Origin of the sequence: Cytobacillus solani (assembly GCF_006704205.1) — a bacterium.
GTDB classification, from domain to species: Bacteria; Bacillota; Bacilli; order Bacillales; family Cytobacillaceae; genus Cytobacillus; species Cytobacillus solani.
In genome coordinates, this window is record NZ_CP041305.1 from 1,211,101 (window position 1) to 1,268,771 (window position 57,671).

General features: G+C 38.1%; 54 protein-coding genes, 2 pseudogenes and 1 riboswitch (2 of these 57 only partly in view). Of the genes and pseudogenes, 11 read left to right on the forward strand and 45 right to left on the reverse strand.

Annotation, left to right across the window (positions count from 1 at the left end; all coding sequences use genetic code 11):
• Positions 1-1,816: the 5' portion of a molybdopterin oxidoreductase family protein gene (locus FI644_RS06145; protein ID WP_172797612.1), read on the reverse strand. The gene continues 374 nt to the left of window position 1, outside the view; the window shows 1,816 of its 2,190 coding nt (coding positions 1-1,816); the start codon lies at positions 1,814-1,816; its stop codon lies beyond the left edge, outside the window.
• Positions 1,803-2,885, reverse strand: coding sequence for a hypothetical protein (locus tag FI644_RS06150; protein ID WP_142108167.1), 1,083 nt, complete (start codon positions 2,883-2,885; stop codon positions 1,803-1,805). Before FI644_RS06150 ends, FI644_RS06145 begins: the two co-directional genes overlap by 14 nt.
• 336 nt (positions 2,886-3,221) lie before the next feature.
• Between FI644_RS06150 and pdxR the strand changes: the two genes are divergently transcribed.
• The 3 genes from pdxR to FI644_RS06165 all read left to right on the forward strand — a co-directional run bounded on the left by pdxR (position 3,222) and on the right by FI644_RS06165 (position 7,203).
• A complete protein-coding gene (pdxR, locus tag FI644_RS06155) occupies positions 3,222-4,649 on the forward strand; it encodes a MocR-like pyridoxine biosynthesis transcription factor PdxR (RefSeq protein WP_053479222.1) in 1,428 nt (475 codons plus the stop codon).
• Between the two features lie 269 nt (positions 4,650-4,918).
• Positions 4,919-6,304, forward strand: a complete 1,386-nt coding sequence (locus tag FI644_RS06160) for an alkaline phosphatase (RefSeq protein ID WP_142108168.1) — start codon at positions 4,919-4,921, stop codon at positions 6,302-6,304.
• 263 nt (positions 6,305-6,567) lie between these two features.
• On the forward strand, positions 6,568-7,203 hold the full coding sequence (locus FI644_RS06165; protein ID WP_056682355.1) for a hypothetical protein: 636 nt from the start codon (positions 6,568-6,570) through the stop codon (positions 7,201-7,203).
• A gap of 61 nt (positions 7,204-7,264) precedes the next feature.
• On the opposite strand, the gene nagB is transcribed toward FI644_RS06165, so the two are convergent.
• The 18 genes and pseudogenes from nagB to FI644_RS06245 all read right to left on the reverse strand — a co-directional run bounded on the left by nagB (position 7,265) and on the right by FI644_RS06245 (position 24,617).
• Positions 7,265-7,993: a glucosamine-6-phosphate deaminase gene (gene nagB / locus FI644_RS06170; protein WP_053479225.1), complete on the reverse strand. Its 729-nt coding sequence runs from the start codon at positions 7,991-7,993 to the stop codon at positions 7,265-7,267.
• A complete protein-coding gene (gene nagA, locus FI644_RS06175; RefSeq protein ID WP_053479226.1) occupies positions 7,980-9,194 on the reverse strand; it encodes an N-acetylglucosamine-6-phosphate deacetylase in 1,215 nt (404 codons plus the stop codon). The genes nagB and nagA overlap by 14 nt, the downstream gene beginning before the upstream one ends.
• Before the next feature lie 66 nt (positions 9,195-9,260).
• On the reverse strand, positions 9,261-9,893 hold the full coding sequence (locus FI644_RS06180; RefSeq protein ID WP_053479227.1) for a copper homeostasis protein CutC: 633 nt from the start codon (positions 9,891-9,893) through the stop codon (positions 9,261-9,263).
• Positions 9,894-10,058: 165 nt separating this feature from the next.
• Positions 10,059-11,768 carry a phosphoenolpyruvate--protein phosphotransferase gene (ptsP, locus tag FI644_RS06185; RefSeq protein WP_142108169.1) on the reverse strand — a complete coding sequence of 570 codons (1,710 nt, stop codon included), beginning with the start codon at positions 11,766-11,768 and terminating at the stop codon, positions 10,059-10,061.
• Positions 11,762-12,031, reverse strand: a complete 270-nt coding sequence (locus FI644_RS06190; RefSeq protein ID WP_053479229.1) for a phosphocarrier protein HPr — start codon at positions 12,029-12,031, stop codon at positions 11,762-11,764. The genes ptsP and FI644_RS06190 overlap by 7 nt, the downstream gene beginning before the upstream one ends.
• Before the next feature lie 130 nt (positions 12,032-12,161).
• The gene (gene nagE, locus FI644_RS06195; RefSeq protein ID WP_053479230.1) at positions 12,162-13,613 is read right to left on the reverse strand and encodes an N-acetylglucosamine-specific PTS transporter subunit IIBC; all 1,452 of its coding nucleotides are present in this window, start codon (positions 13,611-13,613) and stop codon (positions 12,162-12,164) included.
• Positions 13,614-13,677: 64 nt separating this feature from the next.
• Entirely contained in the window at positions 13,678-14,496 is an 819-nt protein-coding gene (locus FI644_RS06200; protein WP_053479231.1) for a PRD domain-containing protein, read from the reverse strand.
• 38 nt (positions 14,497-14,534) lie between these two features.
• Positions 14,535-15,017 (reverse strand): PTS sugar transporter subunit IIA, encoded by a 483-nt coding sequence (locus FI644_RS06205; protein WP_053479324.1) that lies wholly within the window; start codon positions 15,015-15,017, stop codon positions 14,535-14,537.
• Positions 15,018-15,329: 312 nt separating this feature from the next.
• Complete coding sequence (locus FI644_RS26265) at positions 15,330-15,503, reverse strand: hypothetical protein (protein WP_172797611.1); 174 nt, start codon at positions 15,501-15,503, stop codon at positions 15,330-15,332.
• 209 nt (positions 15,504-15,712) lie between these two features.
• Positions 15,713-16,594, reverse strand: coding sequence for a GNAT family N-acetyltransferase (locus FI644_RS06210; RefSeq protein ID WP_053479232.1), 882 nt, complete (start codon positions 16,592-16,594; stop codon positions 15,713-15,715).
• 28 nt (positions 16,595-16,622) lie between these two features.
• Positions 16,623-17,885: a GNAT family N-acetyltransferase gene (locus FI644_RS06215; protein ID WP_056682348.1), complete on the reverse strand. Its 1,263-nt coding sequence runs from the start codon at positions 17,883-17,885 to the stop codon at positions 16,623-16,625.
• A 109-nt stretch (positions 17,886-17,994) separates the two neighbouring features.
• Positions 17,995-18,609, reverse strand: coding sequence for a TetR/AcrR family transcriptional regulator (locus FI644_RS06220; protein WP_056682342.1), 615 nt, complete (start codon positions 18,607-18,609; stop codon positions 17,995-17,997).
• Between the two features lie 303 nt (positions 18,610-18,912).
• Complete coding sequence (locus tag FI644_RS06225; RefSeq protein WP_053479325.1) at positions 18,913-19,473, reverse strand: GNAT family N-acetyltransferase; 561 nt, start codon at positions 19,471-19,473, stop codon at positions 18,913-18,915.
• Between the two features lie 33 nt (positions 19,474-19,506).
• On the reverse strand, positions 19,507-19,983 hold the full coding sequence (locus FI644_RS27325) for an AraC family transcriptional regulator (protein ID WP_053479326.1): 477 nt from the start codon (positions 19,981-19,983) through the stop codon (positions 19,507-19,509).
• 129 nt (positions 19,984-20,112) lie between these two features.
• Positions 20,113-20,424 (reverse strand): annotated as a pseudogene (locus tag FI644_RS27330) (helix-turn-helix transcriptional regulator); the annotation flags it as partial.
• Between the two features lie 198 nt (positions 20,425-20,622).
• The gene (gene ymaG, locus FI644_RS06235) at positions 20,623-20,850 is read right to left on the reverse strand and encodes an inner spore coat protein YmaG (protein ID WP_053479235.1); all 228 of its coding nucleotides are present in this window, start codon (positions 20,848-20,850) and stop codon (positions 20,623-20,625) included.
• A 194-nt stretch (positions 20,851-21,044) separates the two neighbouring features.
• Positions 21,045-22,106: a hypothetical protein gene (locus FI644_RS06240; protein WP_053479236.1), complete on the reverse strand. Its 1,062-nt coding sequence runs from the start codon at positions 22,104-22,106 to the stop codon at positions 21,045-21,047.
• A 129-nt stretch (positions 22,107-22,235) separates the two neighbouring features.
• The gene (locus tag FI644_RS06245) at positions 22,236-24,617 is read right to left on the reverse strand and encodes a polyprenyl synthetase family protein (RefSeq protein WP_181758182.1); all 2,382 of its coding nucleotides are present in this window, start codon (positions 24,615-24,617) and stop codon (positions 22,236-22,238) included.
• 199 nt (positions 24,618-24,816) lie between these two features.
• Between FI644_RS06245 and FI644_RS06250 the strand changes: the two genes are divergently transcribed.
• A complete protein-coding gene (locus tag FI644_RS06250; RefSeq protein WP_053479238.1) occupies positions 24,817-25,596 on the forward strand; it encodes an alpha/beta fold hydrolase in 780 nt (259 codons plus the stop codon).
• A gap of 67 nt (positions 25,597-25,663) precedes the next feature.
• On the opposite strand, the gene FI644_RS06255 is transcribed toward FI644_RS06250, so the two are convergent.
• A complete protein-coding gene (locus FI644_RS06255) occupies positions 25,664-26,536 on the reverse strand; it encodes an alpha/beta fold hydrolase (RefSeq protein ID WP_053479239.1) in 873 nt (290 codons plus the stop codon).
• A 152-nt stretch (positions 26,537-26,688) separates the two neighbouring features.
• On the opposite strand from FI644_RS06255, the gene FI644_RS06260 reads away from it, so the two are divergent.
• Positions 26,689-27,405, forward strand: a complete 717-nt coding sequence (locus FI644_RS06260; protein ID WP_053479240.1) for a MerR family DNA-binding transcriptional regulator — start codon at positions 26,689-26,691, stop codon at positions 27,403-27,405.
• A gap of 189 nt (positions 27,406-27,594) precedes the next feature.
• Here the strand turns inward: FI644_RS06260 and FI644_RS06265 are convergent, their stop codons facing one another.
• The 4 genes from FI644_RS06265 to FI644_RS06280 all read right to left on the reverse strand — a co-directional run bounded on the left by FI644_RS06265 (position 27,595) and on the right by FI644_RS06280 (position 30,450).
• Entirely contained in the window at positions 27,595-28,302 is a 708-nt protein-coding gene (locus tag FI644_RS06265) for a M48 family metallopeptidase (protein ID WP_053479241.1), read from the reverse strand.
• Between the two features lie 28 nt (positions 28,303-28,330).
• Positions 28,331-28,831: a YehS family protein gene (locus FI644_RS06270; RefSeq protein WP_053479242.1), complete on the reverse strand. Its 501-nt coding sequence runs from the start codon at positions 28,829-28,831 to the stop codon at positions 28,331-28,333.
• Positions 28,832-29,087: 256 nt separating this feature from the next.
• Positions 29,088-30,101, reverse strand: a complete 1,014-nt coding sequence (locus FI644_RS06275) for an HAAS signaling domain-containing protein (RefSeq protein WP_053479243.1) — start codon at positions 30,099-30,101, stop codon at positions 29,088-29,090.
• Between the two features lies 1 nt (position 30,102).
• Entirely contained in the window at positions 30,103-30,450 is a 348-nt protein-coding gene (locus FI644_RS06280) for a PadR family transcriptional regulator (RefSeq protein ID WP_053479244.1), read from the reverse strand.
• A 726-nt stretch (positions 30,451-31,176) separates the two neighbouring features.
• On the opposite strand from FI644_RS06280, the gene FI644_RS27115 reads away from it, so the two are divergent.
• Both FI644_RS27115 and FI644_RS06285 read left to right on the forward strand, forming a co-directional pair.
• Complete coding sequence (locus tag FI644_RS27115; RefSeq protein WP_252240183.1) at positions 31,177-31,233, forward strand: hypothetical protein; 57 nt, start codon at positions 31,177-31,179, stop codon at positions 31,231-31,233.
• 17 nt (positions 31,234-31,250) lie between these two features.
• Positions 31,251-31,544, forward strand: a complete 294-nt coding sequence (locus FI644_RS06285) for a GGDEF domain-containing protein (RefSeq protein ID WP_252239658.1) — start codon at positions 31,251-31,253, stop codon at positions 31,542-31,544.
• A gap of 63 nt (positions 31,545-31,607) precedes the next feature.
• On the opposite strand, the gene FI644_RS06290 is transcribed toward FI644_RS06285, so the two are convergent.
• The 6 genes from FI644_RS06290 to FI644_RS06315 all read right to left on the reverse strand — a co-directional run bounded on the left by FI644_RS06290 (position 31,608) and on the right by FI644_RS06315 (position 37,368).
• Entirely contained in the window at positions 31,608-32,993 is a 1,386-nt protein-coding gene (locus tag FI644_RS06290) for a cobyrinic acid a,c-diamide synthase CobB (RefSeq protein ID WP_053479246.1), read from the reverse strand.
• Positions 32,972-33,802 carry a cobalamin-binding protein gene (locus FI644_RS06295; protein WP_053479247.1) on the reverse strand — a complete coding sequence of 277 codons (831 nt, stop codon included), beginning with the start codon at positions 33,800-33,802 and terminating at the stop codon, positions 32,972-32,974. Before FI644_RS06295 ends, FI644_RS06290 begins: the two co-directional genes overlap by 22 nt.
• 51 nt (positions 33,803-33,853) lie before the next feature.
• The gene (locus tag FI644_RS06300) at positions 33,854-34,402 is read right to left on the reverse strand and encodes a cob(I)yrinic acid a,c-diamide adenosyltransferase (protein WP_053479248.1); all 549 of its coding nucleotides are present in this window, start codon (positions 34,400-34,402) and stop codon (positions 33,854-33,856) included.
• Between the two features lie 84 nt (positions 34,403-34,486).
• Positions 34,487-35,323, reverse strand: coding sequence for a heme ABC transporter ATP-binding protein (locus FI644_RS06305; RefSeq protein ID WP_082446481.1), 837 nt, complete (start codon positions 35,321-35,323; stop codon positions 34,487-34,489).
• Between the two features lie 3 nt (positions 35,324-35,326).
• On the reverse strand, positions 35,327-36,367 hold the full coding sequence (locus FI644_RS06310; RefSeq protein ID WP_053479249.1) for a FecCD family ABC transporter permease: 1,041 nt from the start codon (positions 36,365-36,367) through the stop codon (positions 35,327-35,329).
• Positions 36,364-37,368, reverse strand: a complete 1,005-nt coding sequence (locus tag FI644_RS06315; protein ID WP_053479250.1) for an ABC transporter substrate-binding protein — start codon at positions 37,366-37,368, stop codon at positions 36,364-36,366. Before FI644_RS06315 ends, FI644_RS06310 begins: the two co-directional genes overlap by 4 nt.
• A 168-nt stretch (positions 37,369-37,536) precedes the next feature.
• A riboswitch (cobalamin riboswitch) is annotated at positions 37,537-37,725 on the reverse strand.
• Between the two features lie 505 nt (positions 37,726-38,230).
• On the opposite strand from FI644_RS06315, the pseudogene FI644_RS26765 reads away from it, so the two are divergent.
• Positions 38,231-38,359, forward strand: a pseudogene (locus tag FI644_RS26765) (excalibur calcium-binding domain-containing protein); the annotation flags it as partial.
• Positions 38,360-38,445: 86 nt separating this feature from the next.
• On the opposite strand, the gene FI644_RS06325 reads toward FI644_RS26765, so the two are convergent.
• From FI644_RS06325 to FI644_RS06335, 3 genes are all read right to left on the reverse strand, one after another.
• Entirely contained in the window at positions 38,446-39,819 is a 1,374-nt protein-coding gene (locus tag FI644_RS06325) for an MATE family efflux transporter (RefSeq protein WP_142108171.1), read from the reverse strand.
• 470 nt (positions 39,820-40,289) lie between these two features.
• Positions 40,290-40,811, reverse strand: coding sequence for an ECF transporter S component (locus FI644_RS06330; RefSeq protein ID WP_053479254.1), 522 nt, complete (start codon positions 40,809-40,811; stop codon positions 40,290-40,292).
• 243 nt (positions 40,812-41,054) lie between these two features.
• A complete protein-coding gene (locus FI644_RS06335) occupies positions 41,055-45,002 on the reverse strand; it encodes a S8 family serine peptidase (protein ID WP_142108172.1) in 3,948 nt (1,315 codons plus the stop codon).
• Between the two features lie 735 nt (positions 45,003-45,737).
• Between FI644_RS06335 and FI644_RS06340 the strand changes: the two genes are divergently transcribed.
• Positions 45,738-46,331 carry a hypothetical protein gene (locus FI644_RS06340; RefSeq protein WP_053479256.1) on the forward strand — a complete coding sequence of 198 codons (594 nt, stop codon included), beginning with the start codon at positions 45,738-45,740 and terminating at the stop codon, positions 46,329-46,331.
• Positions 46,332-46,537: 206 nt separating this feature from the next.
• On the opposite strand, the gene rlmD is transcribed toward FI644_RS06340, so the two are convergent.
• The 7 genes from rlmD to FI644_RS06375 form a co-directional block, all read right to left on the reverse strand.
• Positions 46,538-47,917 (reverse strand): 23S rRNA (uracil(1939)-C(5))-methyltransferase RlmD, encoded by a 1,380-nt coding sequence (rlmD, locus tag FI644_RS06345; RefSeq protein ID WP_142108173.1) that lies wholly within the window; start codon positions 47,915-47,917, stop codon positions 46,538-46,540.
• 256 nt (positions 47,918-48,173) lie between these two features.
• A complete protein-coding gene (locus FI644_RS06350) occupies positions 48,174-49,118 on the reverse strand; it encodes a diacylglycerol kinase (protein WP_053479258.1) in 945 nt (314 codons plus the stop codon).
• 190 nt (positions 49,119-49,308) lie between these two features.
• Complete coding sequence (locus tag FI644_RS06355; RefSeq protein WP_053479259.1) at positions 49,309-50,241, reverse strand: hypothetical protein; 933 nt, start codon at positions 50,239-50,241, stop codon at positions 49,309-49,311.
• A gap of 54 nt (positions 50,242-50,295) precedes the next feature.
• Positions 50,296-51,375 carry a hypothetical protein gene (locus tag FI644_RS06360; RefSeq protein ID WP_142108174.1) on the reverse strand — a complete coding sequence of 360 codons (1,080 nt, stop codon included), beginning with the start codon at positions 51,373-51,375 and terminating at the stop codon, positions 50,296-50,298.
• A 2-nt stretch (positions 51,376-51,377) separates the two neighbouring features.
• Positions 51,378-51,848 carry an anti-sigma factor gene (locus FI644_RS06365; protein WP_053479261.1) on the reverse strand — a complete coding sequence of 157 codons (471 nt, stop codon included), beginning with the start codon at positions 51,846-51,848 and terminating at the stop codon, positions 51,378-51,380.
• Positions 51,845-52,420, reverse strand: a complete 576-nt coding sequence (locus FI644_RS06370; protein WP_053479262.1) for an RNA polymerase sigma factor — start codon at positions 52,418-52,420, stop codon at positions 51,845-51,847. Before FI644_RS06370 ends, FI644_RS06365 begins: the two co-directional genes overlap by 4 nt.
• 163 nt (positions 52,421-52,583) lie before the next feature.
• Positions 52,584-52,775, reverse strand: a complete 192-nt coding sequence (locus tag FI644_RS06375; RefSeq protein ID WP_053479263.1) for a hypothetical protein — start codon at positions 52,773-52,775, stop codon at positions 52,584-52,586.
• Positions 52,776-53,077: 302 nt separating this feature from the next.
• On the opposite strand from FI644_RS06375, the gene plsY reads away from it, so the two are divergent.
• Complete coding sequence (plsY, locus tag FI644_RS06380; protein WP_053479264.1) at positions 53,078-53,698, forward strand: glycerol-3-phosphate 1-O-acyltransferase PlsY; 621 nt, start codon at positions 53,078-53,080, stop codon at positions 53,696-53,698.
• Between the two features lie 40 nt (positions 53,699-53,738).
• Here the strand turns inward: plsY and FI644_RS06385 are convergent, their stop codons facing one another.
• From FI644_RS06385 to FI644_RS06390, 3 genes are all read right to left on the reverse strand, one after another.
• Positions 53,739-54,494, reverse strand: coding sequence for a metallophosphoesterase family protein (locus tag FI644_RS06385; RefSeq protein ID WP_142108175.1), 756 nt, complete (start codon positions 54,492-54,494; stop codon positions 53,739-53,741).
• 140 nt (positions 54,495-54,634) lie between these two features.
• Positions 54,635-54,871, reverse strand: a complete 237-nt coding sequence (locus tag FI644_RS26270; protein WP_181758183.1) for a hypothetical protein — start codon at positions 54,869-54,871, stop codon at positions 54,635-54,637.
• An 82-nt stretch (positions 54,872-54,953) separates the two neighbouring features.
• Complete coding sequence (locus tag FI644_RS06390; protein WP_075209075.1) at positions 54,954-55,484, reverse strand: ribonuclease FAU-1 family protein; 531 nt, start codon at positions 55,482-55,484, stop codon at positions 54,954-54,956.
• Positions 55,485-55,658: 174 nt separating this feature from the next.
• On the opposite strand from FI644_RS06390, the gene FI644_RS06395 reads away from it, so the two are divergent.
• On the forward strand, positions 55,659-56,591 hold the full coding sequence (locus FI644_RS06395; protein WP_142108176.1) for a manganese-dependent inorganic pyrophosphatase: 933 nt from the start codon (positions 55,659-55,661) through the stop codon (positions 56,589-56,591).
• A 40-nt stretch (positions 56,592-56,631) separates the two neighbouring features.
• Here the strand turns inward: FI644_RS06395 and FI644_RS06400 are convergent, their stop codons facing one another.
• A protein-coding gene (locus FI644_RS06400) for an NAD(P)H-dependent flavin oxidoreductase (protein WP_142108177.1) crosses the window boundary here: on the reverse strand, positions 56,632-57,671 show its 3' portion. It continues 13 nt past the right edge of the window; 1,040 of the gene's 1,053 nt are visible here — the last part of the coding sequence; the start codon falls outside the window, past its right edge; it ends in the stop codon at positions 56,632-56,634.

The window sequence follows — 57,671 nt, forward strand, 5'->3', positions numbered from 1 at the left end:
CATCAGGTTCTTCCGCTGCTGGAACATAAGGGAGAGCTAGTATTTTTGCTTTTCCATCAGGGAAATAGAACTTTTTATCAAGGAACATATGAGGTGTTCCCGGGTCTTCCTCTTTCGTACATGGCCAAAATACACCATCTTGTTTTTTGATTTTTTCCCAAGTAACCCCGTAGTAATCTGCTTTTCCACCTTTTGAGGCTAACCTCAATTCATTAAAGACATCCTCTGAAGTTTTTAAATGAGAAAAGTATTTTCCACGGCCAAGACGTTCCGCTAATTCCACTTGTATAAGCCAATCTGGCTTTGACTCGCCTAAAGGCATTTGAGCTCGATTGATCTTAATAACACGACCTTCAACGTTGGTAGTCGTCCCCTCATCTTCCGACCATGTTGTGGTTGGAAGAACTACATCTCCATACTCTGCAGATTCTGATAAGAAAAAATCAGAAACAACCATAAAGTCGAGCTGTTTTAATACTTTACGAACATAGTTAGAGTCCGGGGCTGAAACAACTGGATTAGAACAAAGAAGATACATAGAACGAATGACCTTTTTCTCCATTAATCCAAATAATTCAAAGGCAGATACTCCTTCTCCTGGCATTTCCTCTGGCTCAATTCCCCACACCTTTGCTACTTCCTTTACATGCTCTGGATCTGTAATCTTCCGGTATCCAGGCAAGGCGTCGGCTTTTTGACCATGTTCTCTTCCACCTTGACCGTTTCCTTGGCCAGTTATCGTTCCAACACCTGCTTTTGGACGACCTATATTACCAGTTACAAGTGCTAAATTAATATAAGCTGAAACATTATCAACGCCTTTCACCTGTTGTTCTATTCCTCTTGCAAACAAGAGTATCGCATTTGGTGCTTTCCCATATAATTCAGCCGCCTTAATAATTTTCTCCGGGGCAACACCTGTAATTTGACTTGTATATTCGGGTGTAAATTGTTTTACCAATTCTTTTGTTTCTTCAAAACCGTTTGTATGTTTTTTTACAAAATCGTCATCTGTGTGACCATTTTTGATTAATATATGCAATATTCCATTCGCAAGAGCCAAATCTGTTCCAGGTCTTAAATCAAGATGGACATCTGCTCTTCTGGCTACTGGCGTTTCCCTTGGATCGACAACAATCAAATATCCGCCTCTTTCTTGAACAGCCCAAACACGAAACATCATCGTTGGATGGCAATCTGCTGTATTACTTCCTGCGAGAAACAAACAATCCGTTTCTGGTATATCTGTCCAAGGTACGGTCGATCCTCTATCAATCCCTAAGGAACGATTGATACCGCTTGCCGCACTTGCCATACAAAATCGTCCATTGTAATCGAGATATTTCGTTTGCAGTGCAACACGAGCAAATTTCCCATTTAGATAACATTTTTCATTTGTCATGGAAACTCCTCCATATACCGAAAGAGAATCTTTCCCATAATCAGCTTGCAGTTGTTTAAACTTTTTCACTATTAAATCATAAGCTTCTTCCCAGCTTGCTTCCCTGAAACCTTTTTTTGTTCCTTTTAAAGATGCATCGTCACGTATTAACGGTTTTAAAAGACGATCTGGATGATTTGTCTGTTGATAAGCTGTAACCCCCTTCGGACACATCTTTCCAAGGGTTACTGGCCAATCGTATCGAGGTTCAACTCCAATAATTTTATTTGTTTTTGTATTTACCCTTAGATTCATTCCGCATTGCATCGCGCAATAACTGCAGTGAGTTGGGACTAGTGTTTCGTCAGGATGATTTATATTTTCAATCTCTTTAAAAAAATTATCTCTGGGATTTTTATAATTATCCATGTGCATTTTGATTTGCCTCCTTGACTTTTAATTGGTGAGTTGCAAATCCTGAAAATCTGGAAATTCGATATTTCCTGCGGCATGGCATGCACAACTCAGCAAGATTAAAGCCGTCTTTCATATTAAAATCGATATCATTGACACCAAGTACTTGAATCACATCGTTTGATTGTTCTACTGATACAAAATGATTGCTGCACACTTTACATTCTTTCATTGCTTCTTTTCCATAATGTTCACGGTAGTTTCTTGCAAATACACTCATCGGACGGAATGGAATATGGGCAAGCTTACCAAATGGTAAATAAATTAGTGTTACGATAACGGAAAACTGGTGGATCAGTGACATTTGTGGCTGCAGCCAGCCATCTAGAAAGACATTTTGAACAGTTAATAAAAGTCCTGTTATCGAAATAAATAATAATAGGAAAAGCGGAAGAAAGTCGTAAATGAATTTTTGCTCAGCTCTAGCCTGCATATTTTTCAACCGTCGGTGTAGTGCCATACAAACACCAGCTGTAACCATAATGGCTGCCACATTTAATGCATTGTAGGACAACCAAGCAATCATCCCATCTGCTTTTACCTTCATTAAATCTAAGCCCATAAGTACGATTGTATATGAGCCATTGTCATTCATTGTAAAGTACATCCAGCCAAATACGAGCGGGAATGTGACAAGACAAGCCAGGATACAACCCCAGCCGATTAAAATATGCTGCAGCCAGCGTTCAACACCCCGTTTTTTAATAAAATCAAAAATAGCTAAATTTTGAACTGCTATTTTCGGTGTTGTTTTTGTAAATAATAGTTTTATACCTTTTTTAATTAAGATTTTTGTTGGCGGTCTCTCCCCCCATGAAATGAAGCGATAGAAAAACCCTCCAATAAACACGAGCGTTCCTACCATATATCCGTAAAGATTTAAATCGATATGGATAAATAGCCTCGTGCCAATAAAAGTTAATACTGTTAAAACAACCACAGTAAAAAACATTGATTTGGCATAATGAGAAGCAAACGCTTTCGTATTGGATTCTCCGATTTTTTTCTTTAATCCATTATGTTCTTCCATAATTAGTCCCTCCTCATTTATGAAATTAGAATTCTATTCAGTAAGTCCTAAACTGTCACTTGCAATTAAAGTTTACACATCCTTAATATTGTAAAAATGTGCTGTTCTTCACATCTAAAAATGGGTTCATAGAATGTTGAAAAAGTTATTACGGAACAAATAATTTTAATAATTGGACCTTTTCAGTTGTAGTCATGTGGACTAGTTACTCGTAATACGGTTCCAACATAATTATCTTGACAATGATAGTTCATATGGATTAAATGATTGTATGTTGTTTATATTAAGATCAGACTGTAAATAACTTTTTGAAGATGGGAAACAATGGTGATAATAATGGAATGGAAACTAGATAAACAAAGTGATATCCCACTCTATCAACAGATCGCTAATTTTATTCAAAAGAGAATTGCTTATGGTGAATATCCTCCTGGAACACTTCTTCCATCTGAAAGGACTTTAGCTAAAGAATTGGGAGTAAACAGGGGGACAGTTGTTACTGCGTATGACGTTCTATATTCACATGGAACGATCGAGCGAATTAAGGGGAGTGGAACAAAGGTACATAAAGACGTGTGGGGATTAACCCGCTCTCGAATTCCTAATTGGGATCTGTATGTTGAGCGGGGATCGTTTCTACCGAATCTCCCAATATATCAACATATTCGTGGAGAAATTCATGGAAAAGATTTAATAAACTTTGCAAGTGGTGAATTGGCACATGACTTGATGCCCTATGATATTTTTAAAGAAATACTAGCAAAAAAGGAGTTTCATCAATCTCTCGGATATGAACATCCCCAAGGCAATCTCGGTCTTCGCGATAGGATTGTTAAACACTTAGAAGATTATAAAAATATAAAATGCTCCAGTCAGTCTGTTTTGATAACCTCTGGTGCACAACAAGCGCTGCATCTTGTTATTCAATGCTTGTTAAATCACGGGGATGCAATCGCGTACGAAGATCCTTCTTATGCACACTCTTTACCCTTATTTCGTTCGGCAGGTATAAAAACGTTTAAACTCCCTGTTGGGCCGAATGGTATAAATCCAGAAGATATTCTTTATTTATATCAAAGGCATAAAATTAGAATGGTTTTTCTTAATCCTATATTTCAAAATCCAACAGGCAGCATATTATCTTTGAACAATAGAAAACGTGTACTAGAAATAGCAAGAGAATTAGGAGTTCCGATTGTTGAAGATGACCCCTATAGCTTAATTTCATTTTCAAATGATATCGATACATCCACACTTAAATCTCTGGATGATAGAGGTCACGTCTTATACATTAGCTCCTTTTCAAAAATAGCAGCTTCTGGATTACGTATAGGTTGGATTGTTGGACCCGATAATGTTATTCAACGATTGGCCGATGCTAAACAACAAATTGATTTTGGTCATAGTATTTTCCCTCAATGGATGGCTGCTGAATTTTTGGATTCGGATTTATTTAGCACAAATATAAAATATTTAGTACATAAGCTAATTGAAAAAAGGGACATATTAATTTCCAATTTGGAGGAAGAATTGTCTGATCATTTATCATTTCATGTACCAGAGGGCGGAATTCATTTATGGTGTCGTTTACGAGATGAAATCAATGAATATCAATTGCTTGAAAGGGCATTACGTAATGGTGTAGCCTTTGTTCCTGGCTCTTTATTAGGTTCTAAAAGTGGTTACATACGGCTAACTTATGGACGCGTAGAGTCTAAATTAATCCAAGAAGGAATAGTAAGGTTAAAAAAATCAATGTTTTAAGATTATAAATTTTTTTATATTAATAAACTAATTTAAAAGGGATTCATGTTTTGTCCTTCATTACCTCGATGAAGGACCGTTCCTTTTTATCTGAGCAAGTTTTGGAATTCATGAGCTTGGAAAATTTGTAATAAGATTAAAATGTCCAAATCACTTTCTTTATTCCCCTCTCCCACCACGAATCTTTACAATACTAAAACCTTCCCTTCACTTCTCCTTAATAATCCCAATATATACTAATCTCGTAATCAAAATTGGGAGGGGAAAAGATGTCTATTAAAAAACTCACTAGAAAACTAGTACCTTTTGCAGTTGTATCTTCAGTTGCACTTGCTGGCTTTAATTTTTCCGGATCATTTTCAACAGTTGAGGCAAAGGAAAATAACCAGAGCAATGGGAAAGCAAAAAATGTTATTTTTCTAATTGGAGATGGAATGGGCGTATCCTATACTTCTGCTTACCGCTCCTTGATAAATGACCCTAAAACAAAATTTGCTGAGGAGACGGCTTTTGACCCTTATTTAGTCGGTCAGCAAATGACTTATCCGGAAGATCCGGCTCAAAACATTACAGATTCCGCTTCGGCTGCAACCGCTATGGCAGCTGGTATTAAAACATATAATAACGGGATTGCTGTGGATAATGATGGAACAGAAGTAAAAACAGTTTTAGAGGCAGCAAAAGAAAAAGGAAAAGCAACAGGACTTGTTGCAACTTCAGAAATCACCCATGCTACACCTGCTTCATTCGGTTCACATGATGTCAGCCGTAAAAATATGAATGCGATTGCTGATGATTATTATGACGAGCTTATTAATGGAAAACATAAAATTGATGTTCTTTTGGGCGGAGGGACAGACCTTTTTGTGCGAAAAGATCGTAATCTTGTAAAAGAATTTCAAAAAGATGGCTTTCGCTATGTAACGAGTCGCGATGAATTATTGAAATCAAAAGACGAGCAGGTTATTGGTTTATTCGCTCCTGCAGGCATGCCAAAAATGATAGACCGTGATAAAGATGTACCTTCATTAGAGGTAATGACAAAATCAGCGATCGACCGATTAAATAAAGATAAAGATGGTTTCTTCCTTATGATTGAAGGCAGCCAAATTGATTGGGCTGGCCATGACAACGATATCGTTGGTGCCATGAGTGAGATGGAGGACTTCGAAAAAGCATTCCAGGCTGCGATTGATTTTGCCAAAAAGGACAAAAATACACTAGTTGTTGCAACGGCGGATCACTCTACCGGCGGATTTTCAATTGGGGCGGATGGAATCTATAACTGGTTCCCTGAGCCAATTAAAGCAGCAAAACGTACACCTGACTTTATGGCAGACCTGATTGCCAAGGGTGCGAACGTTGAAGAGACTCTAAAAAAGTATATTGATTTAGAATTAAAGGCAGAAGAAATTCAATCTGTTAAAGATGCTGCTAAAAAGAATGATTTTACGGAAATCGATAATGCGATTGAGAACATCTTTAATAAGCGTTCCTATACTGGCTGGACAACTGGCGGACATACAGGTGAAGATGTACCCGTTTATGCATTTGGACCAGCAAGTAATAAGTTTGCAGGGCAGTTAGACAATACGGACCACGCAAAAATTATCTTTGACCTGCTTCAAGCAAAAGTTGAAATTAATGATAAATAAGTTAAGTATGAAAAGCGCAAGCGCCTTGGTCATCGCCGTACAAACTGGAAGGACCGGTTCTTTCGATAAAGGAAACACGGTGAGCGAGAGCGAACCGATGTTGACTTATCGTAGGAAGGGACCTGAAGTTTGATAGGCGATAGGCGCTGGAGCTAGACAATTCTCTAACTCCAAAGTTATAAATTCTGATACTATCAAAAAAAGTTCCCGTTGATTGCATATACCAACGGGAACTCTTTGTAAAAATGGATGGGGGTTCTGCTATGAAACAAGTTATTTATCTATGTTTATTATTAATCACATTAACTGGCTGTTCCTTTAACGATGAAAAGTCTGTTGCTGCAAAAACTAGCTCAAATAATACCATTCCAAGTTACTATGATGACTACATTCTTAATCCGCAAGTATCAGATGACAGGCTGCTTCAGGAGGTTGGGCAATTTTCACGCGATAATCGCGGCGAGCTGACGGTTAAGGCGGCAGAACATGACAGCCATACATACAAAGTCGGTTCAATCGATTTAACAATCAGAGAAGCAAAGATTCTTCACTTTAAACCTGATTACAGTTTGATTGATTTCTATCATTCCTATACACATGACCAAGAATTTGATTTCATAAAGTTTTTTGTGGAAATAAAGAACACATCTAATCAGCCGCTTAAATTTGCACCAATCGCCATTCTAAATACAAGCTCTGGCGAAAAGGTAACATTTGAGGATGATATTTACTTAGAAGATTTAAATGGGGAAATTGCGCCAAATGGAATGAAGAATGGCAATCTTGGTTTCATTATTGAAAAATCAAATGTTAATTCCATTGAGATTATGACAAGTGATGTCTTCAATGAAAAGGATGAAATGATTTATGATGGTGAAACAATACGAGTTGAATTTTAACTTATAAATAAACGTCCCTATTCCTCTTTTTATATAAGAATAGGGACGTTTTGTTTTTCCTTTATTCTAAGCCAGTCAGTGCTGCTTCATCAGCAATGATGGTCACATGTGAATGCTTCTTTAATATCGAAGCAGGAAAATCCTCACTTACATCGCCTTGCAGTAACCTTCTCATCGCCTCTCTTTTTCCTTCTCCTGAAGCAATCAGCAATATTTCTTTACTTTCCATAATGGTCGCAATTCCCATCGTAATGGCATGTGTAGGTACATCTTCAAGCTGCTCAAAAAAGCGAGCATTGTCTCTTCGTGTCGAATCAGCCAGTTCAACAATACGGGTTCTTGATTGAAATGACGAGCCTGGTTCATTAAAGCCAATATGGCCATTCCCACCTATGCCAAGCAATTGAAGATCAATTCCCCCACGCTCTTTTATTAATAATTCATATGTATCGCATTCTTTCAAAGGATCCTTCACATTGCCACGAGGAACGTGGGTTTTTGTTTTTTCGATATCAAGATGATTAAACAAATGAGTATCCATAAAGAATCGATAACTATTTTCATTATTGCCGTCAAGTCCAATATACTCATCTAAATTGAAGGTTGTAACGTCCCGATAAGAAGTCTGATTTCCCTTATAATCTTTTATCAAATATTGATACGTTCCTTCAGACGTTCCCCCAGTAGCCAAGCCAAGTATCATGTTCGGTTTGTTCCGGACCTTTTCAATTAAATAGGAGGCAGCTCGTTTGCTTAATGCTTCGTAGTCTTTCACTCTAATGATTTTCATTCGTATGTAACCCTTCCTTATCATAGGAAATTAAACCCTTGCACAATGTCATCTTCACATCGTAATTTTTATCCAAGATGACTAAATCTGCATCCTTTCCTACAGCAATACTTCCTTTTCTATCAAAAATATTTAGCTGCTTGGCTGGATTTGCCGATCCCATTTGAATTACATCTGCTAGTGTGCATCCTGTAAATGAAATCATATTTTTCAATGCGCCACCCATTTTTAAAATACTTCCAGCCAGAGTTCCATCACTTAAAACCGCTTTTCCATTTTGAACGGTTACATCTTGTCCACCTAAATCGTAGGTTCCGTTTTTCAAGCATTTCGCCCTCATTGAGTCAGTAATCAAGATAAGCCGATCATGACCAATTATTTTATATGCCAGTTTTACTATTTCAGGTGTGGTATGTATGCCATCCGCTATAAGCTCTGCTTTTAATTCTTTCTGGAGGAAAACAGCTCCTACTACGCCTGGCTCTCGATGATGGAGACCACTCATTTGATTGAACAGATGGGTAGCATGTGTGACCCCAGCATTAATCGCCTCCTTTGTTTCTTCATAAGTCGAAAGTGAATGACCAATCGAGGCGATTACGTCTGTATCTCTTAAATAATGAATAAGTTCAAGACAACCGTCGATTTCAGGAGCAAGTGTAACAAGTTTTATATTCCCATTGGATAGCTGCTGCCATTTTTTAAATAAATCTACATTTGGCTTAATAATGTACTGAATTGGCTGTGCTCCTGCCATCTTTTTATTAACAAATGGGCCCTCTAGATGAATACCCAAAATCTCTGCCTTTTTTGTAAATAACTGGGTTTCCATATACTTTGCCACATTAATTAGTGCATGTTGAATGGCTTCCTCTGATTGCGTCATCGTTGTAGCTAGGAAGCTTGTTGTTCCTTCTTTTGGAAGTGCAGCAGACATTCTATCCAGCGCTTCTTTTGTGCCATCCATAACATCAGAACCGTCCACACCATGGATATGAACATCAATTAGACCAGGAATAACAGTATAATGATCAAGCATCGCCATTTCATGATAGTCTTCAATCGAAGTCAATTCAGACATGCTGCCTATTTCTGCAATTTTCCCAGTATCTATTTTAATAAATCCATTATTGATGACCCCTGCTTCTGTATAAATCTCAATATTTTTCAGAATAAGTCTATTCCGTTCATGGCTGTCCATATTTTCTCATCCTTACTATAAGTATTGAACACAGATTGTTTTTCTTAATTAAATGGTCTGTGGTACTTATCCAACAATTCTTGTCCCGTGCACTTCATTTATCTTTAAGTTACTTTTAATATAATCTAGATTATGGTTCGTTACCCCCCCACCAGGCATGATCGTTATTCTATCAGAAGCATATTCCAAATACTCCTTTAACCGAGGAAAGTTGTTATGAATTGGTGTAGAGCTTGGTCCCCCATGTGTTAAGATTCGATTTACCCCTTGGCTTGCTAACCAGTCAATCGCTTTCAATTGGTAGTTGGTGTTAATCTGATCAAAAGCCATGTGAAAGGCAACTTCTAACCCCTTCGAACAGTCTAATAGTGTAGATAGCGCAAACTCGTCAATCCAATCTGAATCTGTCAAACACCCAAACACGACACCATCGATCCCCAGCTCTTTTAAATGATAAATATCATTTTGCATAATCTCGATTTCTTCCGTAGAGTAAATAAAGTCTCCACCTCTTGGTCTAATCATGGCCATAACCTTAACGTTATTGCTTTTACAATACTGAATCGTTTTGACGGCTACTCCATGACTAACAGTAGTACCCCCAACTGAAAGGTTATCACAGAGTTCAATTCGATGTGCTCCCCTCATAATTACTTCAGGAACCTTATTAAAATTCTCCACGCACGCTTCTAGAATCATTTATATTCACCTCATATTCTAAAGGAAATCAATTTTAGTAATTTCAAACAAGCATTTCATATTTATTAAAGAAGCTATCGTGAATGGATCATCAACCACGATAGCCTCCCTTACTATTGGAATCTTTCTTCCTGCGAACTATTCCTCAAAACTTTATCAAATCTTTTAAATGCGAAACTTTTTTACGTGTTGTTCTACTTCTGAAGAAGTTTTTAACATCAATACATGTTCCACTAGTTCAGCTAATTTTTCCTTAGACAGTTTAGATAGTAGGCTCCGTGTTTTTAAAATGGAAGAGCTGCTCATTGAAAATTCATCTAATCCTAGCCCCAATAGGATGGGAACCGCTATTTCGTCTCCAGCCATTTCCCCGCACATTCCTACCCATTTGCCATTACTATGAGCTGCATCGATTACCATTTTTATTAGCCTTAATACCGCAGGATGATATGGTTGATACAAATATGAAACTCTTTCATTCATTCGGTCTGCTGCTAGAGTATATTGAATTAAATCATTCGTCCCAATAGAGAGGAAGTCCGCTTCTTGCGCAAATAAATCGGCAATCACGGCTGCAGATGGAATTTCAACCATCATCCCTATTTCGATTTGTTCAGAAACAGCAGCTCCCTCAACCACTAGCTTCTGTTTTTCTTCAAACAATAAAGCCTTTGCTGCTCTAAATTCATCTAAAGTTGCAATCATCGGAAACATGATTTTTAAGTTTCCATACACACTCGCCCGTAATAGTGCACGTAATTGAGTGCGGAAAATTTCCGCTTGTTCTAAACATAATCGAATGGCGCGATAGCCTAGAAAAGGATTCATTTCAGTCGGAAGCTTTAAATAAGGAAGCTCTTTATCGCCGCCAATATCTAATGTACGAACAACAGTAGGTCTTCCCTCCATTTTTGTAAGGACCGTTTTATAGGCATTAAATTGCTCCTCTTCTGTTGGTAATTCATCGCGATCCATATACAAAAACTCCGTACGGAATAGCCCAATACCCTCTCCGCCATTTTCCAAAACAGCATCAACATCTTCTGGCCTGCCTATATTACCAGCAATTTCAACAGACTGACCATCAGCACTCATACTTGGAAGCTTTATGTATTTTTTCAGTAGCTCATTTTCCTCTACCAATTTCCTTTTTAATAGACGATAAGACTCGTGTATTTCTTCTGTTGGATGAACAACTACTTTTCCATCCAATCCATCAATTATAATTGGAGAACCATGGCTTATGATCTTTGTCGCTGTTTTTGTGCCAACAATTGCTGGAATCTCCATTGCTCTTGCAAGAATGGCTGAGTGTGAGGTTTTCCCTCCAATATCAGTAACAAAACCTTTCACATATTGTTTATCTAACTGCGCGGTAATAGATGGAGTTAAATCCTCGGCAACAATAATCACTTCCGAAGATATACGGCTATAATCTGGTAACTCTATATGTAATAAATGGGCAAGCAATCGCTTGGACACATCCCGAATATCTGCAGCACGTTCCTTCATATATTCATTTTCCATTGATTCAAACAATTGGGCATACATGTTAGCGATCTCATCTAGCGCAAATTCTGCATTTACCTTTTCATTTATTTTTGCTTCCAGTGCTGAAAAAATTTCAGGATCTTCAAGTATTAATAAATGAGCTGAAAAAATAGCTGCTCTTTCTTCTCCAAACTTAAGCATGGCAGAATCACGAATTTCCTCTAGTTCAAGCTTAGTTCTGCTAATTGCAGATTTTAATCGGTCCAATTCAGCTTCTATATTCGTTATTTCAAATTTTTCAAAGGACAAATCGGGTTCAACTAGACAATAAGCATTTGCTAGGGCAATACCATTTGAGGCAGCCACTCCTTTAATCTCTAACATTTTTCACCAAGCCCTTGCGTTACAATGACTTCTTCCACTTTATTAAGTAATTCAGCTTCATCTGGACCTTCTGCAGAAATCGTAACAACTGCTCCAGCAGGTATCCCTTGAGCCATCACGCCCATAATAGATTTTAAATTAACGGACTTGTTGTTATACGTTAATTGAACATCAGCTTTATAAGGTGTAGCCGAGGATACTAATAATGTAGCAGGTCTAGCATGAATTCCCTCAGATGCAGTAATTTTAAATGATTTTTCCATTGATATAGCCCCCAAATATTTTATCTGTAATGAGGATAACAAAGTCCATATAAAAACTGTTTAATATAGGGTTTCATCCTAATTAAACAGTTTTTATATGGTTATAGACTTTTTATCCTTGTGTGGTTATTTATCTTTTTTTGCGAATTTTATTTACTTCGTCAGCAACAAACTGAACATTTGTACCTACGATGACTTGAATGCTTTGTGAACCTGTCACTTTAATTCCATGGACACCTGTCGCTTTAATTTTACTTTGGTCTACTTTGTCCATATTTTCTACCTCTACACGTAAGCGTGTTGCACAATTATCAACTGAAACGACGTTGTCGTCTCCACCTAAGCCATCATATATTTTTGTTGCCATGGCACTGAATTTATTTTCCGCTGTATTCTCAATTCCTTCTTTTGTTTCCTCTTCTGTTTCATCTTCTCTTCCCGGAGTTTTCAGATTGAATTTTGTAATTAAGAAACGGAATAACACATAGTAAATAACAGCAAATACCAACCCTTGAAGGAGCAGCATTAAAGGCATATTAGCAATTGGAATACGTAAACTTAACAAGAAATCAAGAAGTCCCGCACTAAATCCAAATCCTGCAGTCCAATGGAATAATGCAGCAATAAACAATGAAAGTCCTGTTAACAAGGCATGGACAACATAAAGGGCAGGTGCTAGGAACATGAATGAAAATTCAAGCGGTTCTGTTACCCCTGTGAAAAATGCCGCAAATCCTGCTGCCAGCATTAAAGAAGCAGCTTGTTTTTTCCTTTTTGTTTTAGCTGTGTGGTACATCGCTAATGCCGCAGCTGGTAACCCAAACATCATTATTGGGAAAAATCCAGCCTGATACATCCCCGTAACACCTTTTTCACCAGTACTGCTCCAGAAGTTTCCGATATCATTAATTCCAACAGTATCAAACCAAAATACTGCATTTAAAGCATGGTGCAAGCCAGTTGGGATTAACAAACGATTAAAGAATCCATAGAGCCCTGCACCTGCAGCACCTAATCCGCTGATCCCTTCACCAAATGAAACTAATCCACCGTAAACAATCGGCCAAATAAAAAATAACAATGCAGAAACTACTAACATTGACACAGATGACATAATTGGTACGAGACGTTTTCCACTAAAGAAAGCTAAAAAGTCTGGCAGCTTCACATGGCTAAAACGATTATACATCGCTGCCGCAATCATCCCTGACAATATCCCAATAAACGCATTATTTATTTTTCCAAAAGCCGGATCTACACTCTCAACTTCTGAACCTGTTAATAAAGCAACTGTATTTGTCGATAGCATGGTCGTCACGACTAAAAACGCGACCAAGCCACTCAATCCAGCAGATCCATCTTTTTCCTTAGCCAATCCCAAGGCTGCACCAACTGCAAATAATATCGGAATATTATCAAGAATGGCACCACCTGCTTTGATTAAAAAAGCTGCCAGTACATTTCCTGAACCCCAGCCAGTTGGGTCAATATAATAGCCTATTCCCATCAAGATGGCAGCTGCTGGCAAAACCGCTACCGGAAGCATTAATGAGCCTCCAAGCCTTTGCAGATATTTCTTCATAAACGTTCAACTCCTATTCATTATTAATTTAATGAAAAATATATAATTGCTAATCTCGTTGACTTTATCGTTTCCTCAACCGTTCAATATGAAGTGTGATATATCCAAGCTCTTGGTCAGGAAGGTTAATTCCATGTAAATTTAGTAAATCTTTTGCAATTTCTTTTGCATAATTGTATGAAACCGGAAACTTCTTTTGAATCATGACGATCATTTCTTCATCCATCGAATGAGGTGCATACTGACTCAACCTTGTTAATGTAAAACGCAGATGTGTAATTAGGCGATGATATGAAATATCGTTTTCTTCTACAGCAATGGATAAATGATTCTTTATCGATTGAACCATGTCTCTTATAATCGCTGTTTGCCGAACCGTCTGATGTAGATCACCTCCATGCGGCTTCATCGTATGCAGATGAAGAGCGATAAAAGCAGCTTCATCGATAGGCATGTCTACTTGACAAACTTCCTTTATATGTTTTAATGCCCAAAGACCAATTTCGAATTCTTTTTGATATAGTATCTTTATTTCATGTAATAACTTGTTATTTATTTCAATGCCATCTCGAGACCTTTCAATAGCAAATGAAAGGTGATCAGTTAGAACAATATGAATATGCTCATTTAATTTCGTACCCATATGTCTTTCAGCATACGTAATAATTTCTTCTGATATCGTAAAATGTTCTTCTGGAATTCGGCTTAATAATTGTTCAAGCTTGTCATTCTCTCGCATAACAAAAATCTTTTCTATTTTATTTACATTTACAATATCGTTTCGTTTCTTATTAAAAGCAATTCCAGCCCCAACAGCTACTTTTTCCTTCCCATCATCAAGTACGATAACCGCATTATTATTAAGAACCTTTTTAATTTTAATCGTAATTCCCTCCCTTCTAATTAAAATTGGATTACCTATTACTTAGGGGTAACAGTCATTAACACGGTCTCACCAGGGTTGCATTTCTTAATAGGTTCAAGCTGAATTTGTTTCTCTGCACTATTTGTAATGATAATGGGTGTTATAATGCTGGTGGCATTTTCTTTGACAAATTTCCAATCAACTTCAATCAGCAGCTGACCAATTGATACGGAATCTCCCGTTTCAACTAACGTTTCAAATCCTTTCCCATGTAATGACACCGTTTCCAAACCAATGTGAATAAGAAGCTCTGTCCCATCATTAGCTCGAATACCGATTGCATGCTTCGTATCTGCCACAAGGATGACAGTTCCTTCGATCGGAGAGTGGATCCCGCCATCCTCTGGCATGATTGCGACGCCATCGCCCATCATTTTTTCACTAAAAACTGGATCCGGAACCTGTTCTAGTGGAAGCATTTCCCCTTTAACAGGTGCGAGTATTTGCAATTTACGTTTATTAAAGAATCTTGATAGCATATTGTTTATCTCCTTTATATATCTAACTAATAGTGTGGATTGAGCTGACATAACAAAAAAAGGCATGGAGGTAAAAGAAAAAGCCTTTGGCTCTTCCAAATTTACCACCATGCCTGATCGTGTCAGTAACATGTGATCAATATAAAATTACAAATTTATAGTACCACTAAATGAATACTAACGCAATAACATAATGAGTGAATTGTTTGAATTCAGACTTAGTGGTCTAAATGCTGGATAATTTCCTATTGAACAATAAGTGGTAACGATATTCGTTTCCTGCCAATTCATATCATGACTATTTGACTAGACCTAATCTTGATAGCTAGATAATTGCTGATGTGCAGAATTAAGGGAATTAATTGCTTCTTGAATCTTACTTTTGTTTTCTTGCTTTTCTGCAGTGCTAAGTGCTTGCTGCAATGTATGAACCGTTTCTTGTACAGATGAAATTCCTTGATCCACATACTGTTTTGCTTTTGGCATATGTATCTCTCCTTTTATTACGAATCAAAAATAGTATCTGCACAAGTGGTTAGTTTCATTCCTATTCTCATCTAAAAGAATATCCTTTGAAATCGCTACTTTCATACCATAAATTGCTTCATCAGCATGCAAGCTAATTCTGTTAAATGAATTAGATTCTTAAAAACCTATTACACAGCTGCTTCTAATGATAAATTAGGTTTTAATCTTTACATTTTTTTAATCATGTAAACTTGCTCAGTCTTTGATTTAAAGCCAATTGCCTTTAAAATAGAATGGGTTAATCCACTTTGAGCAATCGGTAAGTTAGGAATGACACGATTAATATCATCAGTAAACGATCGAAACACCGCATTAATTAATGATTTTGTTATTTGCTCAGCATCCTTTTGTTCTGGTTCCACTTCACATTGATATAAAACTGTATTTATATGCTTGCCTTCATTATTAAATGTTCTCCGAAAATAAGCATACCCTATTGGATTTTCATCTGAGTCTTTTACAATCATTGCTTCTCCATCCCTTGCACTTTGCCACTGTGTCTGCCAAGGATTCATCCCTTTATAGAATGGAATCAATCCTATTTGCTGTGGAACTGCTCTTTCTATTTTGTATTTATTTAAGGAAATAGTAGAATAATTATTTTCTAATTGCCCGTTTAACCCTAAATATTCTAAGTGATCAACTATTTCATAACCCATCTTTTCATATAAGGAAATGGCTTTAACATTTTCACTTATAGCTTCTAATGAAGCATAATCTACCTTTTCTTCATTAAGGATGGATAAGGTTTCTTCCATTAACATCCTCCCTATCCCTTTTTTTCTTAGATCTAAGGCAACGCCAGTGCCTCCATTCCAGGCTAATTTTTTTCCATTAAACTCACGAATTCCATTTTTTACAATACCAATTGGTTTTTTGTCCATGAACGCAACAATGGAAAGATTGGGTGACAATCCCTCATGTACTAATCTAGTTATGAATTTATCTGCTGTCGTAGTCGCATCGAAATAATACCCCTCAAAGCCGGTATTCCATGCCTCTACGCCCTCTTCAATTGTACAATCTTTTAATCTCTTTATTTCGATCATCGCGATCCCCCGTCTCTTATTCATAAAATCAAAATGCTGTCATACAAATAGGCTTTTGTAAATGCGGGAATAATTGTTTAATCACAGCCATATCTTCTGATTTTTTTATTTTTAATCGCCCATACTGATACAATTTATCAGCACTTATTGCCCCCATAGCAAGGGAAGAAAAATCCGAGATATCAAGCTCTACTTCAATATCCGTACTTTTTAGCACATACTCATCTACTGCAAACTTTCCATTTCCATAAGACAGAAGCCATTTTTGCGGTTCATCCGAATGGAACGAGTCTTTTATCATTACACCTACCTGACAGGCTTGATTGGATAAATGATCAGTAGGAAGGTGTAATAGAAACTTCGGAACGTCAATTATTTTATACATTAGACCGATTCCTGATGTCTTCGTTTCATGATAAACACTGGGTATTAAGTGATTGCTGCCATTTCTCGATTCACTGATTAAAAACTCTATATCATCATCTTGCGTGTTCAGAATGATTCGATTCACTTGGTCAGCCTGTGTGTTTAAAAAATGGCTTATTTGAGTAAGTGCCTTTGGCGTTTCGTAAATGAACTCTTTAATGATTAAATTATTGACTAAGAAGTTTTCGTTATTGACACTTTTAAAGGTGAAGACTAGATAGCCCTTCAATTCCCCATTCTCCATAAATCCAACTAGCTTGTGATCAGGGTTTTTGAACAAGATTTCCAGGTCATGATCTGTCTTCAAAATCATGCCATGAGTTGAACGAGCATATCGGTTTGCACAGCTCTCTATCAGTTCTTTATAAGATGATTCTAAATACATTAATCCTTCTTTTGTTACTTCCTTTGGAAAACTAGCCGGTTCAATTTGGTATTGATTCATCTTTGTCCCATAGCCAAAGCCCATTTTCTTATAAAAATCGGGTCTGAACGGGTACAGCATGACGATTGATGTTCCCTTTTCTTTAAAATAGGAAATGAAATAGTCGATCAGCTCTTTCGCAACCTTTTCCTTTTTATGAAGCAAATCTACTGCAACCAGTCCAACTCCGCCAGCTTCGACTAGTTTGCCATATACATTCATCGTAAAATGATGAATTCTCATGCCACCAGTTAATTTCCCATTGCGAAACAATCCATAAAAATTAACCGTATCAACTTTCTCTTGTATGGATACTAAACTGTCTATATATTTTTGCTTAAATTCAGCAGTATTTCTCGTTGTTCCTGGATAGGCATTTACAACAATTTCTGCAAAGCTTGAAATCTCCTCTTTTTCCAGTCTTCTAATGTTACTTTCCATCACATCTCACCCCAAATCTGGTAATTTAAAAAATTTAGATGGCTGTAAAATAAATTGCCACGAATCTAACTAATTGGTTTATTTTACAGCAGCATGCCTAAATGAATTGTTAGCATTCTAAAAAGCTTAGAATCATCTGTTGATAGTTTTCTAGCACTTCAGTATAAGGGTATTCGTTATTGATTATCGTATGCAGCATAGCTCCGTCCATTAAAGTCCAAAACATATTTGCGATCACTTGAAGTTCAACGTTTCTTCGGAACTCTCCTAATCTTTGACCTTCTTCTATTATTTCTATAATCAATTGAATAAAGAATTTACGCCCTCTTTCTTTGAGAATCTTATTAATCTCATCACTTCTAGACGAATATAATGTAAATTCCAAATGTACGATAATAATTTTTCTTCTATCTTCTTCATAGGGATCCATTCCTATATAAATTCCAAAAAGATAGATTAGTTTTTCTTTAGCTGTTCTTAGATTGATTAGCTTCTCTAGTAATTTTGCATTGTTCGTTTCAGTCTGCTCACGCATTAATTCTAAGTAAATTTCATCTTTACTTTTAAAATAATTATAAATGGCTCCCTTACTAATTCCTGAACGTTTAACAATGTCATCGATTGTTGCCACTTGAAATCCCTTTTTTGCAAAACAATCTAAGGCGCTGTCTAAAATTTCTCTTTTCTTTTTCTGCTTATATTCTTCAGATACGATTGGCGGCAAATGATTCCCTCCATACTATTTAACAAAAACTGTAATAATATTGATTATCAATATAATAAACCGACTAGCCAGTTTATTTCAAGTTATTTTTTAATTTTTCTGAAATCAATAACTGGCTAAATGATAAACAATTTGCCCCTATCCATCATATAGACGGATAGGGGCATCAAATTTTTCGTATCTTTCTAATCCTGATATCCAGTTAATTGCTGCTGAGAAAAATTTAGAAAATAGATTGCATCTTGCAATTTTACTATCTTCCTTCTCTGTATGGTCAAGTGCTTACTGCCATGTATGAACCGTTTACTTTATGTATTCTTCTCTTAGAATACTGTATATTTCTAAATCGACGATTCCTTTCCCTGACCACAATGTTGCTTGCCGTAAAGTACCTTCGTACATGAAACCATTTTTCAGCAAGACCTTCTTTGAACTCTCATTTTGCGGCATGACCTCCGCTTGTATTCTATTCACATTTCCCTCCATAAATAGAAATGTTAACAAGATTCGAACAGCTTCTGTAGCAATGCCTTTCCCCCAATAAGATTCTGCTAAAAAGTAGCCGATTGTGCACATATTTACCTTTTGATTAAAATCAAAGGCTTCGATAATTCCAACCAGCTCATCATTAAAAAAAATCCCCCACTTAATTCTTGTTCTCTTTAGATAATCACGTTCAAAATGACTAATCATTTTTTTCACTGTATCTTTATTATGCTTAGGAATAATCCCACAATATTCGAAGACGCGTCCATTATTGTAAATAGCAAATACACCTTCGAAGTCATTTTCTTCTACTTTTTTTAAGATAAGTTGATCAGACTTCAAAATAGGGAACTCATTGAAAATAGTTTCCATATTCATAAACTCACTCACCGCTTTCATCCTTTTTAGTATTCATTTTCTCTTTTTAATCGGAATGTATAAATCTACCTTGCATTTTCCTTCCGGGTCTTCCATTGGGTTATTCATACAAAACTCTAAACAGGGGCGATCATCCGCATCATACTCACTATTTGGCAGCCATTGTCCAAATAAGCTTTGATAGGTAATCGCAAACTTATCTATCGTATCGTAGAACGTGTACAATGCATAAACTCCACCAGATAATTTTTTAAATTGAACCTCACTCTGATCTTCTTTATTGAAATCAATTGGAATCGTTACACAAGCATCATAGCGACAAGCGAATTCATCAACCATACTCGGATCATCTAAAGAAATGCCAATGAAGTACTGATTTGTCGGAAAAAGATTGTTTTGTTCTGCCCACTTTCCTAATTTACTCCAGGCATGATGCGTATCCAAATAACTTCCAATATGTCTGATATACGCAACTTCGTATTCGGGAAGCTCCTTAACAGAAATATTCATTTTCCAAATCCTCCTTAGAAAATCATTTTTGTTACTTTTATAGTAATTAAGAGGATTGGATAACTCTTCCTGAATTTTGCTAATTTGTAATGGGAAATTGCTATTTTCTTTAAATTCCTTCCTTACTTCGCTTGGTGTTTTGCTAAAGTGTCTTTTGAATATGGCGTTAAAGTTAGAGACAGATTCAAAACCACAAAGACTAGCAATTTCGAGAATTGTCTTATTCGTTTCTAACAAATAAACCGCGGATTTATGAAGACGTTTTTGGTTTACAAATGCAATGGGAGTAAGACCAACGATGGAAGTAAATATTCGAGAAAAATGATATTTTGAAAAGCTAGAGATACTGGCTAAATCTTCAAGGCTAATAGGCTGAAAGCTATTTTCTTCAATAAACTGAATAACTTTTCCTATTCTTTTTATATAATCGTCATTCTCCATTTAACCTGATCCTTTCATATTTTCCTAAATGTTCCATATGTAAATTATACATGGTTGAGCAATTTATTTAATAGCCCAAATTTTTAAGGTAAAAGCAAAAAAGCTCTATGCAAATGCATAAGAGCCTCTTTCAAATTTCAAATCGATAAATAAGCTACGCAAAAAAATTCCTGAACTCAAAAATACTTATAACATTCATTAGTAATATGGATAATAAGGGTAATATGGTGGATAGAACGGATAAGGTCTAGGATAAACAAACGGACTCAACAACGCACCTGCCGCAAGCCCTCCTACAAATCCACCGAAAAAAGGGCTGCCAAATCCAAAACCAAAAGGTCTGCCGAATCCAGGTCTGCCAAATCCAAAACCAGGACGGAATCCATAAGGTCTTCTTAAATCATTCATTCCATTTCCTACATGCATAAAAGCCCCTCCTTTTCTATTTATACACCAAATTATGCTTACTGGATGAATTAGGTTTAAGACAAATGCCTAATAAATGAATTGTTTATGATCTAAGTTTTATAATTTATTTGAAAAACAAAGGGCACTCAGAAATAGAAGCAAAAAAAGCTGAAAATCATGAAGTAATTTTTCTTTACTTTATGATTTTCAGCTTATTGAGCAACCTCTTCAAGTTGCTTATAAATAGTTGATACACCTATCCACCAGTTTGGATCCTCTGCATATTTTCGGTTAATCCACTGAAAAGGATCTTCTTCCTTTGGACGATCCTTACTTACATTTACAATTGTGCGTGCGGCAATTCGACTTGATTCCGAAATGTTCGTATTAAAATCTTCCCAACTATGAAATACATTAAAAGGATTATTCGCGATTTTTTCTGCATTCACATGTTCTCTTGATACAAACCCTTGCTCCTGGCCCGTAATAGCAAATAATAATAGCGGGTCAATATTAAATTCACTCGCAGCATTTATAATGGAAGAATAGTAGGGTTCTTCTGCTAAGATTGATTTCCTTCCATTCAGCCATTCTCTTAACTTCTTATCATCAACCTGTTCGTATTGCAGATAGGAAGGCAAGTTATTAGGTATTCTTTGATTAGTAGCTGCTTCTTTATTTTCTGCTGTTTGCCCTTTTGCATAATCAAGAGGTACTTGGGCCGGATTCTCCACAAAAATTATCATAACAAACGCTATGAATATGATTGCAGTTGCGCCAAGGAAAAGCGATCTATATTTTGGCCATATCCCGCTTTTAAATGTGTTTGTAATGGATATTGGCTCGTTTTCATCAATAGAAATAGGATATGTAATTTCCCTTTTTGGGTAGCTATTAAGAAAACCCGCTATGTTTAATTCTGATACATTTATATCTTTATCTACTTTCTTATATACCCATTTCGGCAGTTCTTGTTCTATTTCCTCGCGTGTTGCCAGCCCTATGCTAGATTCAATGATATCATTAGCCGAGATAGACAGTGAATTGGCAGACAGTTTCTTATTCATCAGCTCCATCCGAATCCTTCTTTTCGTTTCCTTCGAAAAATTGGGCAAGGACTGGTCTATCATTCGATGAATCGTTTTTGCTAGTATACTTGCTTTTTCTTTTGAACTTAATGTCTGATATTGAATATTTAGCTGTTCCTTTATCTCTTTAATTCCTTCTTCACTGATAACTTCTATTTTTAATAATTGTTCATTAAATGGAGTCAATTATTTCCACCCCAACTACTTGTTGTAAATCTATAGTACTATATTATCTAGTAAATAAGTTGAACTTCATACTAAATTAGTCTAATAAGTATAAAAATCAGCAATTGATACTCTTTGAAGGTTCCCCTCTTAGCGATCTCTGTGCACAATATAATCCATTAAATGCTTCAAAAAAACAATCTTACGCGGTACCTCTTCCAATGCTTCCATCGCTAGACAGTAATGATCCCACATCGCTTTCTCGGCTCCTTCAAAACCTAGGACCGTTACAAAGGTTGAATTGTTGTTTTCAGCATCTTTCCCCGTATGTTTTCCAAGTAAATTCAGGTTACCTTCAACATCCAGAAGATCATCCTTAATTTGGAACGCGATCCCAGCATGGTAGGCATACTTCTTCAGTGCATCCATCTCTAGTTTGTCTGCTTGGGCGAGAATTGCCGGCATAATGAGTGCAGCCTCAAATCCAATCCCAGTTTTATAAAAGCACATGGTATTTAATTGCTCCAAAGTCAATTGCATTCCTTTAGACTCCAGATCCATCGCCTGTCCCTTACACATATCCTCTGTTGTTTTGGAAGAATAACGAATCAAATTCAGCACCGCTTTTGAATCAAAATGGTCAAGTGATGCTTGTTCCCTCGTTGCCTTTTGTGTTAAAAAGAGTCCTGTTAATTCTGCAATAGCAATGTTATATACTTTATGAAGAGTTTGGCGTCCCCTGCGAACAGATGCATTATCTTGAGATGGCAAATCATCGAAAATTAGGGATGCTGTATGCATATACTCCAAAGATTTTAGAAGCGGCTCCATGGCCGATTGATCTAATCCATATTCATTCACACCCATAACCCATGTCATGATTGGCCGGAGCCGCTTTCCATCTCCCTCTAGGCTATAATTTGCAGCATCAATAATTGAATCGTTCATTAAAGGATTCTTCTCATTTTTTGAAATAAATAAGACGCTGTTAATCTGCTTCCGTCCTTTTTCAATTGTATTAAAAAAATCTTCCTTTTCTATCCGGTCATTATTCAGATTGGTTATCACATGATCTCGAAGCAGTTTATCAAAGAAATCCACATCATCCGCTTTTCGAACCATTTTTTGAATCAACCGATTAAATTCCGAATTTCCTGAAGCAAATATGTCCATTACTTCATCGTATTTTTTTGCTCCCATTCGTTCTTTAAATCTCTTCAATCCATTGATCGCCCGATCCAGTATGACCTCACGGGACTTTTTATCTGAGTGATAGACATGATGAATCAAATTGGAGATAACCGTCCAGTATAATTCAAAAGGATTGATCAGATCTGAGCGCTTATCATGATATTTCATATAATAGGTATACGGTGTTACCGCTCCATCCTCCATATCCTCAAACATATCCGCAAAATCATCTGCCAGCTGGTTGTAGATCCCATAATAAAATGTTCGGTTATCAATTTCCTCATCCTCAGCAGCATTAATTAAGGAACGAACGATCAATCGTGAAGACGAGGACTTTAAAATAACCGGAATATAAAGCTCTTCATTTGTATAATGCCCATTAGAAAGGTCCTTTGCGCGGTCCACTTCCTGAGAATGATAAAAGACATAGGCTTGCTCGAAAAAATATCGTCTTGTCTCCTTTTGCTGCTGGCTCTTCATATACTCAAAGGCATCCTTAAGCTCCCTATGAATATATCTGATTAGTTCTCTATTCTTTCCTGTCCACTCACCCAATTTATGCACTTTCCCTGTGACTAGAGTGTTACGGATCCATTCAGTATATTGTTTCTCCTCTTTCTCAGATAAAATCTTCGCATCCAAAAGATCATCAATGAAGGGATAGGTCAGTCCATAGGAATATCCTAGCCTAATCGCCCGATCAAGTTTCTGTGCACGCGCTTTAGGCGAAACTTGACCATCCATCTCTTCAATCTCATTCATCACCACTCCGGCGATAATTTTAATAATCTTCCGCTGAGCGTGCGTTGCATCCATCCCTTTAGGAATATTAGAGGAAACCTCTTTTAGTTTATTAATCACCCAGATGATGGTGGATTCGATGCCTTCCTTCTGGGCTCTTCTATATAACCACTTCATGCTATAAATCTCATTTGTTGTTCTTGCAGAATCAGTCAGCTGCCTATTTAAACTGTCAACAATAGTTCTTATTCTGGTCTGTGTAGTAGATGAGTGAAGTGATTTTCCCAAGTCCCTCATAAAAATATAAGAGATGCTGCGATCCAGATAATTATTTAATTTGCCAGTGTGCTCAAGCCATTGAATATAACTTTTATACCCAAGAGAATTAGAGTTCCCCTTTTTCCGAGAAAATAAAGAAAGCAACGAATGATAATGAATGTGGTTGTGCTTCCAGGATTGTATATCCTTTGTCAGAGTTGGAACATATGTCTTTTTCTTAACCTGCTCATGAAGTTTCTTAAAATACTGATTGGCTTTCTGCTCCGCTCTTCGGTAGCTAGCATTTGCATTTTTTTGTATCTCCTCATTCATTCGATCCATTCCCTCTATTTAATGATTTCTTAATATATGTATATAAATCCGTTCAAATAACTAGTAATACTCCAAAAATAACATCTTTCTATTGAGATAGCCAAATTATATATGTTTTCATTGAACTACAACAAAGATAGGTACTCACCTATGTTACCTGCTATGAATATCTTAACCTTAAAACGATATGAATGACGGGGGAATTGTGGTGGGATACTTTGTTCCTGTAGAACCAGGTGTAAATTTATTTGTGGAAGATATTAATCAAGAAGGCAGCAAGACAATCGTGTTTATACATGGCTGGCCACTGAGCCATAAACAATTTGAATATCAGTTTAACATTCTTCCAGCACTGGGTTACCGCTGCATTGGAATAGATTGGAGGGGCTTTGGCAAATCGGATAAACCGATAAGCGGATACACTTATAATAGGCTGGCAGATGATATCCGAATGATTGTTAGCACGCTTCAACTTGACAATTTCTCGCTCGTTGGCCATTCTACTGGGGGAGCAATTGCTATTCGTTATATGTCCCGTTACAGCGGGTACGGAGTTTCCAAGCTTGTCCTTATTGACGCTGCAGCTCCGACTGGCTTTACAAAAGAAACAGCAAAAGACCTATTAAAGGAAACATTAAATGACCGTCCTAAAATGATGCAAGGAATAACAGATACCTTTTTCTTTCAATATATAACAAGTTCATTTTCAGACTGGTTTTTCCAGATGGGGTTAGAGGCTGCAGGCTGGTCGACTGCGGCTATTATTAAACTATTAAGAGATGAAAAGCTGGATGCAGATCTTCCAAAAATAGATAAGCCTACCCTAATTATACATGGGATTCATGACAAAGTGATTCCGTTTGCACAAGCACAGGAGCTCGATCAAAAAATAAGGAATTCTCAGCTTGTTCCATTCCAGTACAGCGGTCATGGTCCTTTTTGGGAAGAACGTGACAAGGTAAACCAGCTATTAACCCAATTTATATAGTAAAAATCAAGGCGAGTATCCTTTGGAATCCTCGCCTTCTTTGATCTATTTTTGTAGTTCCTGCAAACTACGATAAAAGATTTTTACTTAGCCACGGTTTAATCAAAGGCAAAACCGTATCGGGCTGCATAGCTTTAGTATGGTCCATGCTGATGCCTTCTATTATTTCGACATCCCATCCTAATTGTTCCAATTCTCGTTTGTTTTTTTTGATTAAACCGACTACATCAACAGATACATTTCCAAAGTTTTCACCATAAGTAATGGTATCCTTTTCTCCTGCAAATGTGAGTCTAGGAATATACAAACGATCTTGGACTTTTTTATCATGAAACTGCACTAAGCTTTTATACATCGTCACAAATTGTTTCGTCTGATCTGGGTTCATTTGTACCTGAATATTGTCCCAATCTATTTCTTCAGGAAGAATTTGTTCAGAATGATCAGCTTCAGAACTATCTTGATTATATAATGCCTGTTCAAAGGTTTTATTCGTGACTGTCATCATTTCTTTATACGGTCCTTCCATTGGCGGAAAGCCACCCATAATTAAACATTCTAGTCTATTTGTTCTAATAGCCAATTGTAATCCAGCTAAAGCCAACCATGAATACCCATAGTATCCAAACTTTTCAACTTTCATTTCATCAGCGATCAATAAAAAGTCTTTTACAATAGTCTCAGGTGTGAGATTATCTCCATTTGGGTGTTCCATTCGATGCCCTTCATAATCAAAGAATAATACTTGAAACGTGTCAGATAATCCTTCAACAAATTTATTACCAAGCTCAGGGTCTACTCCCCATAACTTCAACGTTTCAGCAGCTTGGCCGAAAACGGATTTTTTTGCTATCGACAGCATGATTGTTTTATTGTTTGAGTTCCCCGTTAAGCCGACTTCTATTTCTGAACCGTCGTTTAATTTAACTACTTTGTTCAATACAATCACTCCTCAAGTGTTTATACTAATATCATATAACCTTCATGCAAGCTTTCAGTCTTTCCTTTTTTTCTATTGTTATCATCGTGTTTTATAGTTTTTAAGTTAACGTAACACTTGAAGGTTTTACTTTAATCATAAGGAGTAAAAATATGAAATATACACCGGCGCAAATTGCTAATCAGCTCAATGTTAGTACAACCACTCTAAGGCGATATGAAGAACAAAATCTAATTCCAGATGTACCAAGGACACAAAGCAATCATAGAAACTATCTGCCTATCCATTTCCAAACTTTCATTACGATAAGAGCATTATTGAAAGGGTATGAGATTCCCGTTGTTTATGAAGCAATGAGAAAAATTAAAACTGGTGATATTGGGCAAGCACTCTGGTTAATAAATAACCAGCAATACAAAATTGAAGTAGAAAAACAGCGGGTGGACGAAATACTTTTGATGATAAAAAGCACGGATTTTCCTAAATATAAAAATGTTACATTGACGGATAAAATGAGCATTGGAGAAGTTGCAGAAATGGCTGGGGTTAATACATCTTCTATCAGACATTGGGAAAAGGAAGGATTAATTCATTCAGAAAGAAATAATGAAAATGGCTATCGAGTGTTCACCATTCAAGAATTAAGAAAGATATTAGTCATTAGCAGTTTAAGAAAAACGATCTATTATATTGAACATATGAAAAAACTTTTAGATAACCTAGACACAAAAAATTATACACAACTCGAACAATCCTTTCAGCTTGCAAAAGAAAAATTGAACAGTCAGCTAATGATTCAGTTTGAAGGGATAACTGAATTAATGAAATATGTGGAATTAACAAGAAAGGAGCAGGCAAAGAGAGAATAATTATGCCGGTTACATGCATTGTGTTTGCAAAAAACGATATATTCGCCGTTATCACTAATATATTCGCCGTCCATCAAAGTATATTCGCCGTTAACCTTTTATATTGGACAAACACAAAAAATGAACTTAGTAATAAACTAAGCTCATTTTTGTCACTATTGTGATTGATTTCTCTCACAGCTTGTCCTGCTACACAGTCATTTCCCAGTTGGATAATGCCAACCAGTTCTCTTTTTCTTTATAGTCGGGCATTATTTTCCCTACAAGACGCCAGAAGGAACGGTCGTGATTCAGATGGACCATGTGACACATTTCATGAACAACGACATAGTTAATAACCTCAGGGGGCGCCATTGCTAGCCTCCAATTAAATGTTAATCGGTGTTCAGAGTCACAGGTTCCCCACGTATTTTTACTATCAGAAATACGGATAGATCTTGGTTTTGTTTTAAAGTTTTTTTGATAAGATGAGATACTCTTTTCTACTAATGCCTTACACTTCTGATAATAAAATCGTTTCAATGTTTGTCTGATTTTATCTTCATCTAGCTGCTTAACATATATATTTAGCTTATCTTCTTCAAATACAATATGGTCATTCGAAATATTTATATCTTGGAAGATCTTTATCGGGTAGGTATTTCCTAAAAAAAGAAAGTTCTCGTCATTCTTATAGACCTTTTCCTTCGGCCCATTCAGCATTTCCTTCTTTTCTTTTACTTTTCGCCTAATAAGATCCCAGTTTGCCTCTAATACCTTGATTACTTTTTCATCAGGTGTTCCTTTCGGAGCCTGGACTTCAATATTTCCATATCCATCTATCATGATTCCAATGGAGGTTCGGTTTTTGTACTTTATCTCATAATGGATAGTTGCACCTAAGTAAGTATGTGTCATGTCATCACCTATAGAATCCGTTAATCCATTAACCCCTGTATTTAATAGCTAGACCTTTTAAGAAGTTTCTAGCAAAATTATCTAGGCATACTTTATAATTCTTATGTCCTTCTTTTCTTAATAACGCTCCAAGCTCTCCTTTTGTTACCCTTAATCCTGCATTATCAAAGATTTCCAGCATATCCTCAGTCGTTAGTGCCAGCGCTATTTTGACTTTCTTTAATAAGATATTATTCATATTTGGGCTACGTGTAAAAGACGGTTCTGGTTTATCAGGCTGGCCTGGTTTCGGATCTTGTCTCCCTCTCTTATAAATAATGAGCCCATTTAAAAATGCATCCAACATACTGTTGCTGCATTTTATTTGGCTGTCGCTATCATCCTCAAATTCATCATCAACCTTAGTGAGAATTTTTACTACCTCTGGTACTGTTACCTCCATATCACCAAGTTTAAATATTTCTGCCATTTCTTTATTTTTTATTTCTAACGCATATCGCAAGCGAATTAATATATCGTTATTATCCATCATTCGACCTCCTATTTTTATAAATAGTGCTGTCACCTAAAGCAATCAGCCCTAGTTCAGTCTATCTTATTTCATGCTACTCCTTCAATCTCACATAAGTGATGAAAACCTAGCTCCCTAATAATACTACAATTGAAAATAAATTAAGTATCTGTAATTTTCATTTTAGGTTTACCACACCTCTGATATATTGGACAAACACATAAAAAGTACAATGGCTCAAATACATCCACTGTACTTTATTAATAATCAGATGTTATCTGCTTTTCCTTACTCTAATAAAGCCATCAATGATGTCCCACACTAATGCAAATAAGAATAGAATAAGCAGCCATAATGTTGCTTGTTCCCAAATAATACCTATTGTCTTAAATGCATCGCTGTGTGGAACTAGTTGGCCGCTTTCTACCAATTGAGTCATGAAGTTTGGATTCCAAACGGCCGGTTCAGCAATAACAATGATCAAACCAATAATTGAAATGATATTGACGACAGCTGTAAATAAAACAAGTTGCATCGTCCATCTGCCATAAACCATTTTCAAACATTCTTTTATAATACCAAAACCGAAAATCAGCAGGATAAATAGCAGGTAGTAGCCATAATACTCTTCATTAAAGAATGGAATTACCTCTTTAAACTTTCCATTTTCAAAAAACCATACACCAAAGTACTCACTGGAAAAAACGAAAACCGCAATACATATAATATAGAAAACGATTCCGGTTATCGCTTCTCCTCTTTTTACCCGTCCTTTTGGATGAGGAACTGGTGGTAAATCTGAGGGTTTCCAACTACGCTTTGGTTGCAGCTCTTTCTTCTTAAGATGTGTATTGCCTGCAAATTGAATGACTGCAAAAGCAAACGTCGTCCATCCAAAAGCCATTGGTAATCCAGTTACTAAAGATATAATAAATGAGATAAACGTTTGTAATATAGATGGTGGATCCAAAATGATCCCAATAATAAATGAAACACCCATGACTGCACTTGAAGCAATTAAAGCAATTTTCAACACCATAACATAATGGTCAAATAATTCTGGGCCGATTAAATATCGGTTCGTTCCTCGATATTTATTTGCTAATTTCCGTGGTTCGCCTAGTTCTAATAATACTTCTTCCACATCTTTTTCTGTTACTTTGCCATCTTGTACTCGTTCATCGAGCATATCCTCAATAAGGCTGCGAAGCTCCTTTGCGATGTCCTCTCTCTGAGATTGCGGTAATAATTGAGTAACAGCGTATACATACCGTTCGATCATCTCCATTTTATGATCCCCCTTTGTTTTTAAGCAAATTATCTAAACTATTCACCATATCCTTCCATTCAACAACAAGCTGTTCAAAAACCACCTTCCCACTATCACTCAAAAGGTAATATTTCCGGGGCCTTGTTTCATTTGTATCCCATTCACTTTCCAAAAGACCTTGTTTTTCTAGCCTGCGTAGCAAGGGATACAGCGTTCCTGCTTCCACATGAAAATCCTTTTCTTCTAAAGAGGCTACGAGAGAATATCCATATTGTGGTTCATAAAGCTGACTTAAGACTCCAATTGTTAATGTGCCGCGTCTTAATTCCTGCATTAGCTTATCTAAATGTTCATTTGCTTCACTCATGTCATCAACTCCTGTTTTTATTATACTGTATAACATACACTATTGTGAATCATTTATTATTATTTTTTTCCATATAATAAAGCAACCACATTTTAAAATTGGCATGAATATAGGAGACTGGATTCTCCAGTCTCCTTTTTGTTTACTTAACTATTGGCTGTTTTCGCAAACATTGTTGCAAATTAAATGGGGTTCTTCCCTTAATTCTTAAACTAGTGGAACTTGTGAATGTCCAATATTCGTCGTCGCAATGGATATATTCGCCAAACATTCGAGTATATTGGCCGTCAGCTTCGATATATTCGCCGCTAATACAAATATATTCGCCATTATCGTCGATATATTGAACAAATACTAGATGTCACTTGTTGATAAAATATTCAGTAATTAGTATCATTTATATCTCTCCTCATTTATAGTAACCGTATTGATACAGATAGGAAAAAGACAGCATCCACATTTATTTTTAAATATGCTACATTAAAGTATAAATCGTTAGCAAAAAAGAGGTATCCATCGTGCATTCGCAGTTAACAGCTTATATACCGATATCACGGAACTAAAAAGACTGCAGATGGAGCTAGAGCATCAAGCATACTATGATGACCTAACAAAAGTTTATAATCGTCGTGCCTTTTTCCAGAAATGTGAGCAAGCGTTTGCTGTAGCAAAGAAGGCTTCAGCGCCATTTACGATATTTTGATTGATATTGAGTATTTTAAAAGAGTGAATGATACCTATGGCCATTCTGTTGGTGATCAATTGCTTATACATGCACAGTAAAGGTTTGACAATCACAATTGAAGGAAGACATGCTGTTTGCCCGATATGGCGGAGAAGAGTTTGTTCTTGCACTAAAGGACGGAACAGAAATTGAAGGTGAAGATTTAGCTAATCAGATGCGCAAGTCTGTAGAGGCACAGCCTCTGATTACTGATCAGGGCGATATTTCAGTTACTTTAAGTATGGGGGTTGCTGAGGCTACGATAGATGCAGAGGAGACACTTTATCAGCTTTTGAATAAAGCCGATCAGGCTTTGTATTTAGTAAAAAGAAATGGACGAAATCAAGTGCAGGTCTATACAAAAATCTAGAAGCAGGTTAACCCTTATTGGGAACCTGCTTCTTCTTTTTAAAATATCAAACTATTAGATATATTATATGCGCTGAAAATCCCTGTTTTTAAACACCATACACTGTTCCACCCAGCGCTGTACGAGTTCTGGCGCGGAACCAAAATGGATATGTGTATAGCCGGCTACAAGATTATTTAATAAGAAGCCTTCTTGCTTTGTCCCTCTTGACCCAGTTGTAGTATATGCTGAAGTAAATTCCTGAGATGACTCGAAAGTTGAGTAATGAAACTCATGTCCTCTTGCCCGGTCATTCGGTCCAATTAAGTAATTCTTGTCCATTCCCGTTACATCCCGATAACCAAGTGCGGCAAGCTTCGTACGCATCTTCACCCTGCCAGGAATCATGCCAACCATCGGATATTCCTCTCCGCCAACCGTTTCAATCGATTCGGACAAGAACATGAATCCGCCGCATTCTGCTACCGTAGGCATCCCACTTTGGATAGCCTCCCGAACAGATAGGAGGACATCATTTTGCACTGATAAAGCTGCTGCAAATTCCTCCGGAAATCCACCACCAATATATAGACCATGTACATCTGGAGGGACCTGTTCCCCTTTAAGCGGGGAGAAAAAGACGAGCTCCGCTCCATAGTGCTCTAACAGCTCTAAATTTTCGGGGTAGTAGAAATGAAATGCTTCATCCAATGCAACAGCCATTCTTACTTGACTCTCTTGCTTCAGTGTTCCAAACAAAATATGCGGGGATTCCATGGTTTCTGTGCCCATTATTTGATATAGACGATCCAAGTCGAAGTTCTTTTGAATTGTTTCTGAGAGTAAGTCGAAGAAAGGCGTAAGTTCTCCGCGTTCAATGGAAGGAACAAGTCCAAGATGACGCTCTGGCATGCGAAGCCGATCATCCTTTGATAGATAGCCAATAACAGGAATTCCGCATTCTGATTCTACCGCTTTCCGAATTAACTCGTAATGACCCGCACTTCCCACACGGTTCGCCACAACCCCACAAATACTAACAGAGGGGGATAACGTTTGAAAGCCCTTCACTATTGCAGCTGCGCTTCGTGCCATCCCGCCGCAATCAACTACAAGCAGCACTGGGCTATTAGTAATCATGGCAATTTCCGCAGCACTCCCTGTATCAGAAAGCGGGTCCTTCCCATCAAATAACCCCATTACCCCTTCGATAATAGCCACATCCGCTCCTTGACACCCCCGTAAAAAAATCTCCTTTACTGCTAAGGAACTGCACATCCAGCTGTCTAAATTTCGAGATTTTCTACCTGTCACTGCGGTTTGATAAGTCGGATCGATATAATCAGGGCCGCATTTAAACCCTTGCACCGTATAACCCTGCGCTTTATAAGCTGCCATTAGGCCGATAGCTACAGTCGTTTTCCCAACACCACTCCCCGTTCCTGCTACTACAATTCGATTGATGGACATAACCATTCCTCTGCTTTCTGCTCATCATAGGCAGGAAAAAGGTCCGGATGAAGCAAAACACCTAGTTTTTGTATACCGAGTAATAGTCGTGGAGATGGTCTGCAATAAAGGGATTCCTCCATTACAATTATCTTCTCATCCTTGATTGCCTTCATTTCGGGCCAATCGGGCCGTTGTTTAAGCAATCTCGGTTTCATTTGTTTTTCCTTTACACCAACCCACGCCATCAAAATATAATCAGGATTACGCTTGCGTACATCCTCCCAATCCGTCTTAACACTTGCCCGCTCGTTGTCTGCGAATACATTATAACCACCAGCTATATGACTGATTTCCGTTAACCAATTCGTCCCACCCGGAGTGAATACAGGCTTGGGCCACCATTCCCAATATAACCGCGGCCGTTCCTCAACCTTCCGTCCAAACTCCTTATACGTCTCCAACAATCCATTATATTTATGGGATGCTGCCTCCCCAATCGCTTCTTGTCCTGTTGCTTTCCCCACCTCAAGCATATTATCCCCAATATCAGCCAAGCTCTTTGGATTAAGCGTGATAAAAGGCAGTCCCCTCTCCTGGAGGCCCGCGATGTTATTCTCCATGCCAGGCACCGATAATGAAGCAAGAACTAAATCTGGCTGAAGAGCTTCAACAGCAGCCATGTCGATATCTAAATCAGAACCTAGTCGAGGCAAACTATTAATCTGTAAAGGCCAGTCTGAATAGTTATCCACACCTACGATATTTGAAGTCAACCCCATAAATCCGAGAAGCTCGGTATTACTTGGACATAATGATACAATTCTCATCAGAACGGTTCTCCCCTTTCTTTTTTATACGCTTCTTTTTATCACTTTATCTCAAAGCTCTATACCCATAACAGCTGGTATTCCCTCATCATAATAATGCTTTGATACAGTCACGTCTGAAACAAGATCAGCCGCTTCAATGAGCTTTGAATTTGCGTTTCTTCCCGTAAGAACAAGATGCATCCCTTGTGGGCGTTGTGAAATGAGATCAAGTACTTCTTGAAGTGGCAGCACATCGTCAATGGGAAAACTATTGATTGTCAGTGCGTTATTGATTTCATCTAAGATGACAAGATCATGCTCACCTGCCATCACTCGCTCCTTCGTATATGTCCATGCATCTTTAAGTGCAGCACGATGCTCTTCAGGCGTCTTTGTCCAAGTAAATCCAATCCCTTTTTGGATCATTTCAATTCCTAGCTTATCAAAAACAAGTTTCTCCCCATACGTACGCTGGGGAGATTTAATAAATTGAATCATTAGCACTCGTTTCCCCCGACCATATGCCCTTACGGCAAGCCCTATCGATGCCGTAGTTTTTCCTTTGCCATCTCCTGTGTAAACAAGTGTTAATCCTCGTTCCTTACTTGGTTTACTCATACAAATCCCTCCTCTTATCTATAAAACGCATAACTATTAGAAAAATTCGAAGCTCACTTGTACAACTTCCAATGTATCGGACAATTATTGGATGATCTCCAGCTTTCCTACTCTCTTCTTTGCAGGGTCCTTCCGCTGGCTAATACTATCCCCCTGAAGGATAATTTGCGGTAATCCATAAACAGGGTGTTGCATCACTATAGGTGCAGTACCATATACTTCCTCAATCAAATCAGTTCGAATGATATCCTCTGGAGATCCAGTTGCTACAACTCTCCCATTATGTAAAAGCAACAATCGATCACAATAGAGGGCAGCTAAATTTAAATCATGCAGAACCGAAATAACTGTCAAATCATCCTCCAGCTGCCATTCCCGAATCCGATCCATTAAGAGTACTTGATGGCCTATATCGAGATAGGTGGTTGGTTCGTCAAGCATCAAGAGCTTTGGCTGCTGTGCCATTGTCTTACCAAGGGCTACTCGCTGCCGCTCTCCGCCGCTTAAGTTTTCAAGTTGGCGATCACTCAAATCATTCAGCCCCATTTTATCGAGAATCGCATCGATAAGCCGATCAATGTCTGTTGTTTCTTCTCCAAGCCAATTTTGAAAAGGAAATCGTCCCATCTCGATTACTTCTCTAACTGTAAATCCAATCGGAGGCAGAGATTCCTGCTGCAAGACAGCCATCCATTTGGCTAGTTCTTTTCGAGTATATTGTTCAATCGGTTTCCGATTAATTTCAATTTTTCCAGTCATTGAAGTTTCCACACCTGACAATAGCTTTAGTAACGTGGACTTTCCGCTTCCATTCGGTCCAATAATCCCCAGGCATTCTCCACGTTTAACTGAAAAGCTAATTTCCTCAAGCACTGACTGGTTGTCAAACCGTTTACTCAGCCTATCGACTTCAATAATCATCCATCAATTCCCCCCTGACATTTGCTTGTTTCTACGAAGCAAGTATGCAAAGAATGGTGCACCAAGAACGGCGGTCACAACCCCGAGTGGAATCTCCGTCGGGCTAAGTAATGTACGGGCAATTGTATCAGCCCAAAGCACGTATATTGCACCGAAGATCACTGTCAAGGGGAGTAATAGTCGGTAATCTGGTCCAACTATTAATCTCACTAAATGCGGGACAACAAGTCCGACAAAGCCAATCGTCCCAACGATCGATACTGCAGCAGCAGTAATTAAGGTGGAAACGATCAATACAACTAGCCGTGTACGCTTAATATTGACACCTAAATGCGCAGCCTGTCTCTCTCCTAATGCGAATAAATTTAATGTTCGTCCATATGATAGCAACACGACAATCCCAATGGCTAAATAAGGCATGAGCACAAAGGTAAATGACCAGCCTCTAAGAGCTAAACTCCCCATTAGCCAAAAGACGATTTCATTCACCACCTGATCGGACATGGACACCATAAAGGAAACAATGGCACCTAAAAAAGCAGAAACAACAACACCAGATAAAATGATGGTTTCTAATTTATACTTTCCTTGTACATTGGCTAATCGGAGCACAACAAGCAAACTGATTAGCCCGGTCACAAATGCAACAAGCGGGATGGTCCAAGTACCAAATAAAATTGTATGAAACCCGAATAAAATTAAGAAAGCTGCACCTACTGCTGAACCAGATGCTACCCCAAGCGTATACGGGTCAGCTAACGGATTGCGCAATACTCCTTGAAAACCAGCCCCAGCAAGTGATAAACACGCTCCAACAAGGATAGCAAGAAACACCCGCGGCAAACGAACTTTTAGAATAATTTGCTCCGATGAGGCCGCCCAGTTTGTCTCTATGACATCTTCTAAAAATGGAAGCTGGTGTAGTATAATTCCCCACACATGCGAAAGAGGCAGATTGGCTGATCCAAGTGACAAACTAACAACCACTGAAAGAAGAAGGAGAACGAAACCCGCTCCCCCCCATAGTGCTAATCTTCTTTTCATTTCTTAAACAAATCCGGATAAATGGCCTCAGCCATTTGTGTAAGTGCATCTGTTATTCTCGGACCAGGTCTAGACATTATATTCCCTTCTATTCCTGTCAAGCTGCTGTCTTGAATGGCTGTAATCTTCTCCCAACCATTTCTTGATGTAATTAGTTCTTCTAGCGGTTTGCCAGACTTATCATCAACAGTACCAGCAGTATACAAAATCACATCTGGGTTATCCTGGATGATTTTTTCTTCATTGATTGCGTTCCAGCCTTCCAAATCTGAGGCAATATTTACTCCTCCGGCCATCGTAATCAATTCATCCATAAATTCACCCTTGCCCACCGTCCAGCCTGGGGAAAATTCGATATATACTTTTTTCTTATCTTCTTCTTTAATAGTTGCAGCTGCTTCTGTTACTGTTTTAATATCTTCCTTCATTTGTGCCACTAGCTCTTCTGCTTTTTGCTGCGTGTCTGTAATGACGCCAATCTGGATAATATTGTTTAAAATATCGTCTATCTTTTTCGGCTCCGTTTTATATAAAGGAAGACTTAACCCACGAAATTTCTCGACAATATCATCTTTCATTGAAATGCCGCCTATCACTAGATCTGGATCGGCCGCGATAATTGCTTCCTCATTCGGCTTTGTTACCCCTCCAACTTTCGGCTTTGTTAACGCTTCTTTAGGGTAATCATCAAAATCTGAGACTCCGTAGATTTTATCGCCCAGGCCTAAAGCAAACAGAATTTCCGTCTCTGACGGAGAAGTGGAAACAATACGCTCAGGTGCTTTTTCAAAAGTTAATTCCAGACCCGTTGCATCCTTCACTGTAAGCGGGTAGACCGTTGCTTTCTCACTTGTTTCGTTTTCGGAACTTCCGTTATTTTCAACTTCTGACGATGCTTTTTGAGCAGAGCTGTCCTTTTCTGCCCTATCATCTCCTGACCCACAAGCACTGATAGTCATCGCTACTAGCATGGTCAATAGTAATGCCAAAAACTTTTTCATACCCATTCCTCTTCCCTTCATTTATGGTTCGAGATGAGCTTGATATCTTGAAGTCTTGTCCTGAACAACGAAAAAAGCCCTGCTTCCATTCGGAAACAAGGCATGCGAAAACCAGACAAATAAAATAAATTTATACTGATTAAGCCTATCCTTTTCCACGAAGGATTTCGTTGGCAAGCTAAATAGGCAGGTTTCCTGGCTTACGGGTAACATGACTTCCTCTCCTTCCCATTCCATATCTGGAACAGTGGTACTGCGAGGTTATCCCCGAATAACAGTGGCGGGACCGCGCCGGATTCACACCGGCTTCCCTTTTAACCTTATCCAACGACAAGGCACCTACTAGCTATGTAAGATTCAATTGGTCAAGCAATATTCTCAACTCGTATTATAGCATTGTTTTGAGTTATTTGAATATGGAGTTTAGACAAGCAAATCAAACGAGTTTGAAAGTCTTATGAAGAAACTAATATATTCGCCATGCTTTTGTGGATATTGGCCGTCATCCTCAAAATATTGGCCGTTCTTTCGAGTATTTTGGCCGTCATCTTCAATATATTGGCCGTCTTTACGATTATATCCGCCATTATCTTCATAAAGAACTAAAGTTAAAAAACGATAAGCTATCAAAACAAAATGAAAAACTAAATAAAGAATGAAAGAGATGTCAACTAAGGTTTCAGCTGTTGAAAGTGCGGAAGCTGAAAAAACGAATCTAAACAAACATATCACAGAGCTGGAATCTAAAAATAAATCGCTAGAAAATGAGGTAAGCAGCTTAAAGGATCAGCTTGCAAGTATGAATACATCAACAGCTAGTTCTAATGCTAATGAATCATCCACTAGCACAACTTCTTCAAGTGGAGGAAGCGAGTACTTTTCAAATTGTACAGAACTTAGACAAGTATATCCAAATGGTGTTTCCTCTGATCATCCAGCTTATCAGTCTAAAATGGACAGAGATAAAGATAATTATGCCTGTGAAAGATAAGAATTGCCCTTTTGGGCTTTTTTAATCAAAGCAAAAAAAAGTGGACGAATCTTTTTATCGTGACTCGCCCACTTTTCTCAATTGCCTTATAATCCTCTATCTGTTGCCATTTCATACTTTGCTGCCTTTTTCTTTAACCATGGCTTAGATAACCAGCGTCTTAGCGCAAAGATTCCACGAATCCATTCATCAAAACCTTGAGCTATCCAAATTCCAAGTAACCCTAATCCAAAGATAATTCCGAAAAGGTAGCTAAATATGACCGCGACTCCCCACATGCAAATAATGCCTATAACAACAGGGAAACGAACGTCGCCGACAGATTTTAAAGACCCCATCAATACAATATTCATCGCACGTCCAGGTTCAATAAATACAATGGCCCAGAGAACAGGGAGTCCAATCGAAATAATGCTAGATTCGTCTGTAAACACGGCTAATACTGGCTCGCCAGTAAGGGCAATTGCTAGCGACACAACTAACGAAACAACCATCGATATTTTTAATGTCTTAAGTCCTCGTTTTAAGGTTCTATCATAGTCCTTCGCTCCAATATAACGCGCAATCAGCAGCTGAGTCCCTTGTGCAATCGCCATGGTGAATAAATAGCAGAGCATAGAAAGATTAATAATATACACACGAGCCGCCAGCGCATCGTCTCCAATCATGGCAACAAAGCTTGTGATCACAATTTGCGAAAGCTGGTAGGAAAGATTTTCTCCAGCTGAAGGAATCCCGATGTGAAAGATTTCCTTAGTATCTGTTTTACTAATAGAAAAAATATCTTTTATAGAAAACTTTAAATATAAAATTTTATAAACAAAGTAAAGCAAAGCTAGAACGAGAAATATCCTCGCAATAATGATAGAATACGAAACGCCTGCAACCCCTGTTACTGGTATACCAAACCAGCCTTTAATTGCAATAAAGTAACCTGTAACACTTATAATATTCATCATGACCGTCATAACCATTGCTTCTTTTGTATGACCATAGCTGCGTAAAACAGCACTCAATGCAAGGGAAATAGCTTCAAGTACGAGCGAGCAGCCTGTAGTGGTTAGAAATGTAAGAGCAAAATCATAAATCTCCCCACTTAACCCGTAAAATCGTAAAAACACATCACCAAACAATACAACAACAACAGTCATCACGACGCCAACCCATAAATTTATACCAAAAGCGGAACGCGCAAGCTGGCGTGCCCGTTTCAATTGGTTTGCACCTAAATTTTGACCAATTAAAATCATTGCCCCAATGACAGTTACATTAAAAATTAAGATAAAGATATTAATAATCTGATTAGCTACCCCAACACCCGCAACAGCCTTATCCGAATATCCACTTAAAATTAATGTCGCAATAATCCCAACACTCATATGCAGAGAAATTTCAATAAATAACGGCCATGTAATACTAAACAATGATTGATTTTGGTACTTGTTATTTTCGCTTGACAATAGTTAAACCTTCTTTTCTAAGAGAATATGAAATTTAGTTTACCTAAATTTCGTATAAAAGGAAATAGACAAGATTATTGAAACTGCCTCATAGAATGGTTCTGCAAGACAAAAGATAGTAATAGGAAAAGGAAATTGTCTCATAGGACGGTTCTATGAGACTAAAGGTAGTGATAGGAATAAGAAACTGTACCATAGAATGGCTCTTGCTTATTTTAAGCATGTTACTATTTATTTGTGGTACTTGATATTATATTTTTCATTCCAAATTATATTACCCTTTTACTTCTAATTCCTTTAACGTATTCGAGCAGATGCGTAGGTCAATTGAGCATCATAGGTAAATATTTTATTTTCCTAAAAATAAAATGGCTCAGTTTATTAGAAACTGAACCATTTTAAATCTCTCTCTTTTCATTTTTATTGCTGGAAATTCTTATAATAACCATCTTTTTTTATTTTGTTATCTGTTATGCAAATTTCTTTAAGCGTCCTACAAGAGGAACTACAATTATACCTGCTATTACGACCTGCATAATGTTTCCGGGAATAGAACCAAATGGAAGTACCCAGTTACCATAAATAATTACTTCGGTAAAATAGTAGCCAACAACTTTTATTATAAGTGCAGCTGCAACTGCTAAAGAGTTAACTAGGACTCTTTTGCCAGGTGCTTTTTCGGAAATAAATCCAGCTAAAAAGCCCATTAAACCAACAATGATAAATGTAAATGGTGCCCATACTGCCCAGCCAGATATAAGATCAAAGAATGCCATTCCAAAGGCACCTGCTATAGCACCTGTTTTTTTTCCGTAAACCAAAGCTGCTATGAATAGTGGCACGTTGCCCAGATGGATTAGACCACCGTTCCCCATAATTGGGAGCTTTATGTTAATGAACATCGTGGCTACCAAAGTTAATGCAATGAAAAGTGCATTAATGACTAAGGCTTTTGTTTTAGTTGTTTCTGTCGGAACGAATGATGTATTCATATGATAAACCTCTTCTTTTTTAAAAAAATAATATCATACAAACATATAATTAATAAATGGGAAAAACTATTAATTATTTTCATATTTGTATATTAGTTAATAGCTACTGACTTGAATCCAAATTACAGTTCTCCTGCTTTTAAAAAAAAGAAAGAAGAGCCAGCGATGGAAATGCAGACTCTTCTTCTATTTTAAGTCATTTTACAAGGCTGAATGTTCTGAATGTTTATGCCCTATTGCTACTTATGGTAAAGGTCTAGTCGGTCTATCTCCGCCAGCTTGTGCAACGGCAGCCGTTATTGTCACTGTGTTCTCACCGTATGTGACAGTTATATCTGTAATCCCAGCTGCCTTACCCAAGATAACACCATCCTTAACCGTTGCAACCTTTTCGTTGGCGACTTTATAGGTAGCTTTGGCTGTTACATCTTCTTCAGTTGTTTCATCACCAATTGTTGTTACTTCTGTGATTTTCACACTGCCTGTCTCGCCTTCATTAATGAGAATGTAGTTCTTTTCAGCCTTCAGGCTAACAGTTTTTTCTGGTTCAGGTTCACCTTTAACCACTGTCACGGCTACCGTTGCGGAGTTTTTGCCGTAAGTAATTGTAACCGTTGTTTCACCAGTAGCTTTCGCCTTAATGACCCCTGCTTCTGCAGTTGCGATTGACTCATCGGCTACTGAATATGTGGCTTTAGCTGTTACATCTTCTTCAGTAACTTCGTCGCCATCCTTCGTTGTTTGGGTTACTTTAATCGCCTCCGTTTGGCCTTCTTTAATCGTTACTGCTGATTTATCGACGGATAGGCTAATTTCTGGCTCTGAACCTGGCTCTCCATCAACAACAGTAACAGCTACTTTCACTTCGTTTTTGCCATATGAGACTGTAACAGTTGTTTTACCCGCAGCTTTTGCAGTAATGACACCAGCTTCTGCTGATGCAATTGCTTCATCTGCCACTGTATAAGTAGCTTTAGCTGTCACATCTTCATCCTTTGATTGGTCGCCATCTTTCGTTGTTTGTGTTACTTTTACTGTTGCGTTTTTACCTTTTTCAATTGTTACATCTGATTTGTCTACTGATAGGCTGATTTCAGCTGCATCTACAGTGAAGTCTGCTTTGCCTTTGTTTCCAGAAGCATCTTCTACATTTACTGTAACTGTTTCTGCTTCTTCAGTTAGTTCGATTTCAAATGAACCGTCTTGGTTTAATGTTAATGGTACTGCCGTGCCCGCCTTACCATCTTTTGTGATGACATAAGAAGCCTTAAGTTTTGTATTGAGGTCGTAATGAAGCCCATACGGTTTTAGGACATCATTGTAGTCAATGTACTTATCTGTTACTTGGCCGGTCAATTTATTCTCTGCCACTTTACCCTCAATTTCAGGTTTTGTTGATTTTACAATAATTGGGCCAACATAATCACTGAGTACGTTTCCTGATGCTGCCTGTGCATTATAGTCAATTGTATAAAGTCCATCAGGAATGTTTTCTGCCCCAGTTCCTCCCCAAGGACGATATTGTCCATTGATGCCTAATTGATAAGAGCCTGCGCCTAATGAGTTAGCTGCATGTAAGTAGCCAATATAGCCATCGCCATATTCTCCGCCCTCAGGATTTTGAATATCCCAAATTTCAATATAGTTAGCTAGGACATCTCCTGTAATGGTGAAGTAAAGCATAGCAGAATCTTTTATTCCGTCCCCATTAAAGGATAGATCTGTTTCTGTAATTCTCATATCTTTTATTTCAACGGCTGGTGCTCCACCAAAGTCAGCAGCAAATGGCAAGGATACATGATTTTCGCCACCGTTAACATGGATATAGCCTAAGTATTCGTCTCCCGCTTTTGCTGCAGCGTTTTGCGAAGCTGTTAATGTTACGTTTAATAGCTGTTCGCCATTTGGCGCTAATGTAAAGGACGACTTGTCAATTGATAATGCTGCATCAGCAAATGACTTTGTTACGTCCACCTCCACACTGAAGTTTCCACCCGCTCCTTTAAGGTCTTTCACACGAATTTGCTTCGTAACTGAAATGTCATTGTCCAGTTTTTGCGGACCAAATGTCACGGTTCCTTTCAGGTTTGGCACAATTTCACCGCTTGCATCAAGCACAGCTTCATCCTCTGCATAAGCAAGTACACTTGGGAATGCTGCAGCATAGGCATCCACACGTCCTGCCCCTTGTGAAAAGACATCATATTTGCTTGTATCTAGGATGTTTGCAGTATTAGAAAGGGCTACTTTTACATCAAACGCATCCCAAGTTGGGTTAGCTTGTTTGATTAGTGCGGCAATTCCAGCGATATGTGGTGTTGCCATTGACGTTCCTGTAGAACGATCATAAGATTCTTCATAGCTTGCTTCAGGGAAATCCCATTTGTAAGCTGGTACAGAAGACATGATATTCGTTCCAGGTGCTGTTACATCTGGTTTAATATCAAAGTTCGGTGTGGACGGGCCACGTGAACTAGAATCATTGACTTCATCACCTTCAGAGCGCTCCTGGTCGAAGTTACCGAATGTGACAGTACCTTTTCCTGCCTTAAGTGCCTCACGAATAGCCGTTCCATCTGTTGTAGACATATCGATTGACGGAATGAATGCAAATGAATCACCTAAAAATACATCTGATACGCCTGGTGCATTCGTTCCACCTGAGGAGTTATGAATAATTGTTGCGACTGCACCGTTTTCCTTTGCATTGGCAATTTTATCAACGAATGCAATATCCCCACGGGCGATGAGAGCAACCTTTCCTTCTACATCAATGCCGTTAAAGTCAGCCTTATTACCTACTCCTGGGATAGCAACAAGCTCAAACTCTCCAGCTAATTGATTCTGTAACTCTTGTCCAAATGTTGTACCCATGAACTTCAATTGTTTAGCAAAGCTATAGTCGTTACCAACTTTAACCGTTACTTCCCCATTGTATTGCGTTTCTGGATTTGTCGAGTTTCCAACCGCAATTCCAAGACGAGCTGTTGATGGAGTTCCCATTGTCCCACGGTTTGGTCCATCGTTACCTGTTGCGATGACAGAGATCACTCCAGCCATCATGGCATTGTTAATCGCAAATGATCCTCCGTCCGTTTCTGAGTTAGGGCCACCACCAAGTGAAAGGTTAATAACATTCATTTTTTCATTAACTGCATGTTCGATGGCTGCGATAATTCCTGACGACGATCCGCTTCCATATGCTCCAAGTACGCGGTAAGCATATAGGTCGATTTCAGGGGCAATTCCTTTAATTCCATATTCATTGGCACCAATAGCAGCAATTGTTCCTGCAACGTGTGTGCCGTGATCCGTATAGAAGGCACGACCCTGTGCATTAAATTCTGGCTGGTTAGCCGGGCGCTCTTTCGGTGAAGTTTCACGTGCATCATCATCTGCTCGTTCGCGAGTATAAGTAGAGCTATTCGGAATAAAGTTTTTTCCACCCTTATAAATTCCTTGGAATTCTGGGTGGTCCGGATCTATCCCTGTATCAAGTACAGCAACTTTGATTCCCTTTCCTTTGTACCCCTTATCCCAAAGCTTCTCAATCCCTAGGAAGGAGATGCTTGTATTCATCTTTGCCTCATAATCTACTACCTTTTCAAGGTCAGATGATGAATCCGTTGGCTTCTTATCATCTAATGCATGAACGATTGCATCTGGTTCTACTAATGTAATACCTGTAATTTCTAGAAGTTTTTTGAGGTCATCCGCTTTTACTTTGGCAGCAAAGCCGTTAAGAACAGTATCATAGGCAAAGCCTTTATCAAATGAGATGCCCTTAACTCTCATTTCTCTATCGACAGATGCTTGCTGTCTCGTTATTTTACTGCGGATTTGTGAAAGCTGTGAGTTTGATAGTGTTTTTCCTTTTAGCTCTCCAATCCCTTTTTCTAGTGCTACAGGCTTTTCCGATAGGTGAATGATAACTGGAATCTTTTCAGCACCTGATTTATCCTGTAAATCTTTATGCAGCTGTGGTAACCCTTCAGAGGCCTCCAGTTGTTCTGCGATTGCTGCCTTTAGCAGCATGTTTCTTTCACTCTGTTGCTGTTGCTTGAATGCTTTCTGCTCGGTAGTTTTTGTTCCCGTTTCTGTTTCTGTCGCCGATACAGGCATTACTAGTGATAAAACCATAATAAAAGCTAGAATACTACTAAATAGCTTTGTAAACTTTCTTTTCCCCAATTGACTTCCTCCTTCTCCTCTTTTGTCCGTTTTGACGAACACTATTAATCTATTCACTTCCCTAAGAATTAGAATCTATTTCATTCTCTAAAGTTAAAGAATGAAGAGATTTGATGCAAAAGTTTTCAGCCTCCCCTTCATTTTTTATTTACCAGTTACAATAATTCTCACACCTCCAATTGTTCTTCATAAAGAACACAATGGTCAAAAAAATGAAATGAACGTAAATTCGTTTCATTTAATTGAATTATACAACAATATTCCGAAAATAAAAACATTAAAACGAATGTTTTTTTCTTTATTAAGAACACACAAGTCGTATATAGTCAGAAAGACTTATTTCTTTCTTATCAGGCGCTTTTTCTTGATTTGTAACGCCAATTTTCAACACTAGATTTACTTAATGCTAATTACCCCATTAATTTCTAATTCTTGGATAGAGTATGGTTGTGTTTTTATAAAAAAATCGTTAAAATTAACATTGCGTTCACTATTAAGAACAATAAGACTTAAACTTGCTTCACTCCCCCCTTAATGAATGCTGAATATCTGAATTACAAATTAGAAAAGCTGATAGAGGAGGAAAAAGGATTTTGCAAAAGTATCATTGAATGTTCTTTTCTATTTTCCTTGAATAAAGATAATGATGGTTGTGTTTTTCACTAGGTTATTCCTATTCTCTATAGATTTAAGAAAGTGGAAAGGACCTAATTATAATAATAGGAGGATGATACAATGAACAAAAAGAAGTTAATTGGCTGCATCCTGACAGGGGTATTATCAGTTGGGATTGTTGGTGGGATGGGAGTATCGGCATTTGCGGCGGCTACTCAGGAAAACGATAAAGTGAAGCAATCTGCAAAAGATGTATCGGATACTTTAACGCAAGAAAGGATTCAAAAGATTAAGGATGAGCTTAAAGCACTCAAAATTACTTTCCCTGAAGAAGTGGATAAAGATGTATTTCTTGCTAATTTAGATCCAGCTACAAAGGAAAAATTAGAAGCCATTGCTGAACAATTAAAAAGGAATAAGTTGACATCAGGAGAAGCATTAGAGATTAGGAAACAAAGAATTAACCTTCCGAAACAAGAAAAAGGAACCGAAAAATTCACGAATATAGATGCGGAAACACAGGCAAAAGCAAAGGAGATTTTGGAAAAAGTAATAGCCGGTGCCATGACAAACGATGAAGCTATCACACAGCTAGAAAAGCTAGGAATTCCACTTCCTAATCTAGAAGAAATACGCGACCTGCTTGCTCATTTAGCTGGCCAAAAGCTTACCGATAAGACTGAAAGTTCTAAAGTTAGACCTCCAAGGCCTTAAGAGAAAAAAAGATAACCACTTGTTTTTTCAATCTACAAAAGTATTATTCCGGTTGTATTCGTTTAATTGTATGTTTAAAACTTTACACCAATAAAAAGGCGATTTCCATTTAACCAAATGGAGACCGCTTTTTTTATCCGGGGATCGAGCCGAAATTATTTTGTTATTCCGGTAGACGGATCGTCAAAAGGCAACCGCCCAGAGGGTTAGCTGCCTTTCTTTAAAATGAGTTGTGCTACACACTCCACGTGCATCGTCATCGGAAACATGTCCACCGGCTGTACCTCAATCGTTTGATACCCGCCATCTTCCAATATCCGCAAATCCCTTGCCAATGTCCCTGGATTACAGCTGACATAAACAACCTTTTTAGGCTTCATATCAATAATCGTTTGCAAAAGGGCTTCATCGCAGCCTTTTCGCGGCGGGTCAACGACTAGTACGTCTGCACTATTGCCTTCACTGTACCATTTAGGAATGACGGTTTCTGCTTCTCCCACAGCAAACTCTGTATTTGTAATGGCATTAAGTTCTGCATTTCTTTTTGCATCTTCAATGGCCTCTGGTACAATTTCAACACCGAATACTTTTTTTGCTTTTTGGGCGAGAAATAGGGAAATCGTGCCGATTCCGCAGTAGGCGTCGATGACATTTTCTTCTCCGTTTAGGTCAGCGTATTCCAGTGCTTTTTCGTATAATACTTTTGTCTGCTCTGGATTGACCTGGTAGAAAGATCGCGCAGAAATAGCGAATTTTATGTTGCCGATGAAATCGTAAATGACTTCTTCTCCCCAGAGGACATTTGTTTTGTCACCAAAAATGACATTCGTTTTTTTCGAATTGACATTTTGGCAAATCGATTTCACTCCTTTAATGCAGGAAACGATTTCTTCGATGATCTTATTTTTATGAGGCAAATCCTTTGTTCTTGTAACAAGGACAATCATCACTTCCCCTGTAACAAGTCCATAACGCGCCATGATATGACGCAGGTCGCCTTTATTCCTGCTTTCATCATAGGCACGGACACCATAGCGGCTGCAAATTTCTTTCACCGCTTGTACGACTTCATCATTTTTTTCCTGTTGGATGATGCATTCCTTCATGTCGATAATTTGATGGGTGCGCTGCTGATAAAATCCTCCGATCAATCCACCTTCCTGCTCACCTATAGGAACTTGTGCTTTGTTTCGGTATCGCCAAGGAGTCTTCATGCCAAGGACAGGATGAACCTTCACATTCTCAAGCTTGCCTATGCGGGTTAACACATCTCTTACTTGCTTTTCCTTCGCTTTCAGCTGTCCCTCATAGCTTAAATGCTGGAGCTGGCAGCCACCGCATTCCTTGTAAATAGGACAGGGGGCTTCTACTCGATAAGGACTTTCTACGTACGTTTCAATTAACCGGCCAAAGCCGTACCCCTTATTTGCCTTTATCACCTTTATCTTTGCTTTTTCCCCTGGAAGGCCATTTGGCACAAACAATGGATAGCCGTCAACCTTCGCTACGCCTGCTCCTTCATGGGTTAAATCTTCAAAGACAACATCTATATAATCATTTTTTTGTACGGGTATTGTTTTATTCATTATTTTCTTCCTTTGCTTGTGAATGACTAGAGAAAGTGTATCACAAATTGTGCAGGAATACGAAATGCTGTTATTAGAAGCTTTATGTCATTTGCAAATATATTCAAGCATTTGCAAAAAAGCGTCGACTTTTTGCAAAAATATCTTAAATATTACTTACAAAGCCAGTTTTTTCGTAAATAGTCTTCGATTTCTGCAAGAATCCCTTTGAAATCGCAAAAAAATATATGTTTTCTTACAAATAAAAAGCCCACTCCTATTCAGAGCGAGCCTCTTCTTTTCTCCATTCATCAGGTAAATCTTGTTCACGAATTTTATTTATTGGAACGAAGACATTTAGGTGCCTGTACAAATTAACAAATTCTGCAGGCAGCAGTCCGCCAAATTCACCGTCCAAATTGAGCTGAACCTTTTCTTTTGAATGTACTTTAATCCGGTTTGCCTGGGTGTAGATAACATGTGGATCATTTACATGCTCTCCGCGTATCGCTAATGTAGCTATACGAATAAAATCGGCAAGGTTTGTCTTCTTCAATATCAATAAAGAGAATAGCCCATCATTGATCGATGAATCGGGTGCTAGTTTTTCAAATCCTCCGACAGAGTTCGTTAAGCCAACGAGGAAAAGCATCGCCTCTCCTTCAAATAGCTTTCCATCATATTCAATACTTACTTCTGTCGAACGGATGGATGGAAGCATTTCAATTCCCTTTAAATAATAAGCGAGCTGGCCGATCATAGTTTTCAGCTTGCTTGGCACTTCGTATGTTAATTCTGTCAGCCGGCCGCCGCCAGCAATATTAATAAAGTATTTGTCATTAATGCGTCCAATATCAACAGGAATCGTGTCTCCCTGAACAATAATTTCTGTGGCTGCTACAACATCCCTCGGTATATGAAGAGCTCTCGCAAAGTCGTTTGTTGTTCCAGTAGGAATAATTCCAAGCTTCGGACGATATTCTTGTTCAGCAAGTCCATTGACGACCTCATTGATCGTCCCATCTCCACCTGCTGCAATTACAAGATCGTACCTGCGTTCTACCGCAACCCGCGCTGCCTCTGTTGCATCCCCTTCACATGTCGTTGCATGACAGGAAGCTTCATATCCCGCGATCTCTAATCTTTGCAAAACTTCTGGCAAATGCTTCTTAAATAACTCTCTGCCTGAAGTTGGATTATAAATTATTCTTGCTCTTTTCATCGCCCATCATCCTATTATTCATCTTAATGTTTTTTATTTCCGTTTTCCCATCATTTAACATCATAACTAAATGGATTGAACTTATCAATTTTTATGCAATTTAACCATAAGGTGAATTATACCCTAAATTACTCTATCCATTCACTAGAAAAATACCCGAATCTTTATCCGGGTACACTTCTATTTTTTATTAATCAACAGTACTAAAACTTAACTGATAGCTATTCGTTATTGTAAGGCTATGTTCACCTTTGCCCGTTTGGAATGTCGCAAGCTTAATGACAGGCTCTTCATATGGATGCTCGCCCTGCTTTTCTTCTGTCATCTTCCACATTTCACGATTGCCATGAAATTCTTGTACGTCTGTTGCTGTCACTTTCACATCACTGCTGTTCTGAAGCTGAACAGACAAGTTGGAAGCTTGATCGATGGTCCAATCGCTTATAAGCGTACGCGGCTTGAGGGTGATTGTATTATCATTCCCATTTACTTCAAGCTTTACATCATTAGGAATGAGGAGTGTGGCAGACATATCCTCATATCTATCAAAAGGTCCAGCTGTTTCACTTGGTAAACCTTTTATCTTCACATAAAGGGTATCGCCTTTCTCCTGAATGGATACATACTCCTCTGCATTTGATAGTAACTTTTCCTTCTTCCCTAATAAAGCTCTGTATGTCCCAAACATCGAGACTTCTTTCGCTGATGTGCCTTCAATCGTTAATGGATAGTGTCCTGTATCTTCTACCACTACTCTTTGAACTCCTTCGCTCAGCTGCTTTTCAAGAGCTGGCAGATCCATCGTTCTCTCTTCTCGTTTTAGCACATCATCGATCTTGTCCATAATGCCTGTTGAACTAAGTAACGCAAAGCCAATACCAACTGTACCAAGAATACCAACAAAGAAAATGCTTAGAAAATCATATTTTAAAAACGGCTTCTCCTGCCTTGATAGAAATAAGAAAAGTAATATTTCAACCCCGAGAACAACCAATATGATTGGCCACCAAGAAATCATTACGTGCATAAGGTCCATTCCGAAAAATTGAGATAATAGAAGAAAAATTCCGAGAAAAAGGAGCGAAGCCCCCATAGAAAACGTCCCGACACGCCATGTCCTCATTAAAATCCCGCCTTTCTATATTTAAATAACTGGCATAATTCGTTGTTCAGAACTCTACTCATCCTGCAATTCAACTTTCTTCTCCCGTTTGCCAAATAGAAGCTTTAAGCCCCCGCCAATTAAGAGAATACAAACAACACCTGTTTGGAAGTAGCGATCAAACCAATATCTAATATCAATATCTATCATGTCATAAATCATCGGTGAAATAACTGGCAGCAAAATGCTTGTTGTTAAATAATATAATCCAAGCAGGACTAGCCCGATGCCAATCCACTTTTGCTGATTAATAAAATATGAAATAATTGGTGTATCGTCCATCGGCTCATCACCGTATTTAGAAGCCTTTTGCAATCCATCAAAGAAGCTATAGAACCAAATGATAGGAATTAAGAACAAGAAAATTCCTAATCGCAATACATCCAATATATAAATCGAGAATAGAAAAGCTGCCATCAGTTGAATGCCACGTTGCTGCAGTCCAAGATATAGATGACCTGCTCCTGGGAAAATCGACAAGAACGTCGCAATCGCTTTGCTTTTCTTGCCATCCTCTCTTCTCGTTTCGAAATCATCGAGGATTGTTCGGTCAACAAGCGTTTCTCCTTGCTGCTTGCGATTCAATTGCTGCATGGCATCAAAGAAGCCATACACCCAAATAACAGGCAGGATTGCTAGAAATACTAGGAATTCGCCACGATGAGTTAATGCCGTTACAAATAGTACCATAACCCCTAATCCTAGGAATGCAGTCAGCAATGTCATCCCGCGATTCATTAATCCTAGTTGAAAATGGCCAATCCCCGGAATAAATGATAAGAGGAGAGTACGGAATCTTTCATACTCGAAATCATTCGCCGGTGACGCACTAGGTTCAGCCAGCACCTTTTTATGTTGAAAAAGCTTTGATGCGGTGATGCCTGTATCAACTAAATTAATAATATAAAGAATCACTCCTAATACAAAAATGGCAAATCCCACTTCTCCCTCTCCGTTTACAAATGCTAATAGGAAGACGGAAATCAGGAAAAATTCCCCGAACATATAAGCAATTCCCCGTAAAACTTTCCCTAAATAGAGCAGCCCTCCACCTGGAAAAAATGCCAATATAAAGGCAATAATTGGATTTTTCATCGTTATCTGCCTGCCTCCTTATTTTTCATTTCTAAGGAATCCATCCATGCAAAGGTTTTATCAACAAGACCTTGTGTCATTGATGGTTCTTCCTGAAGATTAGGATTCTGCACATTTTCAGCATATTGTGTAATTGACTGAAATACACCTGTAGTCATTAATAGAATCGTCACTGCCGCAGCAATCGAATAATGGAAAAAAGCGGATTGATAGATGGACTTTTTCTTTTGTCCCGTCTGCGGCTTCTGCGCTATCTCCATCTTTACATCCGCAATTTGAGCCATGACAAGATCAGTAAAGTCTGCCCCATTTGAAATGATTGGTAACTCATCTTCCTCCGCCTCAACCGCCATTAGATAACTTTCCAAACATTGGTCACAGCTATAAAGATGATTCTCATAATCCTCCCGGACATCTTTATCCAACTCATTCTTCACGTATTTCATCCACTCTTGCTCTGAATAATGCATCATGAAAAGTCGTCCTCCTTCCAATGCTTTTTCATCCATAGACGCGCACGGTAAAGCTTCGTCTCTATCGTTTTGATTCCAACATTCTGTTCCTCAGCCATTTGCTGATAGCTTTTTTCAGCTATATAAAAATCATAGATCACATGACGATAATTTGCAGGCAGCTCATTTAGCTTTTTATGCACAAGAGTCCGCCTTTCTTTATTAATGATTTCAGCTTCCACACTTTCACTTTGGCTTCCCTGAAAATCATATTCTACTATTTCCAGCGTGTCTTCCTGCCTTCGATCACGTTTTCTTTTAACATCAATTGCGTGATTTACGGCAATTCTTGTTATCCATGTTTTAAAGCCTTGATCCTCATATTGGGGGAGAGAGGTATAGATCTTTAAAAACACTTCTTGTGCAGCATCTTCCGCTTCTTTCTGATCTCTTAGCACGGCAAAAATCGTCCGGAACAAATCATTGCGATACTTTTCGACCAGTAAGCGAAAGGCATGGTCATTGCCGCTCTTCACTTTTTGGATAAGAACTTGGTCGCTAATCTCTCTCCCCCCCTTTCTTATAGCTTCCACCTTAATAGACGAAGAAAAGAGATTGTATCCCTACACTGAAATTAACTTTTTTATTATTTTTTTGTGCAGCTCTTTCAAACAGTAAAAAACGCCAGGAAGAATAATTATTCCTAAGCGTTTCTATCATACATTATTCGCAGTTTTCATTACTTTTTTACCCACTTCAATTAAACCAAATATAAAAACCTAATGCAATGAATGATATGATGGTAACAATAATATATATTAAAGAAAGATTGGTTGTATTTCTTTTTGAGGAGCTTCCGTAATTCTCATCTCCTCTTTTCATAAAAACAATGGTGAATACACCTGCAAGTGCCGTCAAAATAATAACTAAAATAATGGCTATTAACATCAGTACACCTCAATTACTTATAGTTACTTTCTATTATACTTCCAATTTTAATTAATGCACCCACTTAACCCATAACATGATAGAATGAAGCTAAACTTACAGAAAAGCGCAAGCACCTTGATCATCGCCGTACAAACTGGAAGGGTTCTTCCTTTCGATAAAGGAAACACGGTGAGCGAGAGCGAACCGATGCTGACTCAATCGTTGCGGAGGAGACCTGAAGTTTGATAGGCGATAGGGGCTGGAGCTAGACAATTCTCATATTCGGAAAAAATATACTTACTATAAAAAAGGATGATAGGATGACTCTATTACTTTTTCTAATTGCTTATTTACTTGGTTCCATCCCAACAGCACTTCTTGTAGGCAAGTATGCATTTAATATAGATATTCGTGAGCATGGGAGCAACAATCCAGGAGCAACGAACACATTAAGGGTACTCGGAAAAAAAGCCGCCATCGTCGTGCTGCTAATTGATGTCAGCAAAGGGGTGCTTGCTGCATCATTGCCTGCTTTGCTGGAAGTAGATATTGACCCGCTATTGCCGGGACTTATCGCTGTCGTCGGCCATTGCTTTCCGATTTTTGCAGGCTTTCGCGGCGGAAAAGCCATCGCGACAACTGCAGGTGTCTTGCTTGTGACGAACATCTGGATGTTTTTAGCCGCTTATCTTGCTTTTATTTTTGTTATATTTGTTACTAAGTATGTTTTTTACGGTTCCCTTACTGTGGGACTAACCCTATTGTTTTACTCATTTTTTACACCAGGTCTCGAATATGAACTCATATTTTCTATCTTTCTTTTATTGTTAATTTTTCTCCACCGCTCAAATATTAACAATTTCATTCATCACTTAGAGCCGAAAATTAATGACAAGAGCTTGAAGGATGACCGCATCCCGCCGAAGATTAACCGAGTATAAGAGATTCCCGAATATTGGACTAGCCAATACTCGGGTTTTCTTATTTCTTTGACTTAAATGCCCCGCGGTATTTAGCTTCGCGCAGCTCAAATGCATAGGCTTCCCAATTCGGTAAACCCATTTCTTCCGCAATCGCTAATTCCTTTTCGACATCATATGGTACCCGAACAATTTCAATTGAAAAAGGAGCTGGGGCAGCGGATAAGTATTCCCCATGCAGAATGGCATATGTTGCTTGCGGAATATCAAGAGAGTTCCCGACACTTCCACAATTGAACAATGTTTTATATGGATGAACAGGTTCAATTAATGCAGCATGTATGTCCCCATATCCAACGACATCAGGGACCTTTCCTTCTTCATTTCCGATGATCCACTCTGTATTTTCGAACATGGCTAGTTTTTCCTCATACGAATCTCTCATCGGAACGACCCGATGATAAATACTTTTTGCAGAGGCATGATAAAGACGAACATATTTGCCGCTCATATAAAAATCATAGTGAAAGGGTAGTGTTCCTAAATAGGCGAGGGAATCCTCACTTAACTGATCCTGATGCCACTCAACCTCTTCAAACTCAACTGGCTTTTGAATAAAGTCATCCCAATTCCCCAATATTACTACATCACAAACTTCACGAATCCGCTCTACTGACCGTTGTGAATTCGGACCCTTTCCAATCAAATCACCTAAACAAAAGATAGTATGTATTCCCCGATTTTTAATATTTTCTAATACCGCTTCTAATGCAGTTACGTTTCCATGAATATCTGAAATAACAGCGATGCTTCCCACCTGTTCTCCTCCTTAACTAATTATCTATGCTTTCTCCAACCGCTTATACTTCCCCTTTATTTTATATATAAAAAAAAGTAATATCAGTCGGCATACTGAACTAGCCTTTTTAAGGGTAGGCTTAATAAATTTGTTTCATTTTACCTTTTTCGCAAAAGATATTTTTCGTAGAGGTTAATTTCCGCTCCAGTTGCTCGCTTTCCGTGGGGTGGGCGGTGAGCCTCCTCGTCGCTGGCGCTCCTGCGGGATCTCACCTGTCCCACTACTCCCACAGGAGTCTCGCACCTTACGCTCCAATCAACTAAGTATTTTTGAAATAGTATTCCTCTTACAATTGATACAAAAAACACTCCTTTTGAAAAAAGCCTAATTCTCAAAATTAGAAACCTCCTGCAACCTAATCTAGTAGGTGGTTTTAAAGTTTCATTATAGGATAACAAATAATTAATAATCCGCATCTTATAATAAGCAATTTCGGTGTTTAGTACTCATAGAAAAATATTTAAATTCCCCTCCTTGAACTTCTTCTAATACTATATTAAAAGTTTTATAAGCAAGGTCATATTGTTGTTGAGTAATCCATTTATTGTTAAGTGCCTCTTCTAATTCATCTTTATCTTTTTGAATCACTTCACCAGTAGGAAATACAATTAAATCTAAAAATAAATCATCCATATAAGGCATATTATTTTCTACACCATTCTCATATGTGATATCTATGTACCATTGAATAATTTCTCCAGCCCCATTAAACATTGTCGTAATTGCATAATGTTCATTCAACGGCAATTGTTGTAACCAGGAATAATTATTGTCAACAATACAAATCTCTTGTTCTAAATGTTTAGTTATAAGTGGCTGAGATACCTCATGCATTTGAATAAGTGAAATATAACCCACAAAATCATTATCTTTGATTTCTTTTTCCTTGTAGGTTCTTTTAATAATTCTACTCCAATCTTCCCTATGCAAAAAACGTCTTTTCAACATATATTCTCCTTTACTGCCCTTTTGTTTATTAAACAACAAATCTAAGTGAAGGTTTTCAAGCCCATTTAGTTTTTTTAAGAAGAATAACTAAAGTTGATTTTTTCTATTCCTATATATATGGTAAACTAACTACAGGCTTTTTTGCCCTATTCTATTTAATCAAGGAGACGGATTATGTCAAAAGTATTTGTATTCGGTCATAAAAACCCTGACACAGATTCCATCTGTTCAGCCATTGCTTATGCAGAATTAAAAACGAAACTAGGCGTTGACGCAGAGCCTATTCGCTTAGGACAAATAAATGGAGAAACAAACTATGCTTTAGATTACTTCAAAAAAGAGGCACCTCGTTTCGTTGAGGCCGTTTCTAATGAGGTTAGTGAAGTTATCCTTGTGGATCATAATGAATTCCAGCAAAGTGCGGATGACATCCGTGATGTGAAGATTCTTGAAGTAATTGACCACCATCGCATCGCAAACTTTGAGACAAGCGATCCATTATATTACCGTGCAGAACCAGTTGGATGTACAGCTACCATTTTGAAAAAAATGTATAAAGAAAATGGAGTGGAAATTAGTAAAGAGACAGCTGGATTAATGCTTTCTGCTATCATCTCTGATTCCCTTTTATTTAAATCACCAACTTGTACGGAAGAAGACGTGGCAGCCGCTCGTGAACTAGCTGAAATGGCTGGTGTGAATGCAGAGGAGTACGGGTTAGCTATGCTAAAAGCAGGTGCTGACCTTAGCGACAAGACACTTGAAGAGCTCATTTCTCTTGATGCAAAAGAATTCCAAATGGGCAGCTTCAAAACGGAGATTGCACAAGTAAATGCGATTGATTTAAACGATGTATTAAGCCGTAAAGATGAACTTGAATCGATTCTTTCAGATGCAGTAAATAAGAAGGGACTAGATTTATTCCTTTTTGTTCTAACAGACATCCTTAACAGTGATTCAGTTGTTATCGCTATTGGCAGCGAAACAAAAGCAGTAGAAGAAGCTTATAATGTAACACTTGAAAACAACAGTGCCCTTTTAAGAGGCATTGTATCCCGTAAGAAACAAATTGTGCCAGTTCTTACGAAAGTATTGGCTGAAAAATAATACACAAAAATGAGGAGTAGCCAAAATGGCTGCTCCTTTTTCATCTTTCTGCCAGAAGTTCCTCCATCAATTGTTTGACTGTCGTTTCCTTCGCCATTCTTACACCTTGCCCAGCCCATAGAGACATGAATTCTGGCTGTTTCAGCATGGCAGCTTTCTTTCTGATAGAGGCTGTCAGATCATTTTGAAGTGGAAACGGCATACTCATCTGATCAGCCATCTCATGAATAAATCGATTGCCAATTCCTCGAGCAAGTTTCCCTGAAAATGCCTTTGTAAAGGTTGTTTGTTCTTCCGTGCTATTCAAGAGTGTTTGCTTATATATCTCTGCTGCTCCACTCTCCTTACATGTTAAAAAAGCTGTGCCGAGCTGGACTCCCTTTGCGTCTAAAGCCATTGCTGCAGCAATTCCTCTTGCATCCATAATGCCGCCTGCTGCAACGACAGGTGTGTGAACAGCATCAGCTACTTGAGGAATGAGAGCCATTGAACCAACCAATCCGCTATCTTCCTCATGAAAGGTTCCACGATGGCCTCCAGCTTCACTCCCTTGAGCCACAATAATGTCCACACCGCTCTCTTCAAGCTCCCATGCTTCCTTTACATTTGTAGCTGTTCCCACAATAACTGTTCTGTTCTTCCTAAGCTCTGTCATGACCTCTTTATTTGGTATTCCAAAGGTAAAGCTGGCAACTGGCACCCTTTCCCTGAGAACTTGCTCTATTTGATTCTCATATAGGGTCTTGTAGTTTTTCACTTGATTGCTGACCGGAGCTTCAATTCCTAATTCTTTTCCAAATTGATTTAATAGGACTGTCATCGCTGTTAATTCTTTTTCATCGAAGTGAACTTCCCTCTCATTTGGAATAAATAAATTCACACCGAAGGGCTTAGCTGTTAAACTTCTAATCTGTTTGATTGCTTCTTTGATCTCCTCAGGGTTCATATACCCCGCGCCAAGATTCCCCAGTCCGCCGCAGTTTGATGTTTCGCTTATTAATTCAGGGGTTGTGATTCCTCCTGCCATCGGGGCTTGAAAAATGGGATAGGCAATATTAAGCATTTCCGTTAACTCATTTC

Coding starts and splice junctions, on each gene's coding strand:
- FI644_RS06375 (WP_053479263.1), bottom strand. CDS start 52,775: ATGTTAATAGCCATTATTTTAGTTATTATTTTGACGGCACTTGCAGGT.
- nagE (WP_053479230.1), bottom strand. CDS start 13,613: ATGAAGAAATATCTGCAAAGGCTTGGAGGCTCATTAATGCTTCCGGTA.
- FI644_RS06275 (WP_053479243.1), bottom strand. CDS start 30,101: ATGGAGATGATCGAACGGTATGTATACGCTGTTACTCAATTATTACCG.
- ymaG (WP_053479235.1), bottom strand. CDS start 20,850: ATGCATGTAGGAAATGGAATGAATGATTTAAGAAGACCTTATGGATTC.
- rlmD (WP_142108173.1), bottom strand. CDS start 47,917: ATGAATAAAACAATACCCGTACAAAAAAATGATTATATAGATGTTGTC.
- FI644_RS06180 (WP_053479227.1), bottom strand. CDS start 9,893: ATGATTCTAGAAGCGTGCGTGGAGAATTTTAATAAGGTTCCTGAAGTA.
- FI644_RS06210 (WP_053479232.1), bottom strand. CDS start 16,594: ATGATCGAAATAAAGAGATTAAAAGATTGTACAATTGAAGAGGGCGTA.
- plsY (WP_053479264.1), top strand. CDS start 53,078: ATGACTCTATTACTTTTTCTAATTGCTTATTTACTTGGTTCCATCCCA.
- FI644_RS06265 (WP_053479241.1), bottom strand. CDS start 28,302: ATGACACATACTTACTTAGGTGCAACTATCCATTATGAGATAAAGTAC.
- FI644_RS06260 (WP_053479240.1), top strand. CDS start 26,689: ATGAAATATACACCGGCGCAAATTGCTAATCAGCTCAATGTTAGTACA.
- FI644_RS06315 (WP_053479250.1), bottom strand. CDS start 37,368: ATGAAAAAGTTTTTGGCATTACTATTGACCATGCTAGTAGCGATGACT.
- FI644_RS06300 (WP_053479248.1), bottom strand. CDS start 34,402: ATGAGTAAACCAAGTAAGGAACGAGGATTAACACTTGTTTACACAGGA.
- FI644_RS06360 (WP_142108174.1), bottom strand. CDS start 51,375: ATGAAAAATCCAATTATTGCCTTTATATTGGCATTTTTTCCAGGTGGA.
- FI644_RS06355 (WP_053479259.1), bottom strand. CDS start 50,241: ATGAGGACATGGCGTGTCGGGACGTTTTCTATGGGGGCTTCGCTCCTT.
- FI644_RS06340 (WP_053479256.1), top strand. CDS start 45,738: ATGAACAAAAAGAAGTTAATTGGCTGCATCCTGACAGGGGTATTATCA.
- FI644_RS06205 (WP_053479324.1), bottom strand. CDS start 15,017: ATGCTATCAAGATTCTTTAATAAACGTAAATTGCAAATACTCGCACCT.
- FI644_RS06270 (WP_053479242.1), bottom strand. CDS start 28,831: ATGGATAATAACGATATATTAATTCGCTTGCGATATGCGTTAGAAATA.
- FI644_RS06290 (WP_053479246.1), bottom strand. CDS start 32,993: ATGTCCATCAATCGAATTGTAGTAGCAGGAACGGGGAGTGGTGTTGGG.
- FI644_RS06190 (WP_053479229.1), bottom strand. CDS start 12,031: ATGGAAAAATCATTTAAAATTACTGCATCTGAGGGAATTCATGCTAGA.
- FI644_RS06215 (WP_056682348.1), bottom strand. CDS start 17,885: ATGGAAAGTAACATTAGAAGACTGGAAAAAGAGGAGATTTCAAGCTTT.
- FI644_RS06365 (WP_053479261.1), bottom strand. CDS start 51,848: ATGATGCATTATTCAGAGCAAGAGTGGATGAAATACGTGAAGAATGAG.
- FI644_RS06305 (WP_082446481.1), bottom strand. CDS start 35,323: ATGATTATTGAAGTCGATAGGCTGAGTAAACGGTTTGACAACCAGTCA.
- FI644_RS06350 (WP_053479258.1), bottom strand. CDS start 49,118: ATGAAAAGAGCAAGAATAATTTATAATCCAACTTCAGGCAGAGAGTTA.
- FI644_RS27325 (WP_053479326.1), bottom strand. CDS start 19,983: ATGAATATTTCTGTTAAGGAGCTTCCCGAATACGAAGTTGCGTATATC.
- FI644_RS06150 (WP_142108167.1), bottom strand. CDS start 2,885: ATGGAAGAACATAATGGATTAAAGAAAAAAATCGGAGAATCCAATACG.
- FI644_RS06310 (WP_053479249.1), bottom strand. CDS start 36,367: ATGAAAAGAAGATTAGCACTATGGGGGGGAGCGGGTTTCGTTCTCCTT.
- nagB (WP_053479225.1), bottom strand. CDS start 7,993: ATGAAAATCATTAGAGTGAAAGACTACGAAGCATTAAGCAAACGAGCT.
- FI644_RS06330 (WP_053479254.1), bottom strand. CDS start 40,811: ATGAATACATCATTCGTTCCGACAGAAACAACTAAAACAAAAGCCTTA.
- FI644_RS06295 (WP_053479247.1), bottom strand. CDS start 33,802: ATGAGAATTGTATCATTATGTCCAAGTAATACCGAGCTTCTCGGATTT.
- ptsP (WP_142108169.1), bottom strand. CDS start 11,768: ATGTTAGAGATTAAAGGAGTGGCTGCCTCAAATGGTATTGCCCTAGCA.
- FI644_RS06245 (WP_181758182.1), bottom strand. CDS start 24,617: ATGGATCGAATGAATGAGGAGATACAAAAAAATGCAAATGCTAGCTAC.
- FI644_RS06390 (WP_075209075.1), bottom strand. CDS start 55,484: ATGTTGAAAAGACGTTTTTTGCATAGGGAAGATTGGAGTAGAATTATT.
- FI644_RS06160 (WP_142108168.1), top strand. CDS start 4,919: ATGTCTATTAAAAAACTCACTAGAAAACTAGTACCTTTTGCAGTTGTA.
- nagA (WP_053479226.1), bottom strand. CDS start 9,194: ATGGACAGCCATGAACGGAATAGACTTATTCTGAAAAATATTGAGATT.
- FI644_RS06395 (WP_142108176.1), top strand. CDS start 55,659: ATGTCAAAAGTATTTGTATTCGGTCATAAAAACCCTGACACAGATTCC.
- FI644_RS06225 (WP_053479325.1), bottom strand. CDS start 19,473: ATGAATATGGAAACTATTTTCAATGAGTTCCCTATTTTGAAGTCTGAT.
- pdxR (WP_053479222.1), top strand. CDS start 3,222: ATGGAATGGAAACTAGATAAACAAAGTGATATCCCACTCTATCAACAG.
- FI644_RS06165 (WP_056682355.1), top strand. CDS start 6,568: ATGAAACAAGTTATTTATCTATGTTTATTATTAATCACATTAACTGGC.
- FI644_RS26265 (WP_172797611.1), bottom strand. CDS start 15,503: ATGCCAAAAGCAAAACAGTATGTGGATCAAGGAATTTCATCTGTACAA.
- FI644_RS06280 (WP_053479244.1), bottom strand. CDS start 30,450: ATGAGTGAAGCAAATGAACATTTAGATAAGCTAATGCAGGAATTAAGA.